The following is a 55,975-nucleotide window of genomic DNA, read 5'->3' as shown; positions in this document are numbered from 1 at the left end:
AGACGCAGAAGGACGAGGACATCTACACGCTGACCACCTACGGGCGCGATCCCGCGGTGGAGATCACCGTCGACCAGAGCCGCGCGTCCGGATCCTCCGCCGCGCTCGACCTGGCGAACGCCGTCTCCTACGTCCCGCAGACGCGCGAGTGCACCGACGTCTCGGACGCCGACACCCTCGATCCGACGGACACGCCCACCGGCTGAGCTTCAGCGTCAGACGCCGAGGGCTCGACTCGCTGCGGTGAGCGCACCATCGGCGGTCGCCCCCAGCTCACGCGCGCGCGACGCGAACACGGCGGCCGCAGCCTGCAGCTCACGCTCCAGCGCATCCACGCCTCCCGCGACGACCGTGCCCGCCCGGCCGCGCGTCTCGACCAGGCCCGCCGACTCCAGCTCCCGGTAGGAGCGGGCGACCGTCCCCGCGGCGACGCCCAGCGTCTCGGCCAGCGCGCGCACCGGCGGCAGCCGCATCCCGACCGGCAGCTCGCCCGCGGCGATCAGAGCGGTGATCTGCTCACGGATCTGCTCGAAGGGCGCCGCGGCCGCGCCCGCCTCGACGCGGAGCGCGAGCGCCGACGTCATCGGGCGGCGACCGGGACGCGGTCGAGCGCCGAGTCGAGCAGCTCGCTGATCAGGTCCGGGTAGTCCACGCCGCTCGCGCCCCACATGCGCGGGAACATCGAGACCGGCGTGAAGCCGGGCATGGTGTTGATCTCGTTGACGACGAAGCCGTCGGCGGTGAGGAAGAAGTCGACCCGGGCGAGGCCCTCGGCTCCGATCGCGTCGAAGGCGCGGATCGCGAGGGACCGCATCTCGGAGAGCTCGCCGTCGGTGAGATCGGCCGGGCAGACCAGCTCGATGCCGGACGCCCCGAGGTACTTCGCCTCGAAGTCGTAGAAGCCGCGGCCGGTGACGACCACCTCGCCGGCGACGGAGGCGCGGGCCGGAGCACCGCGGCGGCCGCCGAGCACGCCGATCTCTACCTCGCGGCCGACGATGCCCGACTCGATCAGCACCCGCGAGTCGTGCGCGAACGCCTCCTCCAGCGCGGCCTCGAGCTGCTCGCGCTCGTCGATCCGGCTGACGCCCACGCTCGAGCCGGCCCGCGCCGGCTTCACGAACGCGGGCAGGCTCAGCTCGTCGAGGGCCGAGGAGGCGTCGCCCGGGTCGGCGCGCCACTCCGCCTCGGTCACGAGGTACCAGGGCGCCACCGCGAGGCCCGCGGCCCGCAGCACCGTCTTGGTGAAGTGCTTGTCCATGCCGAGCGCCGACGCGAGCACGCCCGAGCCGACGTAGGGCAGCCCGACGAGCTCGAGCATCCCCTGGACGGTGCCGTCCTCGCCCCACGGGCCGTGCAGGATCGGCAGCACCACGTCGACCTCGCCGAGCGAGCGCGTCGCGCCGTCCTCGGTCGTCACGGTGAGCTCACGCGAGAGGGCCGACTCCGGCCAGCGCACACGGGAGCCGTCGTCCTCGACGCGGGGCAGCGACGCGGCATCGAGAGCGAACTTCTCAGGACGGTCCTCCTCGAGCACGAAGGCGCCGTCGGAGGTGATCCCGACGGGGATCACCTCGAAGCGGTCACGGTCGATCGCCCGCAGCACCCCGGCCGCCGTTGCGCAGCTGATCGAGTGCTCGCTGGAGCGCCCCCCGAACAGAACGGCCACGCGGAGCTTGCTGGTCATCGAGGTTCCTCTCACCCTGTGGCTCGTCCGAATCCGTGGTCAGGTGCGGCGCGATGTCCTTCGGATCGAGCGTACCGGCGAGCACCTGCGACACCTGCTCGACGATGGGCATGTCGACTCCCCTGGCGCGCGCCAGCTCGAGGACCGGCGCGACGGAGGCGAGCCCCTCCGCCGTCTGCTGCATCGACTTCACCACGTCGGTGAAGCTGTAGCCCTGGCCGAGCAGGCGCCCGGCCGTGTTGTTGCGCGAGAGAGACGAGCTCGACGTCGCGATGAGGTCGCCGAGCCCAGCGAGTCCGGCCATCGTCTCGGCCCGTCCGCCGTACGCGACCGCGAAGTCGGTCATCTCGGCGAGACCGCGCGTGATGATCGATGCCTTCGTGTTCTCGCCGTAGCCGACGCCGTCGACGATGCCGATCGCCACGGCGATGAGGTTCTTCAGCACGCCGCCGAACTCGGTGCCGATCACGTCGGTGTTGACGTAGGAGCGGAAGTAGCGGTTGGTCGCCGCGAGAGCCACCTCCTGCGCGGTGACGAGGCTCTCGGAGGCGATGACCGCCGCGGTCGGCTGCTCCTTGGCGATCTCGAGGGCGAGGTTGGGCCCGGAGGCGACGGCGATCCGGTCGGGAGAGACCGGCAGCATCTGCGCGATCACCTCGCTCATCCGCTGGCCGGTGCCCTTCTCGACGCCCTTCATCAGGCTCACCAGCACCGTGCGCTCGGTGAGGAACGGCGTGATCGCCTCGAGGTTGCTCCGCAGCGACTGCGACGGGATGGAGAGGTAGACGTGGTCCGCGCCCTCCAGCGCCTCCTCGATGCGCGGCGTGGCCCGGATGTTGCGCGGGAGGTTGATGCCGGGGAGGTAGTCGCTGTTGCGCTTGGCCTCGGTGATCTCGCGGGCCAGCTCGGCGCGGCGCGCCCACATCACGACGTCGGAGCCGCCGTCGGCGAGGATCTTCGCGAAGGTGGTGCCCCAGCTGCCGGCGCCGAGGACGGCGACGCGGCGGGGCACGGGGATGGGCGCCTTCCTACTGCTCGGACTCAAAGCGACCCGTGCCCTTCTGGTTGTGCTCGGAGGGGTTCCAGCGCTTCTCGGGCGCCGCCTCGCCGCGCAGCTCCTCGAGCAGGGCGGTGATCGCCGCCATCACGACCGCGGAGGCCTCGTTGAGTGTGGCGGAGTCGAGGCTGCGTCCGCGGAAGGCGGACAGGTCGACGGGGTCGCCGACGATCACGTCGACGCGCTTGCGGCGGAAGAGGGTGATCCGCTTGGAGTAGCGGCCCATCAGCTGCTGCGCACCCCAGTGCGCGACCGGGACGACAGGCAGGCCGTACTGCAGCGCCATCCGCACCGCTCCCGTCTTGCCGCGCATCGGCCAGAGCTCGGGGTCGCGGGTGAGGGTGCCCTCGGGGTAGATGATGACCGAGCGGCCCTCGTCCACGAGAGCCTTGGCGGTCTTCAGCGGCTCGCTGCCGCGGACCGAGCCCGAGCGCTCGACGGGGATCTGCCCGGAGCCGCGCAGGATCGAGCCGAGCACGGGCACCGAGAACAGCGAGGCCTTGGCGAGGAAGCGCGGTGCGCGGCCGGCGCGCCACAGGGTCCAGCCCGTGATGATCGGGTCGATCTCGCTGTAGTGGTTCGGCGCGAACACGAAGGCTCCGGTGCTCGGGATCTTGTCGCCGTTCCGGATCCGCAGGTCGACCGAGGCGGTCATCACGGGGATCACCGCCGCCGCGAGGAACCAGAAGATGGACGGACGGCTTCGCTCAGACACCCGCCCATCCTCGCATCCCGCATCGGAGGGGCCGCGTCCCCACGCCCGGGAGCAGCGGGGCCCCGCGGTGGGAGGAGCGGCCCGGCCGCCGGGTACGGTACCGGCACGCCCCGTCCGCGTCGCCGCCCGTCGCCGTGGGACGCCGTCGGCCGAGCGCTCGGCCGCCTCGCCGACTCGCCGATCGCGCAGTCCGGCCTGGTGCTCCTGCTCGTGTGGGGAGTCGTGCTGCTCGCCACGCAGGCCGGACGCGACGCGGCCGCGCTCGGCGACGGCCTCCTGCTGACGCTCGCGGTCCTCGTCGGCGGCTCGGCGGCCGTCGCCCTCGTGATCGGCGGGGTCGACGCCCTCTGGCGCGTGGCGGTGGCACCGCTCGCCCACGTCGAGGCGGAGGCGACCGGCGGCGTCGCGGTCCTCGGACGCGGCCGGCTCGGAGCGGGCCTCCGTCGTGTCGAGCCGCGGTTCCCGCTGCCGACGCTGCGGCCCTACGCGGTGGTCGTGCCGCGCCGCCGGGGACTGACCGTCTCCTTCGGCGACTGGGGCGTCGTCGTGCCCTGGGCGCGGATCGCGCGGCTGGAGCGGCGGTGGGTGCTGGTGGGCCTGCGTCCGCGCGAGGCCCTCGAGGTCGTCCTGGCCGGCACGCGGCGCGGACGCCTCACGCTGGTCCTGGTCGAGTCGCCCGGACCGCTGAGCCTCCGGCCCGCGCCGGAGACGACGCTCGCGCTCCTCGAGAAGCGGATCCGGGGACGCCTGGAGGAGGACGCGGAACCGCCCGCGTGGGGCGCGCCCGGGCGCGACAGGACCCCGGGCCGCTGAGGACGGTCGTCCTCAGCGGCCCGGGGTCCCGGTGGGCGGCTACGCGTCGAGCGAGAAGACGGCGCCCAGCAGCTCGAGCTTGGTGAGGAAGTTCTCGTAGCCGCGGCTGATGATGCCGACGTTCGAGACCGTCGAGGTGCCCTCGGCCGAGAGCGCCGCGATCAGGTGCGAGAAGCCGCCGCGCAGATCCGGCACGACGATGTCGGCGCCGTGCAGCTTCGAGGGTCCCGAGATCACGGCCGAGTGCATGAAGTTGCGCTGCCCGAAGCGGCAGGCCTGCCCGCCGAGGCACTCGCGGTGGATCTGGATGGTCGCGCCCATCTCGACGAGCGCGTCGACGAAGCCGAAGCGCTGCTCGTAAACGGTCTCGTGCACGATCGAGACGCCCTTGGCCTTCGTGAGCGCCACGACCAGCGGCTGCTGCCAGTCGGTCATGAAGCCGGGGTGCACGTCGGTCTCGATGATGACCGGCTTGAGCTCGCCGCCCGGGTGGTAGAAGCGGATGCCGTCCTCGGCGATCTCGAACGCGCCGCCGACCTTGCGGAAGACGTTGAGGAAGGTGGTCATCTCCTGCTGGCGGGCGCCGCCGACGAAGATGTCGCCGTCGGTCGCGAGGGCCGCGGCCGCCCAGGAGGCCGCCTCGTTGCGGTCGAAGAGCGCGCGGTGGGAGTAGCCGGTGAGCCGGTCCACGCCCTCGATGCGGATCACGCGGTCGGTGTCGACCGAGATGATGGCGCCCATCTTCTGCAGGATGTTGATCAGGTCCATGATCTCGGGCTCGATCGCCGCGCCCGAGAGCTCGGTGATGCCGGAGGCGCGCACCGCGGTCAGGAGGACCTGCTCGGTCGCTCCGACGCTCGGGTAGGGCAGCGACACCTTGGCGCCGTGCAGGCCCTCGGGTGCCGACATCCGGATGCCCGAGGGCAGCTTCTCGACGACGGCGCCGAAGTTGCGCAGCACCTCGAGGTGGTAGTCGATCGGGCGGTCGCCGATGCGGCAGCCGCCGAGGTCGGGGATGAACGCCTCGCCCAGGCGGTGCAGCAGCGGGCCGCAGAAGAGGATCGGGATGCGGCTGGAGCCGGCGTGCGCGTCGATGTCGGCGAAGTGCGCGGACTCGACGTTGGAGGGGTCGAGGATCAGCTCGCCCACCTCGGCGCCCTGCTTCACCTTGACGCCGTGGACTTCGAGCAGGCCCTTCACGACGCGGACGTCGCTGATGTCGGGCACGTCGCGGAGGGTGGAGGCGGTCTCGCCGAGCAGCGCCGCGACCATCGCCTTGGTGACCAGGTTCTTGGCCCCCTTGAGCTCGATCCGGCCCACCAGCGGTCGCCCGCCGTTGATGGTGATCCGCTCGGTCGTCATTCCCACCCGTGCTCCCGACGCCTTGGCGTCCTGCAGGGCCTTGGCGTCCTGAAGAAGTGTGTTCACGCTATTTCACCGGCAATGTCTTGGGCCGCCAGCTCTCGCGGCGGGTCTCGAATTCGGAAATGAGCGCTTCGTCGCGCAGGGTCAGGCCGATGTCGTCCAGGCCCTCGATCAGGCGCCATCGAGTGTAGTCGTCGATCTCGAAGTCGAAGGTCTCGCCACCGGCGGTGACCGTACGCGCAACCAGATCCACCGTCGGTTCTATTCCCGGGGTGCCCTCGATGATCTCCCACAGCCGCTCGACGTCGGGCTCCGAGACGACGGCCGCGAGCAGTCCCTGCTTGCCGGCGTTGCCCCGGAAGATGTCGCCGAAGCGGGGGGAGATGACGACCCGGAAGCCGAAGTCGCGCAGCGCCCAGACGGCGTGCTCGCGGCTGGAGCCGATGGCGAAGTCGGGGCCGGCGACGAGGATGCCGGCGCCGCGGTAGCGCTCCTGGTTGAGGACGAAGTCCGCGTCCTGCCGCCAGCCGTGGAAGAGCGCGTCCTCGAAGCCGGTCTTCGTGATGCGGCGGAGGTAGATGCCGGGGAGGATCTGGTCGGTGTCGACGTTGGCGCGCTTCAGGGGCGCGGCGATCGCGGTGACGGTCTCGAACTTCTGCACGGTCAGACTCCTGCTCTCTCGCGGACCGGCTCCAGATCGGAGGGACTGGAGAGGGTGCCGCGCACGGCCGTGGCCGCGGCGACGAGGGGCGAGACGAGGTGGGTCTTCGCCCCCTTGCCCTGACGACCCTCGAAGTTGCGGTTGGACGTGGAGGCCACGCGCTCCCCCAGGACGAGCTGGTCGGTGTTCATCCCGAGGCACATCGAGCAGCCGGCGAAGCGCCACTCCGCGCCGAACGCGGTGACGATCCGGTCGATCCCCTCGGCCTCGGCCTCGAGCCGCACCCGGGCGGAGCCGGGGACGACCATCACGCGGACGCCGGGGGCCTTGGTGCGCCCCTCGACGACGGCAGCGAAGGCCCGCAGGTCCTCGATCCGCGAGTTGGTGCAGGAGCCCATGAAGACCACGTCGACCGGGATCTCCTTCATCGGCGTGCCGGGCTCCAGCGCCATGTACTCCAGCGCTCGCAGAGCGCTGGCGCGCTCGTTCGGATCGTCGAGGACGTCAGGGTCCGGTACCGCCTGCGAGAGCGAGACGCCCTGGCCGGGGTTCGTGCCCCAGGTGACGAACGGCTCGAGCGCGTCGGCGTCGATCACGACCTCGGCGTCGAACACGGCGCCCTCGTCGCTCGGCAGCGTCCGCCAGTAGGCGACCGCGGCGTCCCAGTCCTCGCCCGCCGGAGCGTGCGGGCGGCCGTGCAGGTAGGCGAAGGTCGTCTCGTCCGGCGCGACCATGCCGGCCCGCGCACCCGCCTCGATCGACATGTTGCAGATCGTCATCCGGCCCTCCATCGAGAGCGCGCGGATCGCGGAGCCGCGGTACTCGAGGATGTAGCCCTGGCCGCCGCCGGTGCCGATGCGGGCGATGACCGCGAGGATGATGTCCTTGGCCGTCACCCCCTCCTTCAGCGTGCCCTCGACCGTGATCGCCATCGTCTTGAAGGGTTGCAGCGGCAGCGTCTGCGTCGCCATCACGTGCTCGACCTCGCTCGTGCCGATGCCGAAGGCGATCGCGCCGAACGCGCCGTGCGTGGAGGTGTGCGAGTCGCCGCAGACCACCGTGACGCCGGGCATCGTCAGGCCCAACTGGGGGCCGACGACATGCACGATGCCCTGCTCGACGTCGCCCAGGGAGTGCAGGCGGACGCCGAACTCGCCGGCGTTGCGGCGCAGCGCGTCGATCTGGGTGCGGCTGATCGGATCCTCGATGGGGCGTCCGATCTCGAGGGTCGGCGTGTTGTGGTCCTCGGTGGCGATGGTGAGGTCCGGCCGGCGCAGCGGGCGCCCCGCGGCACGCAGGCCGTCGAACGGCTGCGGGCTGGTCACCTCGTGCAGCAGGTGCAGGTCGATGTAGAGCAGGTCGGGAGCGCCGTTCTCGCCCGCGACGACCACGTGGTCGTCCCAGACCTTCTCGGCGAGGGTGCGCGGCTTCTCGGCTCTCCTGCCGGTCCCTGCTCCACTCGACGCGGGCGCGGCTGTGCCGGGTGTGGTCTCGATCATGACGGTTCCTTCTCCTCCTGGAGTCGCTGCTCGGCCGGGCGAGGCACCGCGACGAGGGAGGCCGTCAGTTCGAGGTCTCGTCGCGGCACGGAAGGAGGTGCGGGCCACTCAGCATGGACCGAGAATAGCACCGCGCTCCCCCGCCTCCCGGGCGGGCGCGGCACGGAGTCGCCCGGCTCAGGCGCGGGCGTCGAGCACGGCGTCGACGACGACGACGGTGACGTTGTCCCGTCCGCCGGCCTCGACCGCCGCACGCACGAGCGCCTGAGCGAGGTCGGCAGGGTCGCCGGAGTCGCGGCGGGCGAACAGGGCGGCGATCCGCTGGTCGGAGAGCTCCTTCGTCAGCCCGTCGGAGCAGAGCAGGTAGCTGGCGCGCGGCACGACCGGCAGCGTCCAGACGTCCGTCTCGACCTCCTCGTCGGCGCCGAGGGCGCGGGTGACGATGTTGCGGTCGGGATGCGACTCCGCCGACTCGGGGGTGAGCAGGCCGGCCGAGACGAGCTCCTGCACGGCGGAGTGGTCCACCGTCAGCTGCTGGAGTTCGGCACCGTCCCAGCGGTAGACGCGGGAGTCCCCGACGTTGAACAGCGCCCAGCGGGCCGGGCCCGCGGGCTCGGGGAGCACGAGCATCAGCCCGGTCAGCGTCGTGCCGCAGAGCGCACCGCCCACGTCGAGCGCGCGCACGGCCGTGTTGGCGCCCTCCACCAGGTCGAACACCGCGTCCACCGGACCCAGGCTCGTCGGCCGGTTCTCGCGCAGCGCCTCGACGGCGGCTGCGCTCGCGAGGTCCCCTCGTGCGTGCCCGCCCATCCCGTCCGCGACTGCCAGGAGCAGCTCGTCGGCGAGGAGGGCGTCCTCGTTGACGCGGCGGACGGCGCCGACGTCGGTGCTGCTGCTGACGGCGAGCCGCAGCGCCCCCTGGGGCAGGTCGACCGTGGTCGTCGTCATCGCGGGATCACTTCTCCTCGGCGGAGGACCGGGCGTCGTCCGCGACGACCTCGGGGTGCCCGTCGTGCAGCTGGATGTGGCGGTGCTCGCGGCGCATCTTCGCCAGGCTCGCCAGCGTCGCCACGGTCATGCTCAGCACGATGACCACGAGCGAGGTGATCGTGTCGATGTCCCACACCGGCACCGGCTCGCCCCCGTTGAGGAAGGGCAGGTCGTTCTCGTGCAGGGCGTGCAGGACGAGCTTCACGCCGATGAAGGCGAGGATGAACGCGATCCCGTACTTGAGGTACTCGAGCTTGTCGATCAGCCCGCCGAGCAGGAAGTAGAGCTGGCGGAGCCCCATCAGCGCGAAGACGTTCGCGGTGAACACGATGAAGGGGCTCTCGGTGATGCCGAAGATCGCCGGGATCGAGTCGAGCGCGAAGAGCAGGTCGGTCGAGCCGATCGCGAGGAACACGATCAGCATCGGCGTGAAGTGGCGCGTGCCGTCGATCGTGGTGCGGATCCTGGAGCCGTCGAACGAGTCCGAGATCTTGACGCGGCGGCGCAGGAGCCGGATGAGCAGGTTGTCGGTGCCCTCGTCCTCGTCCTCCGCGCCGAACGCCTGGTTCCAGGCCGTGTAGACCAGGAACGCGCCGAAGAGGTAGAAGATCCAGCTGAAGCTCTCGATGAGCTGCGCGCCGAGCAGGATGAAGACGCCGCGGAAGACCAGCGCGATGATGATGCCCACCATCAGCACCTCCTGCTGGAGCTTCGCCGGCACCGCGAAGCGGCCCATGATGATGACGAAGACGAACAGGTTGTCGACCGAGAGGCTGTACTCGGTCAGCCAGCCTGCGACGAACTGGCCGGCCAGCTCGCCGCCGCCGAGGATCAGCATCAGCAGCGCGAACACGAGCGCCAGCGACACGTAGAAGCCGACCCACAGCCCCGACTCCTTCAGGCTCGGCACGTGCGGGCGCTTGTAGACCAGCAGCAGGTCGGCGGCGAGGATCAGGCTCAGGACGACGAACGAGCCGATCACGAACCAGACGGGCAGATCGAGCATGGGGGCCTTCCGAGTGGATGAGGGGCCGAAAGTCTCTCCCCGGGGAGCGGACGGCCGTGCCGGTCCGCGTCACCCGTCCCGCCCCGGCGCCGCGCAGGGGCGGTGCGTACTGACGGGAGCGGAAAGGCGGGATACTCCCCTTCGCGGATGCGATCCTAGCGCCGATCCGGCGGGATGCGGCCCCGGGGAGGCGGAGCGGGAACGAGGCGATCGGCGCGATGCGTCGAGCGGGTGCCGCGTGGCGAGCACCCGGGTGTTAAACGAGAAGAACCCCCGGTCAGACCGGGGGTTCTTCTCGTGTTGCCGTGGTGACCCCAGCGGGATTTGAACCCGCGTTACCGCCGTGAGAGGGCGACGTCCTAGGCCGCTAAACGATGGGGCCGCGTTTTTGCAACTCGAAGAGTGTTGCACACGGATCCGCATCGACGCAAATCGAGCGCCCGGCCCATCCGGTCTCCGCTCGGCCCCGGCCTTGCCCGCCGCCCGCCGAGGCGGTTGGCTCGGGGCATGAGACTGACGAAACTCGAGCACGCCGCCGTCCTGATCGAGGAGGACGGCGCCCGGCTGGTGATCGATCCGGGGTCCTTCACCCGGCCCGTCGAGGGGACGACCGACACCGTCGCCGTGGTGCTCACCCACGAGCACGCCGACCACTGGACCCCGGAGCAGCTGCAGCGCCTGCGCGACGCGGCCCCGTCGCTGCGGATCCTCGGCCCGGCCGGGGTCGCCGCCGCCGCCGAGGGCTTCGACGTCGAGACGGTCGCCGACGGCGATGTCGTGACGGTGGGCCCGTTCGAGCTGCGCTTCTTCGGCTCCCGTCACGCGGTGATCCACCGCAGCATCCCCGTGATCGACAACGTGGGCGTCCTGGTGAACGGCCGGGTCTACTACGCCGGCGACTCGTTCACAGTGCCGGAGGGCGTCGATGTCGAGATCCTCGCTGCTCCCTCGGGAGCACCGTGGATGAAGATCGCCGAGGCGATGGACTACGTGCTCGAGCTCGCCCCGCGGCACGCCTTCGCGACCCACGAGCAGGTGCTCTCGGAGGCGGGGCGCTCGCTCGGCCACGACCGGCTCGGCTGGGCGGTGCGCGAGGGCGGCGGCGAGTACCACGCCCTCGAGCCGGGCGACGTGCTGGAGCTCTGACGGCGGGACTCGCCCGCGATCACTCGTACCATCCGGGCGCCCGCTCCTCGTGCCGTGGCTCACCGGACCGGCGGAGCCGCCGTCGCCCGAGCGCGAGAAGCAGCAGGGAGAGGCCCAGAGCGAGGATGCTCGGCGGGACGGCGACGAGGAGCGCCGGGCCCGGAGCGACCGCCTGCAGGACACTGCTCGCGCTCGGCTGCCCGTCGGCCACGCCGACCACGAGCGCTATCGACGGCGACACGACGATTAGGGCTGCCAGCCACGCTGGAACCAGGACGAGGGCCGGAGCGAGCGACGGTGTCGACGTCGATCGCCGAAGTGCCAGCGCCGCACACGGGAGGACGAAGACGAGCGCTCCAGGAAGGAGCCCGACCGCCGCGAGGAAGAGGAGGAGGGAGGCGAAGCCGGGTTCCACGAGCGCTCCGAGTCCCGCCAGCGCCGCCGTCACGCCGACCGGGAGGAGGGAGACGGCTGCGGCCCACCCGAGAACGCGCAGCGCGCGTGGCTCCGCGCCATCGGAGACGTCGATCACGAGGTCCTCGAGGGGGCCGGCGAGCGTCGGCCGCCGGTGAAGCGAGGGGTCGACGACCCCTCACGGCCTGCTGGAGTCCTGGCGGTGCAACGACGACGGCCGGGCCGGGGGCGCGCCCCGGCCCGGCCGTCGATCCGATCCCTCACCGGATCAGTAGTACTCGCCCTGGCGGTAGTCCCAGGAGTTGAACTGCTCGGCGAGGTTCAGCATGATGCGCTCGTAGTCGAGGCCGCGGCGGATCAGCACGGGGCCCGGGGTGATCGAGCGCTCGCCGCCCTGCACGGGGATGAGGGCGCCCGAGGCGTCCACCATCGAGACCATGACGCCCTGCTCGTGGCGGGAGTCCTCGTCCTTGTCCGGCTGGATCGAGGAGACGTAGGAGTCGGCCGAGACGATGACGTCGGCCTCGTTCTCGATCCGCTCGCCGATGTTCGCGACGCGGCCGCGGTTGCCCACGCCCGAGGGGTTGGCCGAGCTGGCGAAGGTGAGGGTGCGGTCGCGCTCCCACATGGTGGCGACCAGCTGCTCGGCCGGGCGGCCGAAGCGGATGACGAAGCAGCTGGTGCCCCGTCCGTCGCGGACCAGCTCGCGGGCGTCCTCGTCGATCAGGTCGACGGCCTCGGCCTTCCACGGGAGGATGCAGCCGAGCAGGACGTCCTGGTCCCAGTGCTTCTGGTAGAAGGCGAGGACCTCCTCGTTGAGCTCGGCGAGCTCGGTGAGCTGCTCGATGCTGGAGCAGAGCACGACGCCCGGCTTGTTGCGGTTGCGCTGCTTGGCCGAGAACTTGCGCTCGAGGCCCGCTCCGTCGGTCGTCATCAGGATGTAGCCGACCTTGGTCGCGCAGACGACCAGTCCACCGGGGGCGTAGAGCGCGTCCACCGCTTCCGCAGGAGCCTGCTCACGCCATTCGATCACCGTCGTGCTGGTCATTCTTTCCCTTTCGTGGTGTCCAGAGACGCCATGGGCGGGGCCCCGGCCGAGCGGAAGCCTAGCGGATCGCCTCCCGTCGTCCGCGGCGGTGATGCCGCGAACGGACGCGCACCGGGCTCCGGATCGACTCCGGTGCCCGGTGCGCGCCCGTCCGCGCCGCGCGCGCCGACGGGACGGCTCAGGCGAGGGCCGTGAGCGAGCCTCGCGCGAGCGTGTTGACGGTCAGATGGAAGCCGACCAGCGAGGCCGGAGTCGACTCGTCGACCGGCAGCGTCGGCACTCCGAGCGCGTGCACCGTGAAGAGGTAGCGGTGCGGGCGGTCACCGGGCGGCGGGGCCGCACCGGCGTAGGCGAGCGACCCGAGGTCGTTGAGCGCCGGGCGCCCCACTTCCGTCGAGCCGGCGGCCAGCTCGGTGACCTCCTTCGGGATGTCGACCAGGACCCAGTGGTGGATGCCGCCGAGGGTCGGCGCATCGGGGTCGAACACGGTCACGGCGTACGACTGCGTGCCCTCGGGGCCGGCGCTCCAGCGCAGGGACGGGCTGGTGTCGCCGCTCCCCTGGGCCTCGGCGAGCCGCTCGCCGTCGGTCACGTCGTCGCTGGACACCTCCAGGGGCGCCGTCGCGGGCAGGAAGTCGAGCGGGTGCGGGGGCGTGCTCCTGGTCAGATCGGTCATGTCGTTCTCCTTCTCTCTCAGTCGGTGACTCGGCCGCGGACGCCGTCGAGCCAGTAGTCGGAGTGGCGGTCCGCGGTCGCCGCGTCGCGGAACGAGTACGTCTTCAGCAGCCAGCGGAAGCGGGTCTTGTCGCGGTCCTGGACGTCGACGAGCTGACGGCTGTGCAGGCCGTCCTGGTTCGCGATGATCAGCAGGTCCGCGTCGCGGATCCGGTGGTACTGCTCGCTGACCTTCGAGAGCGCATCGCGGAACTGCCAGAGCGCCCACAGGTGCGGCAGGTCGTCCGGGTCGGCCGGCACCGTCCGGGTGTCGTAGTAGCGGAAGCTGTGCTCGTTCTCGAGCAGAGCGTGCTGGTCCGACACGATCTGGTTCTTGTTCTGGGCGCGCGAGAGCTCGTCGAACGGGGTGATGTAGACCGCCTCGCGCAGGAGCGCCTGGTTCTCGGGTGAGATGAAGCGCAGGATCTCGCGGCCGTCGACGTACTTCGTGTAGACGAGGTCGGTCTCGGGCGTGCGCAGTCCCAGGAGCGAGATGAAGTCGGCGCGCACCGGGTGCGCGGTCCGCTCGTTGTGCCAGTACAGCTCGCCGTCGGTCTTCTGCGTCTGGGTGTTCGAGAAGCGGTTGTCGGCGTAGACGTCCTGGAAGAAGTCGCCGTTGTTGCGGGTGGCGTACGCGAGCAGCGGCGAGCCGAGGTACTGCGACTGCAGCTCGAGCAGGCCCTCGCCGACGAACGTCAGCTTCTTGCGGTACTTGTCCTCGAGCGCGTCGTCCTGGTCGAGCCAGGGGATCTCGTCGTCGACCGGGTTGTTCGAGATCAGGTGCGCGTAGGTGATCTTCTCGTCGCGCTCGCGCCGGATGCGGGCGAGCGCGTCGACGAAGCCCTGCGGGACGTCGCCGCTGTCGATCAGCGCGGCGATCGCGTCGCGGAAGCGGTCGTAGTCCTTGTAGGGGTCGATGGCGACCGCCAGCAGCGACTGCTGGAGGGTCGATCTGTCGGAATCGGAGAACGTGTAGATGGGCTGCATTGCTTCACTCCTTGCACGTGGATGAGGGACGCCGCCGGCGGGCTCGTCCCGGACTTCCTCTGTCACTCCGCTTCCGTGGTGACGGCCCTCCTCTCCTGTCGTCGCATCGAGACGGCCCCGATCGTCTGCGCGAGGACCGCGAGGACGACGAGGACGATGAGGGTCGGCGCGGTCCCTCCCGTGAGGGGGACGAGTATCCCGGCGCCGACGAGCAGGACGGCCTGGAGGATCCCCTGGTTGCGCTCCAGTCCGCGCATCACCGCGACCCGGGCGCCGTCCTCGAGCCCGTTCATCGCCGGCGCCAGGGCGATCATCGTCGCGGGCCGCACGAAGCCGCCCGCGATCCCGAGCAGGGCCAGGCCGGCGATCGCGGCGCCGAGCACCCCGAGGGTGGTCAGGGCGAGGCCCAGCACCTGGGTGAGCGCCGTCAGCCGGAAGACCAGGGGCGTGCCGGCGATGAGCGGCGAGAGCCGGGCGGCGGCCAGGCCGGCGAGCGTGTAGAGGCCGAGCACCAGGCCGAACGCGGGCAGCGTCAGACGCAGCTCCTGGAACAGCAGCAGCGGGATCACGAAGGTGTAAGCGGCGAGCAGGACGGCGCGGTTCACGGAGTAGTAGAGAGACCAGAAGCGCACCGCGGCGGGCAGGACGGCCGGCCGCACGGCGCGCGCCGCCACTCCCGAGGCGGCGCTCGCGCCGAGCGGCAGGCGGGCAAGGAGCACCACGGCCAGCGCGGCGCACGACACGAGCGCGCTGAGGAGGAACGGCAGCCGGTCCCAGAGCGCGAGCGAGGCGGCCCCGAGCACTCCCGCGCCGAAGGAGGCGAGGAACATTCCGCTCTGCACCCGCGTCTCCTGGCGGCGAGCATCGGCTCCGGCGCGCAGCGAGGAGGCCAGCGCGGCGTCCCGCCCGGCCGTCAGCGAGAAGCCGCAGCCGGCGAGCAGCTGGCTGATCACGACGGCGACCGGATCCGCGTCCAGCACGATCACGACGAGGCCCAGTGCCTTCACGCCCTCGCCGACGACGAGCGCGCCCGCCGAGGACAGGCGGCGTGTGAGCGGCGAGAGCGGGCCGTCGGCGAGCGCCGCCACCACTCCGTAGAGCGCCAGCAGCAGCGCCACGGCCAGGATCGGGTAGCCCCGCGCCAGCAGGAACACCGCGACCACGGGCAGGTGGAAGTAGGCGCGCGAGACGATCCGGTAGACCGTGATCAGCCCGGCGGCGCTGCGGCCGCGCGGGGCGTCCCCGCGCCCGAGGTCAGACAAGGGAGGGCACGACGACGCGCAGTGCGTCGGCGCCCACGTCGCCCTGACGGACGATCGACGCGCCGCCCACGAGGGAGACGATCGTGCTGCTCATCGTGGAGTCGGGGGCGGTGGTGCTGCGGATCAGGTAGTCGCTGTCGCCGCCGAGGTGCTCCGCGGCGAGGTCGAAGTCGACGAGTCCGGTCGACACCGTGCCGCTGATGTTGGCGGAGGTGGCCGCGAGCGGCAGGCCCGCGAATATCGAGAGCAGGTTGATCGGGGCGCTGAGGTTGTGCACGACCGACACCGTGTCCTGGCCCGAGGTGACCCAGTCCGGGACGACGGGCTTGCGGCGCAGGATGACGTTCAGCGGCCCCGGCCAGAACGCTGCGACGAGCGCGTCCATGTCGGCCGTCTCCGGGGCGAAGGCCCAGGTCGCCCAGTCGCGGGGCGCGGAGACGAAGAGGGTGAGCGGCTTCGCGCCGTCCCGCTTCTTCATGTCGTAGAGGCGGAAGCAGGCGCTGCGCGAGAAGGGGCTGGCGAACACGCCGTAGTTCGTGTCGGTCTGCGCGATGACGGTCGCGCCCTCGCGGAGCTCCTGCCCGACGCGCCGGAGCTCGTCGAGATCGGTCGCGTCGATGATCTGTGCCGTCATGGGTAGTGCTCCTGCTGCGCTCGGGCGCGTCCGGGCGGGGCCGGATCGCGTCGCTGTCGTGTGGCCCGCTGACGGCGGCGCCCCACGGAGGGCGCCTGGCGGGTCGGACGGCGGAGGCCGTCCGGATGCGGGTGACCACGGAGGAGAGATGCGGCTGCGTCCTCCCCCCGAGGACGTCTGCCCGGTGAAAGTAGCAGGGTGCGCATCCGGCCCGCGTGTTCGCGACGCTGCATGACGAAGGAAGTCGTCGACGTCGGGGAGCAGGGTCGGGGATCGGTATGTTCCGCTGACGCGCCGCGTCTCCGCGGCGTTCTCCCGGCTCCGCGGATCCGCGCGATCGTCCGTCTGGCGGCGCACCACGGCCGGGGCTGGACGGCTCGCGGCGACCCGGTCTCCGGGCCCTCCCGCTCCTCGACAGAAGGACCGCCCATGACCGACTACTGGCCCGTGCTCCTCATCCTGCTCACGATCGTGGCCGTCGTGGTCCTGATCGTCGTGCTGAAGGTCGAGCCGGTGATCGCCCTCCTCGTCTCGGCCCTCGGGCTCGGCCTCGTCTCGGGGCAGGGCGGCGAGGGGACGGTGACCGCGATGACGTCCGGATTCGGCGCGGTCCTCGGCGACATCGGCCTGCTGATCGCGCTCGGCTTGCTGCTCGGATCGCTCCTGGAGGCGCTGGGCGTGGCCCCGCTGCTCGCCCGCTGGCTCGTGAAGCGCTTCGGTCGGCGCGCGCTCCCGGTCGCCTACGCGCTGACCCTGGGCGTCGCCTTCCCCTCGATCTACTCCGACGTGCTGGTCGTGATGAGCGCACCGCTGACTCGTCTGGCCTCGCGGGGGCTCGGTGCCGGTGGCTACGGGCTGCTGGCCGGCTCCTCCATCGTCGGGATGATCGTGGGCGTGGTCTTCGTCGTCCCCGGAGCCGCCGCGCTGGCCACGGCAGGCATCGCGGGCGCTCCCCTGCCGTCGATGGTCGCCATCGGCGCCCCGCTGGGCATCGTCACCATCGTGCTGACCGTGCTGGTGTACAGCGCCCTGGTGAAGCGCGGCGGCTGGCGGGACGAGCGCGACCTCGAGGGCGGGGCGGTCCCGGGGCCCGCTCTCGAGCCCGAGGCGGGCGCGGCCACGGGAGGCACGGCGCTCGCGACGCGGCGGGTGCCGCTCGCGCTGGCCGTCGCTCCGATCGCCCTCACCATCGTGCTGATCGCCGCGAACTCGCTCACCCAGCTGGCCGAGCTCGACGTCCCCCTCCTGCGGTTCCTCGGCGACGCGCACATCGCGCTGCTGGCCGGCTTGGTGCTGGCCTACGCGACGGCACTGCGGACGCTCCCGAAGGGCGCCGTGGCCACGGCACTGGGCGGAGCACTGACCCGCAGCGGCCCGATCGTCGTCCTGACCGGGGTCAGCGGCAGCCTCGCCGCCGTGGTCGGAGGAACCGGGGTCGGCGACGCGCTCGCCGGCGCCTTCGACGGGCGGGCCCTCTCGCCGATCCTGCTCACCTGGGTCGTCGCGGCCGTGCTGCACGCGGCGATCGGCTCGGTCTCGACGGCCGCGATCACCGCGGTCGGCATCGTCGCCCCGCTGATCCCCGTGCTCGACGTGAACCCGGCGCTGATCGCCCTGGCCGCCGGCTCCGGCGCGCTCTTCCTCGGGATGGTCAACGCCAACGCGTTCTGGCTCTTCAAGTCCGTGCTCGGCCTCACCGTGCGGGGCACGTTCACCGCCTACTCGCTGACGCTCTCGATCGCCTCGGTGATCTCGCTGCTGGCGCTGCTGGTGGCGGGAACGTTCGTCTGAGCGTCGGCCGGCCCCCACGAGGCCACGCTCGCGAGGTCGGCGCCGAACTCGACCCGGAGGCGCACGGGCGCGCCCCCGCGCAGCACGCCCGGCAGCCAGAGGCGGGCGTCATCCCACATCCGCTCGAACGGCACCTCCTCGACCGGGACGAAGGCGGCGGCGAGCTCGCTCGACTCGGTGACCTCGCCGGTGACGCGGCGGCAGAGGAAGACGTGCGAGCGCTGGCTCCAGGCCGGCCGGTGCGGGAAGGAGTAGTCGAGCACGCCGCGCGGCTCCAGATCGGCCGCTCGGGCGACGAGCCCGGCCTCCTCCTGCAGTTCGCGGACGGCGGCGGCGACGGGCGACTCGCCGGGCTCGAGCTTGCCGCCGGGAGCGACCACGCGCCCCTCGCCGAGGCCGCGGCGCTTCCGGCCGAGCAGCACCTCCGCGCCCCGCGGGCCCTCGCGGAGGACGTAGACGACGCACACCTCGGGCAGTCCCACCGCGCACCTCCGCTCGCCGGGGCCGGGGGCCCGGCACCGCCGTCGTAGGCTAGCCCGGTGACGACGACCGCGCTCGAGCGCTTCCAGGCCCTGCTGCGCGTCGACACCGTGTCCCACTCGGACGAGTCGGCGACCGACTGGAGCCGCTTCCACGCCTTCCGGGAGCTCGTCGCCGAGCTCTACCCGGCGCTGCACGCGGCGCTGGAGTCCGAGACCGTCGCCGGCCACTCCCTCCTCTGGCGCTGGCGCGGTGAGGAGCCGGGCGAGCCGGCCGTGCTGATGGCCCACTACGACGTGGTCAGCGTGACGGCGGCGGAGTGGTCGCACGACCCGTTCGCGGCCGAGACGGTCGTCGCCGCGGACGGCCGCACCTCCGTCGTGGCGCGCGGCGCCCTCGACGACAAGGGCTCCCTCGTCGCCCTCCTCGAGGCGGTCGAGGCGGCCGTCCTGCGGGGCGAGCGGCCCCGGCACGACGTGTACCTCCTCTCCACGCACAACGAGGAGACGGCGGGCGACGGCGCCCCCTCGGTCGTCGCCCTGCTCGGCGCGCGCGGGGTCCGCCCGCGCCTCGTGCTCGACGAGGGCGGGAACGTGCGGCGCGGCATCCTGCCCGGCGTCACCACCCCGATCGCCGTGATCGGCGTCACCGAGCGCGGGATCATGAACCTCGAGCTGACCTGCCGCGACGTCGGCGGCCACGCCTCCGCTCCGCCGCCCCCGCCCGGGCTGCTCGCCACCCAGCGGCTCGCGAGGGCGATCCACCGCCTGACCGAGAACCCGTTCCCCTCGACCCTCCCGGAGCCGATCGCCCAGCTGGTGCGCGCGGCGGCCGACCACGCGGACGCGGCCCACGCCGTCTCGTACGCACGACCGCACGAGCACCCGGACGCCGTCGTCGGCGCGCTCGCCGCCCACTCCAACCGCTCGGCGGCGATGCTGCGGACGACGGTCGCGATCACCGAGCTGCGGGGCAGCACCGGAGCGAACGTCCTCGCCTCCAGCGCCAGCGCCACCGCGAACGTGCGGATCAACCCGGGCGGCACCGTGGCGGGCGTGGTCGAGCGCATCCGCGCCGTCATCGACGACCCGGAGGTCGAGGTCGAGGTGAAGGTCGCCCACGAGCCCTCCCCCGTCTCCCCCACCGGCGAGCCCGGCGACGGCGGGCCGTACGACCTGCTCCGCGCGGTCGTGCAGGAGTCGTTCCCGGACGCGGTCGTCGCCCCCTACGTGCAGACCGGCGGCAGCGACGCGCGGCACTTCCACGCGATCAGCGACCACGTCTACCGCTTCATCCCGTTCGAGATCAGCCCGCGGCAGCAGCTCGGGATCCACGGGGTCGACGAGTCGGTCGAGGCCGACCAGTTCGAGCGCGCGATCGAGTTCTACGCGCGGCTGCTCGCCCGGCTCTGATCGCGGCAGTCCTTCGGGGTCGGGGAGGACCGCGCAGCGACCGGCAACCTGGGAGAACCGTTCGATGACGCGCCGACCGGTGTTGGCCCGGAGTTCACCCCGCGATGATGGACTGGTCTCAGCGGGGTCGCCTCCGCTGGAGCAGTGCGCAAGTGCCGACGCCGGGTCGCGTGATCCGGCTCCCGCCGATCGTGGAACCCGAGGATCATGTCCCTCCGCCAGGCCGAGTACCCCCGGCCCAACCACTTCATCCTTCACCTGAGCGACACCCACTTCATCGCCGGAGACGGCGGCCTGTACGGCTCCGACGTCGACAGCGAGGCCCAGCTGCGGCTCCTGTTCGACGAGCTGGAGGCGTCCGGCGGACGTCCGGAGGCCGTCGTCATCACGGGTGATCTCGCCGACAAGGGCGAGCCGGAGGCGTACGCGAAGCTGCGCGCCGTCGTCGAGCCCGCGGCCGCACGCCTCGGCGCCGAGGTGATCTGGGTGATGGGCAACCACGACGACCGCGGCGCGTTCCGCTCGGGGCTGCTCGACCAGCTCCCGACCACGCAGCCGATCGACCGCGTGCACGACGTCAACGGGCTCCGGATCATCGCGCTGGACTCCACCGTGCCCGGCGCCCACTACGGCGAGATCTCGGACGCGCAGCTCGACTGGCTGGCGGAGGAGCTCTCCAGCCCGGCCCCGCACGGCACGATCCTCGCGCTGCACCACCCGCCGGTGCCGAGCGTGCTCGACCTGTCGGTCCTCGTGGAGCTGCGCGACCAGCCCGCCCTCGCGGAGGTGCTCGAGGGCTCCGACGTCCGCAGCATCATCGCGGGCCACCTGCACTACTCGTCGACGGCGATGTTCGCCGGCATCCCGGTCTCGGTCGCGTCGGCCACCTGCTACACCCAGGACCTCAACGTGCCGGTGGGAGCGACCCGCGCCCGCAACGGCGCCCAGGCGTTCAACCTGATCCACGTCTACGACGGCACGGTGCTGCACTCGGTGGTGCCGATCGGCGCCTCGACCGAGGTGTCCTACGTCTCGGCGAACGAGACGCAGCGGATCCTCGCGGACCACGGCGTCGAGATCGCCGCGGCGACGGCGGCCCCCGTCGCCCGCGACGAGGCGCTGTACCCGCCGCTCGTGGAGCCGGTGGGCGTCAGCGCGTAGCGGCGCGGCGGGGCGTCGGGGTCGCCCCGACGCCTCCGGGCGCCGCGTCGACCGCGTCCTCGGACACGGCCGGCGGTGTCAGCGCCCGCCGGCGCGGTCCCGTGCGAACAGCCACCCGGCGAACGCCAGCGCCGCGGCCAGCGCGACGCCCACGCCAACGCCCGCTCCCACTCCGATGCCCGGGAACACGAGCGAGCTCGCCAGGCCGAGCAGCAGCCCGGCCACCGCTCCCCCGACGGCCCAGCCCACGGTCAGTCCTCGCGCTCCCACGGAGCCGGGATCGGGTAGTACTCCTCGAGGAACCCGATGACGGCCTTGGTGCGCGCCTCCGCCGAGATCTCGGGGAAGCTGCCGTCGTTGAGGCAGAAGAAGTCGACTCCGCGGTTCTTGAGGAGCTTGCGCATGTCCTTCAGCCCCTGGTGCATCGTCGTGTCGACGTACTTCACCGAGGCGTTCTCCTGCACGACCGCGCGCCCGGTCATCAGCGCGTAGTAGTGGTAGAGCGAGTTGGTGACGGAGACGTCGCTCGCGGAGCGGAAGCGGCTCGCGGCGGTCGCGGTGAACTCCGGCTCGAACTCGGCCTCGAGCTCGGCCATCACGGTCTTGCGGAGCGGCGTGGCGGCGTGCTCGAGGTGACGGGTCGTCATCGCGCCGAAGCGCTCGCGGAGCAGGCGCCGGTTGACGCGGGCCGCGTTCTCGAAGCCGCTGCGGGAGGCGTTGGAGTCGCCCATGCCGATGCGCGTCGTCGCCTCGATGAACTTCGTGATGCCCCCGGGCGAGAAGAAGATCGACGGGTCGACCGGGCGCCCGAAGAACATGTCGTCGTTGGAGTAGAGGAAGTGCTCCGCCAGCCCCGGGATGCGGTGCAGCTGGCTCTCGACCGCGTGGGAGTTGTGCGTCGGCAGCACCGAGAGGTCGCGGAAGTGGTCCTCGCTGCGCACGAGGGTGACGTCCGGGTGCTCGTCCAGCCAGCGCGGGCGCGGGGAGTCGGTGACGATGTAGATGTGCCGGATCCACGGCGCGTACATGTAGACGCTGCGCAGGGCGTACTTGAGCTCGTCGATCTGACGGAAGCGCGCCGGAGCGTCGTCGCCCTCCCCCACCACGTAGCTCGCCATGCGGGCCGCACGGGCGCGCTGGAACTCCAGGTCGGTGCCGTCGACCCACGAGAAGACGATGTCCACCTCGAAGCGGATGTCGCTGACGAGCGGCTCGAACATGCCCTCGAACGTCGGCCAGGTGCGGCCGTAGGCCTCGACGTGGGCGTCGATGGCTTCGGCGACGGGGAGGCTGTTGCGCATGAGCGCGTTCTCGGCGGGAGTGATGATCTCCTCCTCGCCCACCTTCCACAGCTCGAGGCGGACGCCGCTGCGGGCGCCGTAGCGCAGCGATCCCGTCGAGGAGACGCGCGGGCGGAAGAGCTTGAAGACGGAGGCGCGCGGGTACGGCGCGAGCACGCCCTCGGCCAGGAGCTGCGGCGGGGTGCCCCGCTTGTCGACCGTCTTGGCGTAGAAGGGCTCGGTCGCGAAGGCGCGCGCCAGCAGCGTCGCCAGCTCGGCGCCGAGCACGCGGTCCACCGCGAGGAAGGGCGAGCCGTCGGTGCCGCGGATGAGGCGGTAGGGGAATTCGGCGGCGTCGAGGACCTCGCCGATGGCGATCAGGTCCTCGGTCCAGGCCGCGCGGGGCGTCGTACTCGAGTTCACCAGCGAGAACAGGCCGGCATGGACCACGACGTCGTCGCGGTCGAAGTGGCGCGGGCGCAGGAGCGGTGACGGAAGAGCACGGACGGAAGGCATGATTCACATTATCCGCCGTGGATTTCGTCCGTGTGACCGGGCCGTCGGCTTGACAGCGACCGCGGGGCCGCACGGTCAGCGCGAGAGCGACCCCAGACGGTCCCCCGCCTTCTCCGCGGCCTTCGCGGCCCGCCTGGCGCGGTGCCGCTCCTCGGCGGCGACGACCCCCAGCGCGAAGGCTCCCTCCCCGCTGCGATCGGCCTCCTCCAGGATCAGCGCACGGGCGGCGAGCGCGTCGCGCTCCTCCCCCAGGGCGTCGGCGAGGTCCTCGCCCGCCTCGGCGAGCGAGCGGCGCCGGGCGCCGACGGCCTCGGGGACGACCGCCCGCCACGCCTCCACGGTGTAGCGGAGCCGCTTCGCCGCCTTCCGCAGGTCGTGACGAGCCTCGAGCGAGCCGCCGGCCGCCGCGGACCCCGCCGCGGAGATGCGCGCGAGGTCCTTCGCGACGGAGCGGCGCACCAGCGCCGTCGCGCTCGAGCTGGCCCGCGCGGTGCGGGGCGGATCCGCGAGCAGGGCGTCGAGCGAGGCGAGGAGCGCGAGGTAGCGGCCGCCGCGCAGAGTGCGGTCGACGCGGCGCAGCGCCGAGGCGTGCCGGTGCTCGATCTCCTCCAGCAGGGCGGTGGGGGTGCTCGGGGCGCCCTCGACGGCCGCCAGGGAGGTGCGGAACCGCTCGGCGAGCACCTCCTGGTCGCGGGCCGCGCCGAGGACCCCTCCCAGCCAGCGCAGCTCGTCCCGCACGGGGTCGGTCGCCGCACGGTCGAGCACGGAGCGGGAGGCGGCGAGGACGGACCGGAGCCGGCGCGCGAGCACGCGCATCCGGTGCAGGGCGTCGTCGGCCTCGAGGCGCACCCGCGGGTCGACGGCGCGCAGCTCTCGCAGGAGCGAGCGGACCGCGGCGAGCGCCGCCTCCCCGCCGTTCCGCGGATCCGGGACCGTCTCCTCGATCGGACCGCCGGTGGCCCGGGCGAGCTTGGAGGCGCTGGCGGCCGGGCGGGCGCCCGCGGCGAGGAGGCGCTGCTCGATCGCGTCGAGGACCCGCTCGCCCTCGTCGCCCGGGACGTCGACGAGCTCGACCTCCCACTCCCTCCAGCGCCGCTCGCGGCCGGTGCGCTGGTCGCGCGCGGTCACCAGGTCGTCGGCGATCTCGGCGAGCTCCCGCCCGTGGGAGTCGAGGGCGCGGGTGATCGAGCGGACCGTCTCGAGCATTGCCAGCGGCTCGAGCGGCGCGCGCCCCACCTGCCCGAGCACCGGCTCGCGGACGGCGGACGGGACCGTGCGCGAGGCCGTGAGCTCCGCGTGGATCTCGGTGCGGCCGGAGGAGCCGGGCAGCTTGACGTGCCAGCCCTGGTCGGATCCGCCCTCGCGGCGGCGCAGCGTGATGCGCCCCCGGGACAGAGCGCGCTCGGCGGTGTCGAAGTACTCGGCGCGGAGGGTCACCGGCTCCTCGGTGCGGACGCTCGCGACGCTCCCGGTGCCGGTCAGGTCGGGCAGCCGGGTGCCCGCGTCGACGTCGTACTTGCGCTCGACCTCGGTCTGCACTCTCCGCGCACCGCCCGCCCGGGACGTCGCCGACTCGTTCTCCGCACCGCTGGCCATGCTCCATTGTGATCACGCCCGGCGCCGCTGCGGCACCCCGGGCGGCCAGGGGCGCCCTCGCCCTAGGCTGGAGCGATGACCGCGCCCGTTCCGCCCGTCGCCCGCCGCGTCCCCCTCGAGCGCCGCCACCACGGCGACGTGGTGGTCGACCGCTACGAGTGGCTGCGCGAGAAGGAGAGCCCCGAGGTGATCGCGCACCTCGAGGCCGAGAACGCGTACACCGAGGCGGTGCTGGCTCCTCTCGCTCCGCTGCGCGAGCGCCTGTTCGAGGAGATCCGCTCGCGGACGAAGGAGACCGACCTCTCGGTCCCCGTCCGGGAGGGCTCCTGGTGGTACTTCTCGCGCTCCTACGAGGGCCGCCAGTACGCCGTGCACTGCCGAGCGCCGATCAGCGGGCCGGACGACTGGACGCCGCCGTCGATCGCCGAGGGCGGTCCGCTCGAGGGCGAGCAGGTCGTCCTGGACGGCAACGCGGAGGCGGAGGGGCACGACTTCTTCTCGCTCGGCAGCTTCGACGTCTCGGCCGACGGCCGACGGCTGCTCTTCGGCACCGACGTCGAGGGCGACGAGCGCTACACCCTCCGCATCCGCGACCTCGAGACCGGCGAGGACCTGCCGGATGTCATCGAGGGCACCGGCGGCGGAGCGACCTTCGGCGCCGACGCGCGCTTCGTCTTCTACCCGACCGTCGACGAGTCCTGGCGCCCCGACACGATCTGGCGGCACGAGGTCGGCGCCGGGACCCCGGACGAGGTCGTCTTCGCCGAGCCCGACGAGCGCTACTGGATCGGCGTGGGCCTCACCCGCAGCCGCCGCTTCCTCGTCATCGAGATCGGCAGCAAGATCACGAGCGAGTGCCTGCTGCTGGACGCGTCCGACCCGACCGGCTCCTTCCGCTCGGTGTGGCCGCGACGCGAGGGCGTGGAGTACGAGGTCGAGCACGCCGTCGTCGACGGACGCGACCGCCTGCTGATCGTGCACAACGACGGCGCCCTCGACTTCGAGATCGTCGAGGAGCCGGCCGACCTGTCGCGCGACGCCGACGCCCGGGCCCGCGAGCGCCGCGTGGTGGTGCCGCACCGCGAGGGCCGCCGGATCGAGGGCGTCGACGCCTTCGCCGGGCACGTCGTGGTCTCGTACCGCGCCGACGGAGCCACCCGGCTCGGGCTGCTCCGCGAGGACGGCACCGGAGCGCGGCTCGAGGAGATCGTCTTCGACGAGCCGCTCTACGACGCGGGCCTGGCGGGGAACCCGGAGTGGGAGCAGCCCTCCCTCCGCCTCGCCTACACCTCGTTCGTCACCCCCTCGACCGTGCTCGCGCTCGACATCGCGACGGGCGAGCGCACGGTGCTCAAGCAGCAGCCGGTGCTCGGCGACTACGACCCCGCGCTCTACGTGCAGAGGAGGGAGTGGGCCGTGGCGGAGGACGGCACGCGGGTGCCGCTCTCGCTCGTCTGGCGCCGCGACGCCGCCGATCCGGACTCGGCCCCCGCGCCGCTCCTCCTCTACGGCTACGGCTCGTACGAGGCGAGCATCGACCCGGGCTTCTCGATCGCGCGCCTCTCGCTGCTCGACCGCGGCGTCGTCTTCGCCGTCGCGCACGTCCGCGGCGGCGGGGAGATGGGCCGCTCCTGGTACGAGAACGGGAAGACGCTGGCGAAGCGGACGACCTTCACCGACTTCGTCTCCGCGGCGCGGCACCTGGTCGACGCGGGCTTCACCACTCCGGACCGCCTGGTCGCGCAGGGAGGGTCGGCCGGCGGCCTGCTGATGGGCGCGGTCGCGAACCTCGCCCCGGAGGCGTTCGCCGGCGTCCTCGCGCAGGTCCCGTTCGTCGACGCGCTCACCTCGATCCTCGACCCGTCGCTCCCGCTCACGGTGATCGAGTGGGACGAGTGGGGCGACCCGCTGCACGACGCCGAGGTCTACGCCTACATGAAGTCGTACTCGCCCTACGAGAACGTCCGCGAGGGCGTGCAGTACCCCCGGATCCTCGCGACGACGAGCCTCAACGACACCCGGGTGCTGTACGTGGAGCCGGCGAAGTGGGTGGCCAGGCTCCGCGAGGTCGGCGCTCCCGCGCTGCTGCGCACCGAGATGACAGCGGGACACGGCGGAGTGAGCGGACGCTACGAGCGCTGGCGCGAGATCGCGTTCGAGTACGCCTGGACGCTGGACGTGCTCGAGCTGGCCTGAGCGCCCCGCCGCAAGCCCCTCCGCCCGTCGTCCGCGGCCAGTAGGGTTCGGGGTGCCGACGGAGGGAAGAGCATGAGCGCAGGCCTGTCGATCGACCGCATCGCCGCATGGGTGGCGGACCAGAGGTGGTACGCGAGCAAGGGGCGGCGCCCCGAGCTGGAGGTCCGCGGCGCCTGGTCGCTGCACCCCGGCGAGGCGGAGGTGGTGGACCACCTCTTCATCGACCGGGCAGGCACGAGCCCGGTGCTGTACCAGGTGCCGGTGACCGTCCACGCGGCTCCGGTGCCCGGGCTCGAGGACGCCCTCGTCTACTCCGACGACGCGCACTACGTGTACGACGCTCCGCGCGACCCGGTGTTCGCCCGCGCCCTGCTCGGCATGATCGCCGACGGCGGCCGCTCCGACGAGGACGGCGCCCAGGGCGGCGCCCGCGCCGAGGGCCACCGGCAGCCGGGTGCCGCGATCGGGGCGTTCGCGTCCTCGAAGGTGCTCAGCGGCGAGCAGTCGAACACCTCGGTGATCGTCCGCACCACCGCCGACGACGGATCCGACGCGACCCCGGTGATCGTCAAGGTCTTCCGCGCCCTCCACCACGGCGACAACCCGGACGTGACGGTGCAGTCGGCGCTCAACGCCGCCGGGAGCGCCCTCGTCCCGCCCGTGATCGGCAACGTGACCGGCGAGTGGGACGACGAGGGCGAGGAGACGGGCCGCGCCTTCGGGCACCTCGCCTTCGCGCAGGAGTTCCTCCCCGGGGTCCAGGACGCGTGGCGCGTCGCCCTCGAGGCGGTCGCCGCCGACTCCGACTTCACCGGACCCGCCCGCGAGCTGGGCCGCGCCACCGCCGAGGTGCACGCGACGCTGGCGGAGGTCATGCCGACCGAGGACACCACGTCCGAGGTCGTCGACCGGATGGTCGCGGCCATGCGCCGTCGCCTGCGCATCGCCTCGGCCGAGGTCCCCGTGATCGCCGAGGACTCGGAGGCGATCGAGGCCGTGTTCCGCGCCGCCGAGACCGCGCCGTGGCCGAGGCTCCAGCGCATCCACGGCGACTACCACCTCGGGCAGGTCCTGTCCGTGCCCGGTCGCGGCTGGGTGCTCCTCGACTTCGAGGGCGAGCCGCTGCGGCCCATGCACGAGCGCCGTCTTCCCGACGTGGCCCTTCGCGACGTGGCGGGGATGCTGCGCTCCTTCGACTACGCGGCGGGTGCGCACGAGCAGGCCGAGCCGGGCGCCTCGAGGGCGGCCTGGGCGGCGGCGAGCCGGGCCGCGTTCCTCGAGGGCTACACCGAGCGGGCGGGCGACGCGGTCACCGCGCACCGGGCGGTGCTCGACGCGTTCGAACTCGACAAGGCCGTCTACGAGGCGATCTACGAGGCGCGCAACCGGCCGGAGTGGCTGTCGATCCCGGTCGCCGCGGTGCAGCGCCTCGCCGGGCGCTCGTAGGGTGGCAGGCATGAGCGACGACACCGACGACAAGAAGCCCCTGGACCCGCTGAGCGACTTCAGCATCCCGGGCGACACCGATCTGCACACGACCGGCGACGCCTCGGGCGCGGACGGCGACGAGATCGCGGAGCCCGGAGCGGACGAGGACTGAGCCGCCTGCTCCGCGGGGCCTGCCTCGGCCGTCGGCTCCGCTGAGCCGGCGGCCGTCCTAGCCCAGCGGGGCGAGCGGCTCGACCGCCGGCCCCTCCAGCACCGTCCCGTCGGCTGCGAAGCGGGAGCCGTGCAGCGGGCAGTCCCAGCTGCGCTCCGAGTCGTTCCAGGTGACGATCCCGCCCAGGTGCGGGCACACCGCCGACACCGCGCAGCGCCGCCCCTCCACGGTGGAGACCGCGACGGGCTGCAGGCCGTCGCGGGCGAGCGAGCCCTGGCCTTCCGCCGGCACCACCCCGGCCGAGCGGGGCGCGCGGAGCGCTGCCGACCACCCGCGGGCGTACCAGGCGCCCACCGCCAGCCCGGCGCCGAGCCCCTCCGCCATCACCCGCGGCAGCGTGGGCCGGCGGTGCAGCGTCCTCGCCCAGGCCGGCGTCCCGCCCTCGAGGTCGGCGACGAGCGTCAGCGCGGCCTGCACCGCGTTGGTCATCCCCCACTTGTCGTAGCCGGTCGCCAGGAAGATCCGTCCGCGGCCCCGCGGCAGCCAGCCCACGAACGGCACACGGTGGAACGGCTCGTAGTCCTGGGCGCTCCACTTCGCGACCGGCTCCGCCCCCGGGAAGGACCGCCGCGTCCAGGCGACCAGGTCGTCCACCGCCTCCGAGGTGACGGGCCTGCGCCCCACGGGGTGGCCGTTGCCGCCGATCAGGAGGAGCCGCTCGCCGTCGCGCTCGGCGTCGCGCACCGAGCGGGACGGCTCGTCGACCGAGAGGTACATGCCGTCGGGGATCGGCGCGTCGGTGCGGAACGCGACCGCGTACGAGCGCAGCGCGGCGATCTTGGCGAAGTACAGGCCGCGGTCGAGGATCGGCGCCCCCGTGAGCAGGTAGGCCCGGTCCCCGGTCACCGGGCCCGCGCTGGTGCGGACCCGGACGGGAGCGGTCGCTCGCATACCGAGGGCCCGGACGCCCTGCACCAGGGTGCCCCCGGCGGCGCGGAAGTCGGCGGCGAGCGCCGTGAGGACGTCCATCGGGTCGAACTGGGCCTGGTCGTCGAGGGCCACGGCCGCCGTGCTGGGGAAGGGCACGTCGAGCTCGCCGACGAGGCGGGTCGCGAGGCCGAAGCGGCGCGCGGTCGCGTGCTCCTTCAGGACGGCGTCCACGCCCTCGGGCGTCTGCGCGTAGCTGTAGGCGGTGCGCCTCTGCACCGGCACGCCCGCGCCCTCGCAGTAGTCGAGCAGCCAGCGGAAGCCCGCGAGGTTCGCCGCGACGTAGGCCTCGGTCACCGCGGGGATGTTGCGCTCCGCGATCCGGGAGAGGTGCGCTCCCTGCAGGAGGCTGAGCTTCGCCGTCGTGTTCCCGGTCGTGACCGCGCCGACCTCCCGCGCCTCCAGCACCAGCACGCGCCGGCCGGTCCGCTGCAGGAGGAGCGCGGTGACCAGCCCGGTAAGTCCGGCGCCGACCACGACGTCGTCGTAGTGCGCGCCCGGCACGAACTCGTCGGAGGGGATCGGAGCCGCGCCCGCCCGCCAGAGGGAGCGGGGCCGCGGGGCCGTCGTGGTCGTGTCCTCCGGAGTCATCGGGAGTCCCTCCGTTCAGGGGCCGGACGGCCCGCGAGCGACGCTACGCGGAGCCTCCGGCACCGTCACGGTGTTGACACGTCGCGGGACGCGGGCTCAGAGCCAGCCCCACCGCTTGAAGAGCCGGTGCAGCACCACGCTCGAGGCGAGCATCGCCGCGAGCGCCGCCGGGTACCCCCATGCCACGTGCAGCTCGGGCATCACGTCGAAGTTCATGCCGTAGATGCTCGAGATCATGGTCGGCGCGAAGAAGATGGCCGCCCAGGCGGAGATCCGCTTGACCTCGTCGTTCTGCTGGTTGCCCACCTCCGCGAGCTTCTTCATGTCCTCGTTCTGGCGCTGGGCGACGAGGGTCGCGTTCACCGCCAGGATCTCCCGCAGCGTGGTGCGGAAGCCGTCGACCCGCTCGGTGACGAGCGCGACGTGGTCGGCGACGTCGCGGATGTAGCGGCGCAGCTCCACATCCGACTGGAACACCTCGAAGTCGGTGACGAGCCGCCCGAGCATGCCGGTCAGCGGAGCGACCGCACGCTGGAAGTCCAGCACCTCCTGGCTGAGCTCGTAGATGCGGCGGGACACCGCCGGGTCGCCCTCGAAGACCTGCGCCTCGATCTCGTCGATGTCGTTCTCGAGACCGGCGACGACGGGCGAGTACTGATCCACGACGGCGTCGAGGATCGCGTACAGCACGGCGACCGGGCCGACGCGCAGCAGCTCCGGATCGGCCTCCATCCGCCGCCGCACCAGCGAGAGGTCGGGCTTCTCGGAGTGGCGGACCGTGACGACGAAGTTCGACCCCACGAACAGGTGGAGCTCGCCGAAATCGACCTCCTCGCGCTGGTCGGAGTAGCTGGCGGCGCGCAGCACCACGAACATGTCGCTGCCGTACCGCTCGAGCTTGGGCCTCTGGTGCGCGCTGATCGCGTCCTCGAGGGCGAGCGGGTGCATCGAGAACTCGTCCTCGAGCGCGGCGAGCTCGGCCGCGTTCGGCCGGTACAGCCCGATCCACGCCATCGCGTCGGGCAGCTTCTGCAGGGCGGCGAGCGCCTCCGGGATGCTGCCGGGAGAGACGACCCGGCGGCCGTCCTGGTAGATCGCGTTGTCGACCGTGCTGGTGCGGGCCGGCTCGTCGTCCGGGCGCAGACGCTGGATGGGAGCGGTGTCCTCGGCGGCGGCGCGGGTGCGCGAGCCCAGACCCAGGATCGTCGCGGGGACGCGGGGCAGCTTCACGACCATCTCCTCTGCTCGACCGACGCCCTATTGTGCACCTCCCGGTGAACGGGAGGTGTCCGTTGCGCCGCCGGTGTCGGAGGGCCTCACTAGCCTGGAGTCGCTCCCCCGGACGACGCAGAGGAAGGACGACCGTGAAGCTGCTGCACACCTCGGACTGGCACATCGGCCGCACCTTCCACGGGCACTCCACGACGGCGGCGCTCGCGACCGTGCTCGAGGCCCTGGTCGAGACGGTGCGGGCCGAGCGCGTGGACGCGGTGCTGATCGCCGGCGACGTCTTCGACTCCGCCGTGCCCGCCGCAGAGCACTACACCCTCCTCACCCGCACGCTCGAGGCGATCCGCGCGGCCGGCGCCGAGGTCGTCCTCACCAGCGGCAACCACGACTCCCCCGCCCGGCTCGGCTTCCAGGCCGGGCTCCTGCGCGGAGCGGGCGTCCACGTCCTCACCGACCCCGAGGCGTACGCCGAGCCGGTCGTGCTGCGCGACGCGTCCGGCCTCGAGGTCGGCGTCCACGGCATCCCCTTCCTCGAGCCCGCCCTCTACCGCCACCGGCACCCGGAGGAGCAGCTGCGCCGCCACGAGGACGTGCTCGCCTTCGCGATGGCGCGGGTGCGCGCCGCCGCCGAGGCGGCGGGCCGTCCCTGGGTCGTGCTCGCGCACTGCTTCGCGGTCGGAGCCCCGGCCGCGGTCCTCGAGCGCGACATCACGGCGGGCGGGCTCGACTACGTCTCGGTCGAGCACTTCGCCGCGGCCGACTACGCGGCGCTCGGGCACATCCACGGACGCGCCGAGCTGCTGCCGGGAGTGCGCTACTCCGGAGCGCCGCTGCACTACGCGTTCGGCGAGGCGTCGAAGCCGCGCGGCGCCTGGCTGGTGACGATCGGGCCCGAGGGGCTCGAGGGCGTCGAGTGGTCGCCGCTCCCCGTGCCGAGGAGGCTCAGCGTGATCGAGGGCGAGCTCCAGCAGCTGCTGCGCGATCCCTCCCTGGCCGAGGTGGAGGGCGACTGGGTCTCGGCGGTGCTCACCGATCCCGTGCGCCCGCTCGACGCGATGGCGCGCCTGCAGTCGCGCTTCCCCGGCTGCGCCACGCTCGAGCACCGGCCCCCGCACGCCGCGGCCGAGCCGCGCGCGTACGCCGAGCGGATCCGCGGGCGGAGCGACGTGGAGGTCGTCGACGACTTCCTCGCCCACGTCCGCGGCGGTCACGGCGCCACGGAGACCGAGCGCGCCCTCACCCTCGACGCGCTCGCGGCCATCGAGGCCGAGGCTCTGCGGTGAGGATCCGCCGACTCGCCTTCGCCGGACTCGGACCGTTCCGCGCCGAGCAGTGCGTCGACTTCGACCGGCTCGAGGACGTGGGCGTGTACCTCATCGCCGGGCGCACCGGAGCGGGCAAGTCGACGATCCTCGACGCGATCGCGTTCGCACTCTACGGCTCGGTCCCCCGCTTCGACGGCACCGCCTCGCGCCTCCGGAGCGACCACAGCGGCCCCGAGGACGAGACCTTCGCCGAGCTCGAGTTCGAGGCGGCGGGGCGCGTCTACCGCGTCCGGCGCTCGCCCGAGTACGAGCGGCCGAAACGGCGCGGCACCGGCACCACGACCCAGCCGGCGAAGGTCGAGCTGCTGGAGCAGGTCGACGGCACCTGGGTCGGGCTCTCGTCGAGCGCGAAGGAGGTGGGCGCCGACATCGGCCGGATCGTCGGCCTGACGAAGGACCAGTTCCTCCAGGTGATCCTGCTGGCGCAGAACCGCTTCCACGAGTTCCTGCTCGCGAAGAACGACGACCGGCAGCGGCTCCTGCGCACGCTCTTCGCGACCGAGCGCTTCGATCTGCTCCGCCGCCGCCTGCTCGAGCAGCGCGACGCGAGCGCCGTCGGGCTCGAGGAGGAGCGCGCGGCCGTGACGGCGCTCGCGGACGAGGCCGTCCGGCTCCTCGATGACGGAGCCGAGCCGCCTCTGCCGGACGCCGCCTGGTTCGCCGGCCTGCCGGCGCGGCTCGCCGCTCCGCTCGAGGCGGCCCGGGCCGGCTCCGCCGCGGCCGACGCGGCGCACGAGGCCGCGGGCGCCGCTCTCGACGAGGCCCGGCGCACCGCCCGGGGCCAGGAGCGGCGCCGGCGCGCCCTCATCGAGGCGGAGGAGCTCGTGGTCGCCGAGGCGCACGTCGAGCAGCAGCGGGCCGCGATCGAGCGCGCGCGCCGGGCCGACGGCGTGCTGCCGCTGCTCCGCTCCGCCCGGGCAGCCGCCGAGAAGGAGCGGGCCGCCCGGCAGCAGCGCGACCTCGCGGCCGACGCCTATGGGGACGCGTCCGGGGGCCCGGCCGCCGAGACGGCCGAACGGCTCGCCGCTGTCCTCGGCGCCCTCACCGAGGCGCTGGCCGAGGAGCGCCGGCTCCCCGACGCGGAGCGCGTCGCCGAGCGGTCCGCGCGCGCCGAGCAGGCGGCGGCGACCGCGCTCGCCGGGATCGAGGCGGAGCTGCGCGAGCTGCCCGCCCGCGTCGACGCGCTCGCCGGCGAGGAGGAGTCCCTGGCCGGGGAGGCCGCCGCCGTCCCCGCGCGCGTCGACGAGCTCGCCGCGCTCGAGCGGAGGATCGCCGCGGCCCTCGAGCGCGATCTCACTGCGGCGGGCCTGCAGCGGCTCCGCACGGCCTACGCCGACGCGGCGCGCGTCCACGGCGAGCGCGCCGCGGAGCAGGCCGCCCTGATCGCGCGCCGGTTCGCCGGTTTCGCCGGGGAGCTCGCCGAGCGGCTGGAGCCGGGCGAGCCCTGCCCCGTCTGCGGCTCGTGCGAGCACCCCCGCCCGGCCGAGCACGACGGCCCGACGACGGTCGGCACCGACGACCTCGACCGGGCCCGCGTCGCGGTGGAGCGCGCCGCCGCCGCCCTCGACGGCGCCCGCGAGCGCGAGGGAGCCGCGGCTCGGGCTCTCGCGGCGCTCGAGGAGCGCGTGGGCGAGGACGCGGATCCGGAGTCGCTCCGCCCGGCGCACGAGGAGCGGCTCGCCTCGGCGCGCCGCGCCGCCGCCCGCATGGAGGAGCTGCGGCGCGAGCGCATCCGGCTGCGCACCCGGATCGACGCTCTCACGACCGGGCGGGACGCCGCTCGCGAGGAGCACCGCGCCCTCGCCGACGAGTCCGCCCTTGCCGCTGAAGCGCTGCGGCTGCTGCGGGAGCGCGTCGAGGCCTTCCGCGACGGCGCGACGAGCGTCGCCTCGCGCGTCGAGCAGCTGAACGCCCAGCGCCGTCGTGCCGTCGCCCTGGTCGAGGCCGAGGAGGCGGCCGTCTCGCGGTCCGAGGCCGCCGCCGCCGCCCGGGAGGAGCTCGCCGAGGTCCTCGCCGAGCGCGGCTTCACGACCGCCGAGGAGGCCGAGTCGGCCGCGCTGGCCAGCGGGGACCGGGCGCGGGCCGAGGCCGTCGTCGCCGAGCACGAGCGACGGCGGAGCGCGACGGAGGCGGTGCTCGCCGACCCGGAGCTCCGCGGACTGCCGGGCACGGCCGTCGACCTCGCCTTCGCCGAGGAGCGCTCGCGCGAGGCCTCCGCCCGTCGCGACGAGGCGCGAGCCGGCCTCTCCGTGCTCGAGCACCGCTCGGAGCGCCTGGCCGAGCTCGCCGCGACGGCCGCGGGCCGCCTCGCCGTGCTGGGTGAGCGCCTCCGCCGCCACGAGGAGCTGCGCGCGCTGGCCGAGACCGTCTCCGGCCGGGGGCAGAACACGCGCCGGATGGACCTCGAGGCCTTCGCCCTCGCCGGACGCCTGGAGGAGATCGTGACCGCGGCGAACCTCCGCCTCGACGCGATGACCAGCGGCCGCTACGCCCTCGCCCACGACGACTCGCTCGCCTACCGCGGCGCCGCCTCCGGCCTCGGGATCGACGTGCTCGACGCCTTCACCGGCGTCCGCCGGCAGCCCGCCTCGCTCTCCGGCGGCGAGACGTTCCTCGCCTCGCTCGCCCTCGCCCTCGGCCTCGCCGACGTGGTGACGGCGCAGTCCGGCGGCATCTCGCTCGAGACCATGTTCATCGACGAGGGCTTCGGCTCGCTCGATGCCGAGACGCTCGAGACGGCGCTCAGCACGCTCGACGAGCTGCGGTCGGGCGGTCGGACGATCGGCCTGATCAGCCACGTCGACGCGATGCGCGAGCGGCTGCCGATCGGCCTCCGCGTCGCGGTGGGGCCGCGCGGCGACTCGACGATCCTCACCGGCTGAGCGGCCGCTCCCGGGCGAAGGGGCGACGACGGCCCGCTCCCTCCTCTCGCACTGCAGCAGCGAGCGCGCCCGCGCCCGCTGCTAGGGTCGTGCGCAGTGACACGGGGTGCCCGCCAGGGCTGAGAGAAGACCCGTTGAACCTGATCTAGTTCGTACTAGCGAAGGGATGTCGCGAATGAGCATTCGCACGCCTGTCCACCCGATCCTCCCCGCCGACACGGCGCCCGACCCGGCCTCCGTGGGTCGCGATCTCGCCGAGCTCCGCGCCGCCGGACCCCTGGTGCAGTGCATCACGAACGCGGTCGTCACCGGCTTCACCGCCAACAGCCTTCTGGCCCTCGGCGCCAGCCCGGCGATGTGCGACCTGCCCGGCGAGGCGGGCGTCTTCGCGGGCCTCGCCTCCGCGGTGCTCGTCAACCTCGGCACGCCCGGAGCGGAGCAGCGCGAGGGTGCTCGCGAGGCGGTCGCCGCGGCCGGACGCGCCGGCACCCCCTGGGTGCTCGATCCGGTCGCCGTCGGCCCTCTGCCCGTCCGCACCGCTCTGGCGGTGGACCTGCTCGAGGCGCGGCCGGCGATCATCCGCGGCAACGCCTCCGAGATCCTCGCCCTCGCGGGAGCCGGTGCGGGCGGCCGCGGTGTGGACGCCGTCGACACCGCCGAGCAGGCGCTCGACTCCGCCCGCGTCCTCGCCCGCCGCACCGGCGGCGTGGTCGCCGTCTCGGGAGCGGTCGACCTCGTCACCGACGGCGAGCGGATCGTCCGGGTCACGGGGGGCCACCCGCTGCTGACCCGCGTGACCGGCGGCGGCTGCGCGCTCGGCGCCGTGATGGCGGCGTTCCTCGGCGCGGGCGCCCGCCCGCTCGACGCGGCCGTCAGCGCCTCCGCGGTCTGGGGCCTCGCCGCCGAGCGGGCCGCCGCCGCGAGCAGCGGTCCCGGGTCCTTCGCCGTCGGCCTCCTCGACGGCCTCGCTGCCCTCCAGCCGGCCGACGCCGAGGCCGGGGCGCGGATCGCATGAGCCTCGACCTCTCGCTCTACCTCGTCACGGACACCGCCCAGTGCGGCCCGCGCGGCGTGCCCGCCGTGGCCGCTGCCGCCGTCCGAGGCGGAGTCACGACCGTGCAGATCCGCGATCACGACGCCTCCGCCGCCGAGCTCGTCGCCCTGACCCGGGCCGTCGCCGCCGTCCTCGACGAGCGCACGACCCTGCTGGTCGACGACCGCGTCGACGTCGCCCTCGCCGCCCGCCTCGCGGGCGCCCGCGTCCACGGCGTCCACCTCGGGCAGTCCGACCTCCCCGTCACCGCCGCCCGCTCGCTGCTCGGTCCCGACGCGGTGATCGGGCTCACCGCGAACACCCCCGAGCACCTCGCCGCCGTCCGCGCCCTGCCCGCGGGGACGGTCGACTACCTCGGCGTCGGCGTCATCCGGCCCACCGCGACCAAGCCCGACCACCCCGCTCCCCTCGGTGTCGACGGGTTCGCCGCCCTCGCCGCGGCCGCGGCGCTGCCCTGCGTCGCCATCGGCGGAGTCGGAGCCGCGGACGCGGGGCCACTCCGCCTCGCCGGTGCGGCCGGGCTCGCGGTCGTGTCGGCGCTCTGCACGGCCGCCGACCCCGCGGCGGCCGCCCGCCTGATCCGAGCGGAGTGGGACCGATGACCGCCGGCGCCCGCGTCCCCCGTGTCCTCAGCATCGCCGGCACCGATCCGACCGGCGGTGCCGGCGTACAGGCCGACCTCAAGTCGATCGGCGCGCTCGGCGGCTACGGCATGGCGGTCGTCACCGCGCTCGTCGCGCAGAACACGCACGGGGTCCGCTCCGTGCACCTGCCACCCGCCGTGTTCCTCCGCGAGCAGCTCGACGCGGTGAGCGACGACGTCACGATCGACGCGGTGAAGATCGGGATGCTCGCCACGGCCGAGTACGCCGGAGTCGTCGCCGAGTGGCTCGACGAGGTCCGCCCGCCCGTCGTGGTCGTGGATCCGGTGATGGTCGCGACCAGCGGTCACCGGCTGCTCGCTCCCGAAGCCGAGGACGCCGTGCGCGACCTGCTCCTCCGCGCCGACCTGGTGACGCCGAACCTCCCCGAGCTGGGCGTGCTCGCCGGAGAGCCGACCGCCTCCGACTGGCCGGCCGCGCTCGCGCAGGGGGCGATGCTCGCCCGCGCCCTCGACGCCGCCGTGCTGGTGAAGGGCGGCCACCTCGACGGCCCCGCCACCCCGGACGCGATCGTCACCCCCGACGGCCTCGTGCGCGAGGTCCCCGGCGAGCGTGTTGCCACCTCGAACACGCACGGCACCGGGTGCTCGCTCTCGTCCGCGATGGCGACGCTCCTGGCCGGGCGCGACACCTCCTCCGACGCCCTGGTCGAGGCGCTGACGGAGGCCAAGGAGTGGCTGACCGGCGCCCTGCGCGCCGCCGACGCTCTCGAGGTCGGCTCCGGCAACGGCCCGATCGACCACTTCCACCGGCAACGTCCTCCGGCGTTCTGCGCGGACGTCTGGGAGCGGACGCGGACCCTCCGCGACGAGATCGACGCGCTCCCGTTCGTGCGGGCCCTCGGCGACGGCTCCCTCGGGCGGGAGGACTTCGAGTGGTACCTCGAGCAGGACGCTCTCTACCTCACCGAGTACGCCCGCGTCCTGGCCGTGGCGGCGCAGCGCGCGCCGACCACCGCCGAGCAGGTCTTCTGGGCCGAGGGCTCGGCGTCCGCCCTCGCGGCGGAGGCGCAGCTGCACCGCGACCGGCTCGGGACCAGGGACGCGGCTCCCGCGCCCGCGACCCGCGGCTACACCGACCACCTGCTCGCGGTCGCCGCGGGCGGCGGCTACGGCGAGATCGTCGCCGCCCTGCTCCCCTGCTTCTGGCTCTACGCCGACGTCGGGTCGCGCCTCGCCGCCTCCGGGCACCCCGAGCACCCCTACGCGGACTGGCTGCTCACCTACGGCGACCCGGTCTTCGCGACGGCCACCGAGCGGGCGATCGAGTTCACGGAGCAGGCCGCCCGCGACGCCTCACCGAGGGAGCGCGCCGCGATGAGGGACGCGTTCCTGCGGTCGAGTTCGTTCGAGAAGGACTTCTTCGCCGCACCGCTCGCCCGGACCGGCTGAGCTCTCAGCCGGCCCGGCCGGGTGCGCTCAGCCGATCGCCTCGCGCAGGACGTGCATGAGGGCGTCCAGCTGCACCGTGTCGGCCGAGGCCGTCTCGGCGTCCGCGCCGTCGAGCGCCCGGGCGGCGAGACCGGCCTTGGCGTCGATGAGCTCCGCGATCTTCGCGTCGATCGTGTGCGCCGCGATGATCCTCCACGCCGTCACCGGCTCCTCCTGGCCGATGCGGTGCACGCGGTCGATCGCCTGCGTCTGCTCGGCCGAGGTCCACGACAGCTCGGCGAGCACCACGTTGGAGGACGCCTGCAGGTTCACGCCGACTCCCGCCGCGGTGAGCGAGCAGACGGCGACAGAGACGTCCGGGTCCTCGTTGAAGGCGTCGATCTGCGTCTGGCGGAACGCCGCGGTCTGGTCGCCGCGGATGGAGACGGACGTCAGCTCGCGCTTCTCGAAGGTGTCCTCCGCCTGGTCCATCACGTCGATGTGCTTCGCGAAGAAGACGACCTTGCCCACCGAGCGGGCCAGCTGCGAGGCGTAGTCGGCGGCCAGCGCCGCCTTGGCCTGGCCGATCCGGCGCACCATGGTGAAGACGTTCTCGCCGGTCTTGGCCGACTTCGACTCCTCGAGCTCGCTCTGCGCCACGATGCGGATGAACCGCTCGCGCTCGTCGTCGTCGAGCTCGTGCGTGATCGAGGAGGTGACCGCCCTGAAGCGCTGCAGCATGCGGGCGCCGAGCTCGCGCTCGGCCTTCTGGATGGAGCGGCCGAGGTCGTCGTCCAGCTCGACGGGCAGATCGACGATCCGCTTCGACGGCAGGTCGGCGGCGACGTCGATCTTCTTGCGCCGGACGATGCCGAGGTCGATCACGGCCTCGCGCGCCTCCGGGTAGAAGCCCGTGTCGGCGGGGGTGAGGCCGGTCTCCTCGAGGCGGCCCATCAGCTCCGGTCCCGGCTTGGTCTCGTCGATCCAGCCGAGGAAGCGCCAGATGGCGCGGAAGTCGTCGACGTCGTTGATCAGCGGGGTGCCGGTCAGCGCGATCATCAGCGGATCGTGCCCCGGAGTGGTCTCACGGATCCTCGACGCCAGCGCGAGCACGCTCTGCGAGCGCTGCGAGCGGAGGTTCTTGATGAAGTGCGCCTCGTCGACGACCATGCCGCGGAAGCCCAGGCTCCCGAGCCAGCCGATGTGCCGGTCGAGGATGTCGTAGTTGACGATGACCACGTCGGCGAACGCGTCGAGCGTGCCGCCGTCTCCGTGGATGACCGTGGCGCGCCGCTGCGGGGTCCAGTGCTCGACCTCGCGCGCCCAGTTCATCTTGACCACGTTCGGCACCACCGCGAGCAGCGGGTACGCCCCGACCACCGAGGCGGCGAGGAGGCTCTGCGCGGTCTTGCCCAGGCCCGGCTCGTCGGCGAGCAGGAAGCTGCGGTGCCCCTCGCGGGCGCTCTCGATGAAGCGCGCCTGGTGCGGCATCAGCTCGCGGCCGCGCGGCGAGACCCGGTCGAGCTTCGGCGGCTCCGGGAGCTCCATGCTCGCGGCCCGTCCGCCCGCTCCGTACTCGAACGCCTTGAAGAGCGGCCCGAGCAGCTCCCAGTCGTCGAGCCGGCGGCGCGGCGCCGGGGCCGAGGCCTCGGCGATCGAGAAGTCCGGCGGGAGGAAGGGGTTCGCCAGCTGCCGGGCGCGCACCGACTGCGGCACGACCTGGTTGACCGGCACCTCGGGCTTGGGCTCCGGCTCGGTCACGATGAGCAGCTCGTCGGGGCTGAGCTCCGCGCCCGCCTCGAGCAGCCAGTCGCGGCGGAGCTTCTGCGCGGCCGCCGTGACGCCGGCCTCCGATTCGAGCAGCGCGATCAGGCTGGTGTCGCGGGCGGCCGTCTTGGCCAGGATCGTGGCGATGCCGTCGAGGCGCTTCATCTCCTCGGCGCGCTGCGCGTCGCTGAGCGAGGGATCGACCTTGACCCGCTTGCGCTCCTCGCGCATCAGGAGGGCGATCACCAGGAACTTCGTCCGGTTGGTCGGTCCGACCTTGCCGGTCTGGGCCTTCGCCTCCACCTCGCGGACGCGGCGGGCGAGGATCGGGATGATCCCCGCGTTGTCCACGCCGCGCGAGCGCGATCGGGGTCGGCTCCCGGCGGCGTTCGACGCTCGTCGCGTCTGACCGGACTGACGCTGGCCGCTGCGAGCCATGCTCCTCCTCGATGTGTGACGGGGGCGGAGGAGGGGTTCCCGCGCGCTGCCGTCGCCGTGCATCCGCCGGATCGCCTCCGGAGAGGCGTCGGGCGTCGGTGCATCCGGTGGCCGTCGGGAGCTCCGAGCAACGGGTCTGGGACCCGGTCGCAGCATCCCCGGCGTGCGGGTGCGCCTCCAGTCTACTCCTCGGGGCGGTCCGGTCGGCGCTCCGCCGCGCGGACGGTCGCGCTCGTCGTCATTCCGGGGTCGGGACGCGGATGACGAGGCCCGCCGCCACGAAGACGCCGACCGCGGCGAGGCTCAGCGAGGACCAGATCGCGTCCGGGAAGGCGAACGGCAGCACCGGGTTCCACAGCACGAGCACCGGGACGAGCCCGATCAGCCAGAGGAGTGCGCGCGCCTGGATCGCGAACCAGCCGATGACCGCCGCGAGGATCGCGACCGGGTAGCGGATGAAGTCGTAGGCGTCGGAGCCGACGAGGGCGAGCCCTGCCAGCAGCACGATCGCGCCGAGGATCCCGGGCGCGAGCGCCATGCGGGCGCGGTCGCGCGAGGGGTAGCGGGCGGCGGTCGCGCGGGACGGCTTGCGGGTGCTCACCCCTCGATCGTAGGCGCGCATACCCCGCCCGGGTACCGCCTGCGGCGCGTAGGCTGGAGGAGTGATCGAGGACCTCAAGAAGCGCTCGCTGCACCGTGCCCGGATCCTGGGCGGCCAGATGCGCGGCCTCGAGCGGATGATCGAGAACGAGGACTACTGCGTCGACATCGTCACGCAGTCCCTCGCGATCCAGAAGTCGCTCGGCTCGCTCAACAAGCTCATCGTCGAGAACCACCTCCGCACGCACATCACCGCGATGTTCGAGGAGGGCGGAGACGCCCGCGAGGCGGCGATCGCCGAGCTCGTGAAGATCTTCGAGCTCTCCAACAACCGCTCGTGACCGCAGGCCTCGTCGCCGCGGCGCGGGTGCGCCCGCTGCTGCTCGACGGGGGCCTGGGCACGGAGCTGGAGGCGCAGGGCGCCGCGGTGGACTCCTCGCTCTGGAGCGCCCGGGTCCTGCTGGAGGAGCCCGGCCGGGTCGTCGCCGCGCACCGCGCCTTCGCCGAGGCGGGCGCCCGGATCGCGGTGACCGCGAGCTACCAGGTGTCCGCGAGCGGATTCGCGGCCGCGGGCCTGGCCCCGGGCCTCGCGGAGCGCGCCCTCCAGGAGAGCGTCGACCTGGCCCGGCGCGCGCAGAGCGGCTGGGTCGCCGCCTCCGTCGGCCCTTACGGCGCGAGCCTCGGCGACGGCTCCGAGTACCGCGGCGACGACGGCCTCACCGTCGGCGAGCTCGCCGCCTGGCACCGCCCGCGCCTGGAGACCCTGGCCGCGGCCGGGCCCGACCTGCTCGCTGTCGAGACCATCCCGTCGGTGCGGGAGGTGCGGGCCGTCGTGAAGGCCCTCGCGGGCTCCTCGGTCCCCGCCTGGATCTGCGTGAGCGGCCGTTCGGGCCGCACCGCGTCCGGCGAGCCCCTGGCCGAGGCGCTCGCCGTCGCCGCCGCCTCCGAGGAGGTCGTCGGCGTGGGAGTGAACTGCTGCCCGCCCGGCGACGTCGCCGAGGCGGTCCGCATCGCCCGCTCCGTCACCGGCAAGCTGGTCGTCGTGTACCCGAACAGCGGCGAGGAGTGGGACGCCGTCGAGCGTCGCTGGGCAGGCGACGCGGCCTTCGACCCCGCGCTGGTCGCCTCCTGGCGCGCGGCGGGAGCGGATCTGATCGGCGGCTGCTGCCGCGTGGGACCTGCGGCGATCGCTGCCCTCGGACGAAGCCTGGAGGAGGAGTCGTGACCACCCTGAGAGCCGTGCGCGGCGACCTCACCCGCGAGCACGTCGACGCGATCGTGAACGCGGCGAACTCGTCGCTCCTCGGCGGCGGCGGCGTCGACGGCGCGATCCACCGCGCGGGCGGGCCGGAGATCCTCGCCGAGTGCCGCCGGCTCCGCAGGGCCGAGCTGCCGGACGGCCTGCCCGCCGGCTCCGCGGTCGCCACGACCGCCGGCCGCCTCCCCGCCCGCTGGGTCGTGCACACCGTCGGTCCCGTCCACTCGTGGTCGGAGGACCGCAGCGCCGTCCTCGCCTCGGCCTACCGCGAGTCGGTGCGCACCGCTGTCGGCCTCGGCGCGCGGACGCTCGCCTTCCCGGCCGTCTCGGCAGGCGTCTACGGCTGGCCGATGGACGACGCGGCGCGCATCGCGGTGGAGACGGTCCGCGAGGCGACCGCGGACGGCGCACTCGACGAGGTCCGGTTCGTCCTCTTCTCCGCGGACGCCCTCGCGGCCTTCGAGGCCGCCCTGGCCGCGGAATGACGGAGGGGGAGCCGACCCTGCGGTCGACTCCCCCTCCACTGTGCTGCGCTAGGCCGTCTTCGGCCGCGCGAACTCGTCGTAGGGCAGCGTGATCGGGCGGGTCCGCGGAGGCATCCGCACGACCGCCTCGAGCGCCGGGCCCAGTGCCTCGCGCCACGCGCGGTAGCCGTCCTCGTTGAGGTGCAGGCCGTCCGGCGAGTACTGCTCGAGCAGTCCGCCGTCCTCGCCCGCGAGCACCGGCCACAGGTCGAGGTAGCCCGCGTGCGCCGTGGGCGCGAACTGCCACAGGTGGCGGTTGATCTCACGGATCTGCGGCGCGAACTCGTGTCCGCGCGGCAGGACCGAGGTCACCAGGATGCGCACGTCCGGGAGGTCGCGCCGGAACGTCGCGACGATCGTCTCGATGTTGCGCACGACGTGCTCCGTCGTGCGGTGCCAGGCGAGGTCGTTGGTGCCGATCAGCAGCACCACCGTGTCCGGCTCCTGCGCGACCAGCTCGGCGAGCCGCGCGACGACGTCCGCCGTGGTGGCCCCTCCGACTCCCTCGTCGACGACCGTCGACTCCGTCAGCCACTCGCCCCAGGCTCCCGCCTGGATGATGCTGTCCCCGATGAAGAGGACCTTCCCCAGCTGGAGTCCGCGCCCCGCGTCCGTACTCGACCGTTCGCTCATCGTGCTCCTCTCGTCGGCGTCCCGGGCGGCCTCGCCGCCGCCGGACCCCTCCATTGTCACCGCTGCACCCGGCGCCCGCCAGGGGAGCGCTCGTCGCCGGAGTCCGGCAGGTCGGCCGCGGTGGCCGTGATGCGGTTGGCCATGCCGTTGAAGATGATGCCGTGGAAGGGCAGGATCGCGAACCAGTAGAGCCTGCCCGCGAGGCCCTGCGGGAAGAAGACCGCGCGCTGCGTGTAGACCGAGCCGCCGTCTCCGGAGGGCTCGGCGCGCATCTCGAGCCAGGCCCCGCCGGGCACCTTCATCTCGGCGCGCAGGCGCAGGAGCTTCGGCCGCTCGATCTCCTCGACGCGCCAGAAGTCGAGGGCGTCGCCGGCGTGCAGGCGCGCGGAGTCGCGGCGCCCGCGCTGCAGGCCCACTCCCCCGACGAGGCGGTCCATCCAGCCGCGGATCACCCATGCGAGCGGGAAGGAGTACCAGCCGTTGGTGCCGCCGATGCCCTCGATGACGCGCCAGAGCTTGGCCGGGTCGGCCTGGGTGCGGCGCTCCTTGAGGTCCACGTAGACCGTGTGGCCGGCCCACTCCGGGTCGCTCGGCAGCGGATCGCTGGGAGCGCCGACGACCTCCGCGTTCTGCCAGCTCGTCTCGATCTCGCCCGCCTGCATCTTTCCCAGCGCGAGCCGGACGGCGCGGCGGTAGGAGGTCAGCCCGCCCTCGGGGTCGGGGATGAGCGCGCGGATGTCCTGCTCGTGCACGACGCAGTCGTACTGCAGCGAGGCGATGATGGGCACCGCGAGCGAGCGCGGGATCGGCGTGACCAGGTTGACCCACTGCGAGGCCAGCCACGGGGTGAACACCGGCAGGGACGCGATCGGCCGCTGCGGGAGCCCGGCCTCGACCGCGTAGCCGTTCATCATCTGGCCGTAGCGGAGCACGTCGGGCCCGCCGATGTCGAAGGTGCGGTTGAGCGTGGCGTCCTCGAGCGACGCGGAGCCGATCAGGTAGTGCAGCACGTCGCGCACGGCGATCGGCTGGATGAAGTTGCGCACCCACTGCGGCGCGGGCATGTACGGCAGCACGTCGGTGAGGTGGCGCACCATCTCGAACGAGGTCGACCCGGAGCCGATGATCACGCCCGCCTGCAGGGCGATCGTCGGCACTCCCGACTCCATCAGGATCCGGCCCACCTCAGCGCGCGAGCGGAGGTGCTTCGAGAGCTCCTGGCCCTCGGGGTGCAGGCCGCCGAGGTAGACGATGCGGCCGACGCCGGCCGACCTCGCTGCCGTGGCGACGTTCTGCGCGGCGCGGCTCTCGACCTCCTCGAAGTGGGCGTGGTCGTTGCCCGAGCCCATCGAGTGGACGAGGTAGTAGAGGACGTCGACGCCCTCGACCGCGGCCTCCAGCGACTCCGGATCGCCGAGATCGCCCTGGGCGACCTCGACCTCCTCCGCCCACGGCACGTCGACCAGCTTGCGCGGGTCGCGCACCAGGACGCGCACCCGGAAGCCCGCCTCGAGGAGGCGCGGCGTCAGCCGGCCGCCGATGTAGCCGGTCGCGCCGGTGACGAGCGCGAGGGGGCGCGCCGAGTCGGAGGGGGTTTCGCTCATGCGGCCACGGTACGCCGATGGCCCCGGGACCTCTCCCGCTGGTGCGGGCCCGCGGCCCCTGCTAGGCGGCGGCCGGCATCCCGCTCAGTCGATGCCGAGGACCTCGCGGACCTGCACCACGTCGTGGTTCATCTGGCGGATGAGGGGCTCGACGCCCTCGTAGGCGACCTGGCCGCGGATCCGGCCGACGAACGCCACGTCGACCACGCGGTCGTAGAGGTCGAGGGTGTCGAGCGTCTGATCGAGCACGTACGCCTCGACCTGCTTGGGCGGCACTCCGACGAAGGTCGGGTTGCTGCCGACCGAGATCGCGGCGGGATGCGTGACGCCGTCGGTGGTGAGCCGGCCCGCGTAGACGCCGTCGGCCGGGATCAGGCCCTGCGACTCCGGCGAGAGGTTCGCGGTCGGGAAGCCCAGCTCGCGGCCGCGCTTCGCTCCGTGCACGACCACGCCGCGGACGACGGGCTCGTGCCCGAGCAGGCGCGTCGCGTGCTCCACGTCGCCCTCGGCCAGCAGCTCGCGGATCCAGGTGGAGGAGACGCGGCGCCCGTCCTCGGGCCGCACGTCGTCGATCAGCTCCACCTCGAATCCGTGCTGCCCGCCGAGCACGCGCAGCAGGTCGACGTCGCCCGCTCCCCGGGCGCCGAAGCGGAAGTCGGAGCCGACGAGGACCACGCGGGCCTCGAGCGCCTCCACCAGCACCTGCTCGACGAACTGCTCGGGCGAGAGCGCCCGGAACGCCTCGTCGAAGGTGAGCAGCAGCGTCGCGTCCACGCCGGTCCCGGCGAGGAGCTCGAGCTTCTGCTCGTTGCCGACCAGGACGGGCGGGCACTTCTCCGGCGCGATCACGCTGAGCGGATTGCGGTCGAAGGTGACGACGACGGCGGCGAGCCCCTGCTCGCGGGCCCGCTCGTGCAGCCGGCCGATGACGGCCCGGTGCCCGGAGTGGACGCCGTCGAACTTGCCGATCGTGACGGCGGAGGGTCCGATCCCGGCCAGGTCGCCGGGGCGGGTCTCGACGCGCATCAGGCGGCCGCCCGGGGCGTGCGCCGCCCCTGCACGCGGAGCCACCAGAGGCCGAGCACGGGCAGGACGAGCGGGATGAGCAGGTAGCCGGCGCCGAAGGCCGCCCACACCGTCGACTGGCGCCCGAACGGGTCGGCGCTCGCGAGCCCGAGGAGCCGCGGAGCGAGGAGGCTGAGCGCACCGACCACGAGCACGCCCACCAGCTCGAAGGTGATCGTCACCCACGCGACGCGCTGCCAGGCGCGGCCCGGGACGATCAGGGCGACCGTCGCGACGATGTACACGACGGCCGAGAGCGCGGAGAGCGAGAACGCCAGCGGCGCCTCGTCGAACCGGTCGATGATCTGGAAGACGGAGCGCCCCGTCGCGGCGAGCGCGAGGATCCCGTAGACCACGACCAGGAGGCTGCCGATCCCGCGCGAGCGGGCGGAACGGGTCGGCTCTCCACTCCCGGGGGCCGAGGGGACTGAGGGGTCGTGAGCGGCCCGTCCGGACGCATCGCTGGCTGGTTTCGACATCGCACGTCCATGCTAGGCGCTCGCCGGGCCGGGCCCGGTGGCGGGCCCGATCAGGCGCTCTGGAAGAACCAGATCTGGTGCATCCGGTAGACCATGACCGCGATCGAGAGGCAGGCGACGCCCAGGATCACGGTGCTCCAGCGGCTCCGCTCGATGAGCGCCCAGAACCCGGCCGCGAGCGGCAGGAGCAGCGCCGAGATCAGGTAGATGTAGTACTCCGGCAGGCTCCCCGACGGTCGGTTGCCGACCAGCGGCGACACGATCGCGACCGCCAGCTGGACGATCAGCAGCAGCTCGACGATCGCCGTCGCGCCGACCGAGACGTCCGAGGGACGGCGGGCGAGCAGCCCGAGCACGAGGCAGAGCAGGCCGGCCGCGACGGCGATCCCCACCTGGAGGATCGTGAACCACTCGATCACGAGGCGGCCGTCCGCAGGTCCTCGGTCGGGAAGTTGACGACGCTCTTGAGCTGGGTGCCGCGCCGCTCGGCGAGGCCGATCAGCCGCTCCCCCGGGCCGACCGCGGCGAGGAGGCCCTTCGCTCCCGCCACCGCCTCCGGGGCCGGGATGCGCTTGCCGTTCGCGAGATCGCCCGCCTCCTGGGCGTCGAGGCGCAGCAGGGGGAACAGCTCGCCCGCCACGAGCGTCGGCGGCAGGAGCGCGGCGGGGACGTCGAGCTCGTCGATCTCGCCGGCCTGCGCCACGGAGAAGGGGCCGACCGCGGTGCGCCGCAGCGCGGTCAGGTGGCCGCCGACTCCGAGGGACGCGCCCAGGTCGCGGGCGAGCGCGCGGATGTAGGTGCCGGAGGAGCAGGTGACGCGCACGTCCAGGTCGAGGAACCCCTCGACCGGGCGGCTCGCCAGGACGGCGAACTCCGAGACGGTCACGGGGCGGGAGGCGAGCACGACCTCCTCGCCGTCGCGGGCGCGGGCGTAGGCGCGGCGGCCGTCGACCTTGATCGCGCTGACCGTGCTCGGGACCTGCTCGATCGCTCCGGTGAGGGCCGCGATCGCGTCGGACACCGACTCCGGGGCGAGGGCCGCGACGAGGGCGGGCTCCGCCGAGGCGAGCACCTCGCCCTCCTGGTCGTCGGTGGTGGTGGAGGAGCCCAGCCGGATAGTCGCCTCGTACTGCTTGTCGAGGCCGACGAGGTAGGTGAGCAGGCGCGTCGAGGGGCCGAGACCGAGGATCATCAGCCCGGTCGCCATCGGATCGAGCGTCCCCGCGTGGCCGACCTTGCGGGTCCCCGCGCGACGGCGGGTCCGCGAGACGAGGTCGTGGCTGGTGATGCCGCCGGGCTTGTCCAGCAGGAGGATCCCGTTCGGAGCCGGGGCGGGGGTCTCGAGCACGGGTGCGAGGATACACGGACGGATCGGGAGTACTCCCGGGGTGGAGCCGGAGCCCTCCCCCGCCCGTCCTAGGCTGTCCGGATGAGGATCGCAGTACTCGGAGCAGGCGCCGTCGGCGGCACCATCGCCGCCCTTCTCGACCGCGCCGGGCACGACGTCGAGGTCACCGCCCGAGGCGACCACCTCACCGCGATCCGCCGGTCGGGGATCCGGCTCGACGGGGCGTGGGGCGAGCACACCGCCTGGGTCCGCTGCGGCGAGTCCCTCGATCTGGTGCCCGATCTCGCCTTCGTCTGCACGAAAGCGCAGGACGCCGAGGACGCGCTGCGCACCAACCGCCGCACGGTCGACGGCACCCTCGTCGTCGTCGTCCAGAACGGACTGGACGGACTCACCGCGGCGGCCCGGCAGGTGCGCGACGCCCGGCTCGTGGGTGCTCTCGCCCTCTTCGCCGCGAGCCACCTCGAACCCGGCCGCGTCACCGTCACGGCTCCTGCCACGACCACGCTCGGCGTCCCCGGCCGCCCGGCCGACGACGACGTGCGACGGGCCGCCGCCGTGCTCGGCGAGGCGGTCCCCACCGCCGTCACCGACGACTTCACCGGAGCGCAGTGGACGAAGCTGCTGATCAACGAGGTCAACGCCCTGCCCGCGATCACCGGGCTCTCGGTCCAGGAGACGATCGACGATCCGGGGCTGCGGCGCGTCCTCGCCCGGTCGATGCGCGAGGCCGCCCGGACGGGCCTCGCGTCGGGCGTCCGCTTCGGCTCGCTGCAGGGACTCTCGAACACGTCCGTCCGCGCCCTGGCCGCCGCTCCCCTGCCCCTGGTCGAGCTGCTCCCCCGCCGGATGGCCGCGCGGATGGGCGAGGTGCCGAACCCCGGGTCGACGCTGCAGAGCGTCCGCCGCCGAGTGCCGAGCGAGATCGACCACCTGGCCGGGGCCGTGGTCCGCACCGCTCACCGCGGCGGGCGCGAGGCACCGGTCAACCAGCTGCTGGTCGACCTGGTGCACGAGGTCGAGCGGGCGGGCGCCTTCGTGCCGCCGGCGGAGGTCGTGCGCCGCGCCGCCCTGGTCTGAGCCCGCGGCCCTGTCGGACGGACGCCGCCCGCGGCGGCGGCCTCCGTCCCGAGGCTCAGCAGGAGTCGGCGAAGAGGCGCCGGGGCTGCTCCGGATCGCGGATGTCGACGAGGATCCCCGCCAGCCGGCGCGGGTCCGTCGTGGCGCGGTACGCCGCGTCCACCGGCGGCTCCTGCGTGTCGAGGCGGATGCTGGTGCTCCACGCGCCGCGCAGCTCCGGCCGGAGGGCGAACTCGCCGTCGACAAGCAGCACCGCGTCGCGGCCGGCGGTCCGCCAGCGCGCCTGCCGCGCCTCGTCGCGCACCGCGTCGAAGCCCGCGAGCACGAACCCGGTGCTGCCGCCGAGGGTGAACGGATCGAGCAGCACGCGGCGCAGGAGCTCGTAGTCGTACCCGGCCGCGTAGGAGCGCAGCTCGTCGGGCACGGCGGGGTCGTCCCGATCGGCGCGGGGACGTCGGAAGTCGGCGAGGTGCGCGACGATCGCGTCCTTGCCGGCCCGGCGGAGCGCCGCCGCGAGGTCGAGCGCGAACGCCGCGCTCACCGCGGGGTCGTCGCCGTCGATCCCGACCTTGACCCGTCCGCGCCCGTAGTTGTGCAGCACCTCCGCCGCGAGAGCGTCGAGCACATCGGCCTTCTGCGGAGCCCACCTGGTCATCCGCCCACGATACGCGCCGCCGCCTAGTGTGGGCTGATGCCCTCCGACCCTCTCGCCGACGCGATCACCGCCTGGTTCCGCACGAGCGCCCGCGACCTGCCGTGGCGCCGCGAGGGCTTCCCCGCCTGGGGCACGCTCGTCAGCGAGTTCATGCTGCAGCAGACCCCGGTGGTCCGCGTCGTCCCGCGTCTGGCGGAGTGGCTGGAGCGCTGGCCGACACCCTCCGCTCTCGCCGCCGTCCCTCCCGGCGAGGCGGTGCGCGCCTGGCAGTCCCTGGGCTATCCGCGGCGGGCCCTGCGCCTGCACGCCTGTGCCGTGGCGATCGCCGAGGAGCACGGCGACGTGGTCCCCGACGACGTCGAGACCCTCCTCGCGCTGCCCGGCATCGGCGACTACACCGCCCGCGCCATCGCCGTGTTCGCCTACGGGAGGCGGCACCCCGTGGTCGACACCAACGTCCGCCGGGTCCGCGCGCGCGCGGTCGACGGAGCGGCGGAGCCCGGCCCGCCCCGCGCGAGGGCCGACCTCGCTGCGATGTCGGCGCTGCTGCCCGAGTCGCTCTCCGAGGCGGCGGCCTTCAACGCGGGCGCGATGGAGCTGGGGGCGATCGTCTGCACCGCCCGCGCTCCGCGCTGCGACGAGTGCCCGATCCGCGACCTCTGCCGCTGGCGGGCGGAGGGGTACCCCGAGCACACCGGGCCCGTGAAGGCGAAGCAGAAGCGGTTCGAGGGCTCGGACCGCCAGGTCCGCGGCCTCATCCTCGCCGAGCTCCGCGCCGCGCACGGCCCGGTCACCGCGGCCGAGGTGGAGTCTCTCTGGCCGGACGCCGACCAGCGCGGTCGCGCCCTGGCCGGGCTCCTCGCCGACGGCCTGGCGACGGGCGGCCCGGAGGACGGCTACCTCCTCCCCGGCTCCTGAGGGCCCGTCGACCGCCGTCCGCGTCGGAGGAGGCGGGTAGGGTCGGCGCCGTGACCGGTCGCCGCCTCCGCCTCCCCCGCCCCGACGCCGCCGTCGAGCGCGCCCTCGACGTCGACCTCGCCCAGGACGTCCAGCGCGCCCTCGCCGCGGTCCGCGTCGAGAACGACCTGCCCGGCCCGTTCCCGCCGGCCGCGCTGGCCGAGGCCGAGCACGCGGACGCCGGAGCGGACGACGAGGACCGCGTCGACCGGACGGACCTCCCCTTCGTGACGATCGACCCGCCCGGCTCGCTCGACCTGGACCAGGCCCTCCACCTGGAGCGCACGTCGGAGGGCGTCGTCCTCCGCTACGCCATCGCGGACGTGCCCGCGGTCGTCCGCACCGGCGGAGCGCTCGACGCCGAGACGCGCCGCCGCGGCCAGACCTACTACCTCCCGGACGGCCGCGTCCCGCTGCACCCCGCGGTCCTCTCCGAGGGGACCGCGTCGCTCCTGCCGGACGAGACGCGCCGAGCGCTGGTCTGGACGCTGACCCTCGACGAGCGGGCGGAGCCGCGCTCGGTGCACCTCGAGCGGGCGCTCGTGCGCAGCGTGGCCCGGCTCGACTACGAGGGCGTGCAGCGCAGCGTCGACGCGGGCGATCCGCACCCCTCCCTCGCCCTCCTCCCCTGGTTCGGACGCGAGCGCCTGGCGCGCGAGGCCGAGCGCGGAGGAGCGAGCCTGACGCTGCCCGAGGAGGAGATCGTCGCCGCCGACGGCGGCTACCGGGTCGAGCGCCGCGCTCCCCTGGTCGTCGAGGGCTGGAACGCCCAGGTCTCGCTGCTGACCGGCATGGCGGCGGCGACGATGATGCTCGACGCGGGGGTGGGCATCCTCCGGACCATGCCCGAGGCCGACCCCGCCACCGTCGCGGCCTTCCGCTCCCGAGCCGCGGCGCTCGGCGTCCCGTGGCCCGAGGAGGAGGCCTACGGCGCCTACCTGCGCCGCCTCGACACCGCCGACCCCGCCCAGCTCGCCATCATGTACGCCGCGGCGAGCCTGTTCCGCGGCGCCGGCTACACCGCCTTCGACGGCGCCCCGCCGGAGCATCCCGCGCAGGCGGCCCTCGCCGCGCCGTACGCGCACGTCACCGCGCCGCTGCGGCGCCTGGTCGACCGGTTCGGCCTCGCCGTCTGCCTCGCGGTGTCCCGGGGCGGAACGATCCCGTCGCAGCTGCGCGAGGCGCTGCCCCTGCTCCCGCCGCTCCTCGTCGCGAGCGACCGCCGGGCCGGAGCCGCCTCCCGTGCGGCGACCGCGATCGTCGAGGCCGCCGTCCTCCGCGGCCGCGAAGGAGCCTCCTTCAGCGGGATCGTCGTCTCCTCGGCGCGCACCCGCTCCTCGGTGCAGCTGCTCGACCCGGAGATCACCGTCGACCTCCCGGCCCCGCTCACGCCGGGAGCCCGTGTCGTCGTCGTCCTGGAATCGGTCGACGTCGCCACGGGCTCCGCGGTGTTCGGGCTCGGCGCCTAGTCCTCGTCGTCCTCGCGGGGCTTCACATAGGGGTCGGCGTCGCCGGCGTAGTCCGCCTGAGCGGCGAGCGACTGCACCTGCGAATCCTGGCTGCGCGCGGCGGCGAGCAGATCCTCGATGTGCTTCGCGTTCTCGGGCACCGCGTCGAGGATGAACTCGAGCGACGGCGTGAGCCGGGACGTGATGTTCCTGCCCACCTCGGTGCGGAGCATGCCGGTGGCGGCCTTGAGGGCCGCGGCCGAATCGGCGCGCTCCTCATCGGTGCCGTAGACCGTGTAGAACACCGAGGCGCGCTGCAGGTCGCCGGTCACCTGGACATCGGTGATGGTGACGAAGCCGAGGCGCGGGTCGCGGAGACCGCGCTCGAGCCGCTTCGCGACGATCACCTGGATACGTTCGGCGAGCTTCCTCGCCCGGGCCGGATCTGCCATGGCTGGTCCTCACATCTCTCTCGGCGAACCGTTCAGCTCGCCATTCAACCACTCTCCGCCCGGACGACCGGTCGCGTCCGAGGGGGCCTTGCTTCTAGGGCGTGATGCCCCTCGACCGCGCGTCTGCGACGGCGCGGGTGGGGTGCCTCCTCGCGGCTCCCTCCCGCGGGCCTGCGGCCCGCCCGCCAGGCCCGGCCAGGAGCCGCGAGGAGGCACCCCACCCGTGCCCGCGATCGGAGGGAGTGCGGGTCCGCCCCCCGGATCCTCGGGGACCGGGGTGGGAAGGCTCAGGTGCTGGATCGGGAGCCGGACGTCGCCCGCAGGCGCGCTGCTCGCGAGCTGCTCGTTCAGCGGGCGCACCCACCGAGACAGGAGCGCCTGATCGGGGTCGGTCTCCCGCACCCGGGGGTGCGGAAGCGCCCGCTGGAGGGTCCGCACCTCCGGGACACCGGCGGCCCCCGATTCCTTCCGCAGGGCGCGAGAGGACGAGAGTCCCCTCCCGATCCCGCACGAACAGCGCCGTGAGACGCCGGAAGGCCCGGGCGGACCCGGGCCTTCCAGTGGAACGGATCAGCCTCGCGGCTTCTCCTTCATCTCGATCGTCTCGATCTCGTCGCCGATCTGGATGTCGTTGTACTTTCCGAGACCGATACCGGCCTCGTAGTCCGTACGGACCTCCGTGACGTCGTCCTTGAAGCGACGCAGCGACTCGATGGCCAGGTTGTCCCCGACCACAACGCCGTCACGGATGACGCGCGCCTTCGAGTTGCGGGTGATCGTGCCGGAGCGGACGATGACACCCGCGATGTTGCCGAACTTGGAGGAGCGGAACACCTCGCGGATCTCGGCTACACCGGACTGGACCTCCTCGAACTCGGGCTTGAGCATGCCCGTGAGCGAGTTCTCGACCTCTTCGATCGCGTTGTAGATGACCGAGTAGAAGCGGATGTCCACTCCTTCTCGAGCAGCGCGCTCGCGGGCCTTCGGGTCGGGGCGGACGTTGAAGCCCACGATGATCGCGTTGTCGATCGTCGCGAGGTTGACGTCCGACTCCGTGATCGCACCGACGCCGCGGTGGATGATGCGCAGCTGCACCGAGTCGTCGACCTCGATCTTGACGAGCGACTCCTCCAGCGCCTCGACGGCACCGGACACGTCGCCCTTGATGATGAGGTTGAGCGACTCGACCTTGCCCTCCTCGAGAGCACGGGTGAAGTCCTCGAGCGAGATGCGCTTGCGGGCCTTGGCCAGCAGGGCGTTGCGCTGAGCGGCTTCGCGCTTCTCGGCGATCTGACGGGCCGTGCGGTCCTCCTCGGTGACGAGGAAGGTGTCGCCGGCGCGGGGCACGGACGAGAGTCCCTGCACCTGCACCGGACGCGACGGCACGGCTTCGAGGACGGCGTTGCCGTTCTCGTCCGCCATCGCACGGACGCGGCCGTAGGCCGTTCCGGCGACGATCGCGTCTCCGACGCGCAGCGTTCCCGACTGGATGAGCACGGTCGCGACCGCACCGCGTCCCTTGTCGAGCTTCGCCTCGATCGCGACTCCGCGCGCCTCCTTGTTGGGGTTGGCGCGCAGGTCGAGACCGGCGTCCGCGGTGAGCAGCACGGCGTCCAGGAGGTCCTGGATGCCGGTGCCCGCGCGAGCCGACACGTCGACGAACATGACGTCTCCGCCGTACTCCTCGGCGACGAGCCCGAACTCGGTGAGCTGCTGGCGCACCTTGGCCGGGTTGGCGTCGGGCTTGTCCACCTTGTTCACCGCGACCACGATCGGCACGTTGGCCGCCTGGGCGTGGTTCAGCGCCTCGATGGTCTGCGGCATGATGCCGTCGTCCGCCGCGACCACGAGGATCGCGATGTCCGTGACCTGGGCACCGCGGGCTCGCATGGCGGTGAACGCCTCGTGACCCGGGGTGTCGATGAAGGTGATCGGGCGCTCGATGCCCTCGTGCTCCGCGACGACCTGGTACGCACCGATGTGCTGCGTGATGCCGCCCGCCTCGCCGGCGACGACGTTGGCGTTGCGGATCGCGTCGAGCAGGCGCGTCTTTCCGTGGTCGACGTGACCCATGACGGTGACGACCGGCGGACGGATCTCGAGGTCCTCGTCCGTCTCGTCGTCGAGCTCCTGCTCGAGGTCGAGACCGAAGCCCTCGAGGAGCTCCTTGTCCTCGTCCTCGGGCGAGACGACCTGGATCTTGAAGCCGAGCTCGGAGCCGAGCACCTCGAAGGTGGCCTCGTCGAGCGACTCGGTGGCCGTCGCCATCTCGCCGAGGGCGAAGAGGACGGTGACCAGGTTGCCGGGGGGCACCGGCACGCCGGTCATGGCCTCGATCTTGTCGGCGAAGTCCGAGATCGACGCGCCGCGGCGCAGACGGATGACCGTCCTGCCGTCGCCGCGGGGGACGCTGACGCCGCCGAGCGACGGGGCCTCCCTGAGCTCGAACTCCTGACGCTTCGTGCGCTTGGACTTCCGGGCCTTGCTCTTGCCGCCACCGCGACCGAAGGCTCCTGCGGTTCCACCGCCGGGGCCGCGACCGCGACCGCCGCCACCGGGACGCGGGGCGAAGCCGCCACCGGCACCGGGAGCGCCGCCGGGGCGCTGGAAGCCGCCGCCGGCCGGACGACCGGCACCGCCGGGACGTCCTGCTCCGCCGCCGGGTCCGCCGGGACGCTGGCCGAAGCCGGCGGGGCGCTGGCCCATGCCGGGTCCGCCGGGTCGGGGCGCGCCGGGGCGCGGAGCAGCGGGGCGGGGGATGTTACCCGGGGTCGGACGCGATCCCATGCCCTGCGAGCTGGCGAAGGGGTTGTTGCCGGGGCGCGGGGCGGCGGGACGCTGTCCCATGCCCTGGTTGCTGGCGAACGGGTTGTTGCCCGGGCGCGGAGTGCCGCCGGGGCGGTTGGAGCCGCCCGAGGCGCCGCCGGGGCGCGGGGTGTTCGCGGCGGGAGCCGGACGCGGGGTCACGGGCTTGGGTCCGCCGGGGGTCGCGCCGGACGCCGGCTTCTCGGCGGCGGCCGGAGCCGCGGGGGCCTCGGTCGGAGCCGGAGCGGCGGCCTCGGCGGGCGCGTCCTTGGCTGCCTGAGCGCGCTGAGCGGCCGCGGCCTCCTGGGCGGCCTGAGCCTGGGCCTGGCGCTCGGCGACCGACATCGGCGGTGCCGGCGCCGGAGCGGGCGGCTTGGCCGGTCCGGGCGTGGGCGCGGACGGACGCGCGCCGGAGGGGCGCGGGGCCCCGGGACGGGCGCCGGCGGCGGGGGCGGCCGGGGTCGCCGACGCTCCCGCGGAGGAACCGCCCTGGCCCTGGAGGGCCTGGCGGAGCTTGCGCGCCACCGGGGGTTCGATGCTCGAGGACGGGCCCTTGACGAACTCGCCGAGCTCCTTCAACTTCGCAAGTGCGACCTTGCTATCGACACCCAGTTCGGATGCGATCTCGTGTACGCGTGGTTTTGCCACTTCTCTCCTGTCTTGGGCCTGCACCCAAGACGGGGGCAGGCGTCACGAACGGACGGGTCTCATTTCGAGCCGCTCATCAGTCT

52 protein-coding genes, 1 tRNA gene and 1 riboswitch (1 of these 54 running past the window's edge) are annotated in these 55,975 nt (G+C 73.4%); of the genes, 20 read left to right on the top strand and 33 right to left on the bottom strand.

The window, feature by feature from the left end; genetic code table 11:
* Window positions 1-206: the 3' end of a DUF3515 family protein gene (locus tag C5C69_RS05105; RefSeq protein ID WP_104223096.1), read on the top strand. It extends 298 nt beyond the left edge of the window; only the last 206 of its 504 coding nucleotides appear in the window; its start codon lies beyond the left edge, outside the window; the stop codon is at window positions 204-206.
* A gap of 9 nt (window positions 207-215) precedes the next feature.
* On the opposite strand, the gene C5C69_RS05100 is transcribed toward C5C69_RS05105, so the two are convergent.
* Genes C5C69_RS05100 through C5C69_RS05085 form a run of 4 tightly spaced genes read right to left on the bottom strand, consistent with a single transcriptional unit; the run spans window position 216 to window position 3,459 of the window.
* A complete protein-coding gene (locus tag C5C69_RS05100) occupies window positions 216-584 on the bottom strand; it encodes a GntR family transcriptional regulator (protein WP_104233768.1) in 369 nt (122 codons plus the stop codon).
* Window positions 581-1,687 (bottom strand): D-alanine--D-alanine ligase family protein, encoded by a 1,107-nt coding sequence (locus C5C69_RS05095; protein ID WP_104233769.1) that lies wholly within the window; start codon window positions 1,685-1,687, stop codon window positions 581-583. Before C5C69_RS05095 ends, C5C69_RS05100 begins: the two co-directional genes overlap by 4 nt.
* Window positions 1,584-2,699 (bottom strand): NAD(P)H-dependent glycerol-3-phosphate dehydrogenase, encoded by a 1,116-nt coding sequence (locus C5C69_RS05090; protein WP_181067828.1) that lies wholly within the window; start codon window positions 2,697-2,699, stop codon window positions 1,584-1,586. Before C5C69_RS05090 ends, C5C69_RS05095 begins: the two co-directional genes overlap by 104 nt.
* Before the next feature lie 16 nt (window positions 2,700-2,715).
* Window positions 2,716-3,459: a 1-acyl-sn-glycerol-3-phosphate acyltransferase gene (locus tag C5C69_RS05085; protein WP_244229445.1), complete on the bottom strand. Its 744-nt coding sequence runs from the start codon at window positions 3,457-3,459 to the stop codon at window positions 2,716-2,718.
* Window positions 3,460-3,657: 198 nt separating this feature from the next.
* Here C5C69_RS05085 and C5C69_RS05080 point away from each other — a divergent pair, with 198 nt between their 5' ends.
* Window positions 3,658-4,272, top strand: coding sequence for a hypothetical protein (locus C5C69_RS05080; protein ID WP_104233771.1), 615 nt, complete (start codon window positions 3,658-3,660; stop codon window positions 4,270-4,272).
* A gap of 39 nt (window positions 4,273-4,311) precedes the next feature.
* On the opposite strand, the gene murA is transcribed toward C5C69_RS05080, so the two are convergent.
* From murA to C5C69_RS05050, 6 genes are all read right to left on the bottom strand, one after another.
* Window positions 4,312-5,634, bottom strand: coding sequence for a UDP-N-acetylglucosamine 1-carboxyvinyltransferase (murA, locus tag C5C69_RS05075; protein ID WP_181067830.1), 1,323 nt, complete (start codon window positions 5,632-5,634; stop codon window positions 4,312-4,314).
* Between the two features lie 67 nt (window positions 5,635-5,701).
* Window positions 5,702-6,298, bottom strand: coding sequence for a 3-isopropylmalate dehydratase small subunit (leuD, locus tag C5C69_RS05070; RefSeq protein WP_104223089.1), 597 nt, complete (start codon window positions 6,296-6,298; stop codon window positions 5,702-5,704).
* A gap of 2 nt (window positions 6,299-6,300) precedes the next feature.
* On the bottom strand, window positions 6,301-7,797 hold the full coding sequence (gene leuC / locus C5C69_RS05065; RefSeq protein WP_104223088.1) for a 3-isopropylmalate dehydratase large subunit: 1,497 nt from the start codon (window positions 7,795-7,797) through the stop codon (window positions 6,301-6,303).
* 177 nt (window positions 7,798-7,974) lie between these two features.
* A complete protein-coding gene (locus C5C69_RS05060) occupies window positions 7,975-8,745 on the bottom strand; it encodes a PP2C family serine/threonine-protein phosphatase (RefSeq protein ID WP_104223087.1) in 771 nt (256 codons plus the stop codon).
* Between the two features lie 7 nt (window positions 8,746-8,752).
* On the bottom strand, window positions 8,753-9,793 hold the full coding sequence (locus tag C5C69_RS05055; protein WP_104223086.1) for a TerC family protein: 1,041 nt from the start codon (window positions 9,791-9,793) through the stop codon (window positions 8,753-8,755).
* A 306-nt stretch (window positions 9,794-10,099) separates the two neighbouring features.
* A tRNA-Glu gene (locus tag C5C69_RS05050) sits at window positions 10,100-10,175 on the bottom strand.
* A 125-nt stretch (window positions 10,176-10,300) separates the two neighbouring features.
* Here C5C69_RS05050 and C5C69_RS05045 point away from each other — a divergent pair.
* Entirely contained in the window at window positions 10,301-10,939 is a 639-nt protein-coding gene (locus tag C5C69_RS05045) for an MBL fold metallo-hydrolase (protein ID WP_104225619.1), read from the top strand.
* Window positions 10,940-10,958: 19 nt separating this feature from the next.
* Here the strand turns inward: C5C69_RS05045 and C5C69_RS05040 are convergent, their stop codons facing one another.
* From C5C69_RS05040 to C5C69_RS05015, 6 genes are all read right to left on the bottom strand, one after another.
* The gene (locus C5C69_RS05040; RefSeq protein ID WP_104233773.1) at window positions 10,959-11,471 is read right to left on the bottom strand and encodes a hypothetical protein; all 513 of its coding nucleotides are present in this window, start codon (window positions 11,469-11,471) and stop codon (window positions 10,959-10,961) included.
* A 150-nt stretch (window positions 11,472-11,621) separates the two neighbouring features.
* Window positions 11,622-12,401, bottom strand: coding sequence for an L-threonylcarbamoyladenylate synthase (locus tag C5C69_RS05035; RefSeq protein ID WP_104223084.1), 780 nt, complete (start codon window positions 12,399-12,401; stop codon window positions 11,622-11,624).
* A gap of 178 nt (window positions 12,402-12,579) precedes the next feature.
* The gene (locus C5C69_RS05030) at window positions 12,580-13,077 is read right to left on the bottom strand and encodes a YbhB/YbcL family Raf kinase inhibitor-like protein (protein ID WP_104223083.1); all 498 of its coding nucleotides are present in this window, start codon (window positions 13,075-13,077) and stop codon (window positions 12,580-12,582) included.
* A gap of 17 nt (window positions 13,078-13,094) precedes the next feature.
* Window positions 13,095-14,102, bottom strand: coding sequence for a TauD/TfdA family dioxygenase (locus C5C69_RS05025; protein WP_104223082.1), 1,008 nt, complete (start codon window positions 14,100-14,102; stop codon window positions 13,095-13,097).
* Window positions 14,103-14,164: 62 nt separating this feature from the next.
* A complete protein-coding gene (locus C5C69_RS05020) occupies window positions 14,165-15,364 on the bottom strand; it encodes a hypothetical protein (protein WP_104233774.1) in 1,200 nt (399 codons plus the stop codon).
* Entirely contained in the window at window positions 15,357-15,998 is a 642-nt protein-coding gene (locus C5C69_RS05015; RefSeq protein WP_104225616.1) for an L-threonylcarbamoyladenylate synthase, read from the bottom strand. The genes C5C69_RS05020 and C5C69_RS05015 overlap by 8 nt, the downstream gene beginning before the upstream one ends.
* Window positions 15,999-16,427: 429 nt before the next feature.
* On the opposite strand from C5C69_RS05015, the gene C5C69_RS05010 reads away from it, so the two are divergent.
* A complete protein-coding gene (locus tag C5C69_RS05010; protein WP_181028702.1) occupies window positions 16,428-17,789 on the top strand; it encodes a GntP family permease in 1,362 nt (453 codons plus the stop codon).
* Here the strand turns inward: C5C69_RS05010 and C5C69_RS05005 are convergent.
* Window positions 17,717-18,271 (bottom strand): 8-oxo-dGTP diphosphatase, encoded by a 555-nt coding sequence (locus C5C69_RS05005; protein ID WP_181065444.1) that lies wholly within the window; start codon window positions 18,269-18,271, stop codon window positions 17,717-17,719. The two genes, C5C69_RS05010 and C5C69_RS05005, sit on opposite strands and share 73 nt — an antisense overlap.
* Before the next feature lie 57 nt (window positions 18,272-18,328).
* Here C5C69_RS05005 and C5C69_RS05000 point away from each other — a divergent pair, with 57 nt between their 5' ends.
* Window positions 18,329-19,681 (top strand): M20/M25/M40 family metallo-hydrolase, encoded by a 1,353-nt coding sequence (locus C5C69_RS05000; protein ID WP_104233776.1) that lies wholly within the window; start codon window positions 18,329-18,331, stop codon window positions 19,679-19,681.
* A 207-nt stretch (window positions 19,682-19,888) separates the two neighbouring features.
* Window positions 19,889-20,842, top strand: a complete 954-nt coding sequence (locus tag C5C69_RS04995) for a phosphodiesterase (RefSeq protein WP_104233777.1) — start codon at window positions 19,889-19,891, stop codon at window positions 20,840-20,842.
* A 78-nt stretch (window positions 20,843-20,920) separates the two neighbouring features.
* Here C5C69_RS04995 and C5C69_RS16895 read toward each other — a convergent pair whose 3' ends face one another.
* The 3 genes from C5C69_RS16895 to C5C69_RS04985 all read right to left on the bottom strand — a co-directional run bounded on the left by C5C69_RS16895 (window position 20,921) and on the right by C5C69_RS04985 (window position 24,234).
* On the bottom strand, window positions 20,921-21,091 hold the full coding sequence (locus tag C5C69_RS16895; protein WP_159939285.1) for a hypothetical protein: 171 nt from the start codon (window positions 21,089-21,091) through the stop codon (window positions 20,921-20,923).
* A 2-nt stretch (window positions 21,092-21,093) separates the two neighbouring features.
* Window positions 21,094-22,638, bottom strand: coding sequence for a stealth family protein (locus tag C5C69_RS04990; RefSeq protein ID WP_104233778.1), 1,545 nt, complete (start codon window positions 22,636-22,638; stop codon window positions 21,094-21,096).
* A gap of 75 nt (window positions 22,639-22,713) precedes the next feature.
* Window positions 22,714-24,234, bottom strand: a complete 1,521-nt coding sequence (locus C5C69_RS04985) for a CYTH and CHAD domain-containing protein (RefSeq protein WP_104233779.1) — start codon at window positions 24,232-24,234, stop codon at window positions 22,714-22,716.
* 75 nt (window positions 24,235-24,309) lie between these two features.
* On the opposite strand from C5C69_RS04985, the gene C5C69_RS04980 reads away from it, so the two are divergent.
* The 3 genes from C5C69_RS04980 (at window position 24,310) to C5C69_RS16890 (ending at window position 28,030) form a co-directional block, all read left to right on the top strand.
* Window positions 24,310-26,430, top strand: a complete 2,121-nt coding sequence (locus tag C5C69_RS04980) for a S9 family peptidase (RefSeq protein WP_104233780.1) — start codon at window positions 24,310-24,312, stop codon at window positions 26,428-26,430.
* A 72-nt stretch (window positions 26,431-26,502) separates the two neighbouring features.
* Window positions 26,503-27,876 (top strand): phosphotransferase, encoded by a 1,374-nt coding sequence (locus C5C69_RS04975; protein WP_104233781.1) that lies wholly within the window; start codon window positions 26,503-26,505, stop codon window positions 27,874-27,876.
* A 10-nt stretch (window positions 27,877-27,886) separates the two neighbouring features.
* A complete protein-coding gene (locus C5C69_RS16890) occupies window positions 27,887-28,030 on the top strand; it encodes a hypothetical protein (protein ID WP_181067829.1) in 144 nt (47 codons plus the stop codon).
* Between the two features lie 57 nt (window positions 28,031-28,087).
* On the opposite strand, the gene C5C69_RS04970 is transcribed toward C5C69_RS16890, so the two are convergent.
* Together C5C69_RS04970 and C5C69_RS04965 are read right to left on the bottom strand one after the other, a co-directional pair.
* Window positions 28,088-29,608: an FAD-dependent oxidoreductase gene (locus C5C69_RS04970; RefSeq protein WP_104233782.1), complete on the bottom strand. Its 1,521-nt coding sequence runs from the start codon at window positions 29,606-29,608 to the stop codon at window positions 28,088-28,090.
* A gap of 96 nt (window positions 29,609-29,704) precedes the next feature.
* Window positions 29,705-30,844, bottom strand: a complete 1,140-nt coding sequence (locus C5C69_RS04965) for a magnesium and cobalt transport protein CorA (protein ID WP_104223070.1) — start codon at window positions 30,842-30,844, stop codon at window positions 29,705-29,707.
* 128 nt (window positions 30,845-30,972) lie between these two features.
* Between C5C69_RS04965 and C5C69_RS04960 the strand changes: the two genes are divergently transcribed.
* The 5 genes from C5C69_RS04960 to thiD all read left to right on the top strand — a co-directional run bounded on the left by C5C69_RS04960 (window position 30,973) and on the right by thiD (window position 38,152).
* Window positions 30,973-32,121 carry an exonuclease SbcCD subunit D gene (locus C5C69_RS04960; RefSeq protein WP_104233783.1) on the top strand — a complete coding sequence of 383 codons (1,149 nt, stop codon included), beginning with the start codon at window positions 30,973-30,975 and terminating at the stop codon, window positions 32,119-32,121.
* Window positions 32,118-35,045, top strand: a complete 2,928-nt coding sequence (locus C5C69_RS04955) for an AAA family ATPase (protein WP_104233784.1) — start codon at window positions 32,118-32,120, stop codon at window positions 35,043-35,045. Before C5C69_RS04960 ends, C5C69_RS04955 begins: the two co-directional genes overlap by 4 nt.
* 92 nt (window positions 35,046-35,137) lie before the next feature.
* Window positions 35,138-35,229, top strand: a riboswitch (TPP riboswitch).
* Window positions 35,221-36,060, top strand: a complete 840-nt coding sequence (thiM, locus tag C5C69_RS04950) for a hydroxyethylthiazole kinase (RefSeq protein WP_104233785.1) — start codon at window positions 35,221-35,223, stop codon at window positions 36,058-36,060. Its footprint overlaps the riboswitch before it by 9 nt.
* On the top strand, window positions 36,057-36,701 hold the full coding sequence (gene thiE / locus C5C69_RS04945) for a thiamine phosphate synthase (protein WP_104233786.1): 645 nt from the start codon (window positions 36,057-36,059) through the stop codon (window positions 36,699-36,701). Before thiM ends, thiE begins: the two co-directional genes overlap by 4 nt.
* Entirely contained in the window at window positions 36,698-38,152 is a 1,455-nt protein-coding gene (gene thiD / locus C5C69_RS04940) for a bifunctional hydroxymethylpyrimidine kinase/phosphomethylpyrimidine kinase (RefSeq protein ID WP_104233787.1), read from the top strand. Before thiE ends, thiD begins: the two co-directional genes overlap by 4 nt.
* Window positions 38,153-38,179: 27 nt before the next feature.
* Here thiD and C5C69_RS04935 read toward each other — a convergent pair whose 3' ends face one another.
* Both C5C69_RS04935 and C5C69_RS04930 read right to left on the bottom strand, forming a co-directional pair.
* Window positions 38,180-40,336, bottom strand: coding sequence for a DEAD/DEAH box helicase (locus C5C69_RS04935; RefSeq protein WP_104225603.1), 2,157 nt, complete (start codon window positions 40,334-40,336; stop codon window positions 38,180-38,182).
* 238 nt (window positions 40,337-40,574) lie between these two features.
* Window positions 40,575-40,937 (bottom strand): DUF6804 family protein, encoded by a 363-nt coding sequence (locus C5C69_RS04930; RefSeq protein ID WP_244229446.1) that lies wholly within the window; start codon window positions 40,935-40,937, stop codon window positions 40,575-40,577.
* Between the two features lie 61 nt (window positions 40,938-40,998).
* On the opposite strand from C5C69_RS04930, the gene C5C69_RS04925 reads away from it, so the two are divergent.
* From C5C69_RS04925 to C5C69_RS04915, 3 genes are read left to right on the top strand one after another with little or no spacing between them, the layout of a single operon-like run.
* Window positions 40,999-41,277, top strand: coding sequence for a metal-sensitive transcriptional regulator (locus C5C69_RS04925; RefSeq protein ID WP_104223062.1), 279 nt, complete (start codon window positions 40,999-41,001; stop codon window positions 41,275-41,277).
* Window positions 41,274-42,161, top strand: a complete 888-nt coding sequence (mmuM, locus tag C5C69_RS04920; protein WP_104233788.1) for a homocysteine S-methyltransferase — start codon at window positions 41,274-41,276, stop codon at window positions 42,159-42,161. Before C5C69_RS04925 ends, mmuM begins: the two co-directional genes overlap by 4 nt.
* Window positions 42,158-42,679, top strand: a complete 522-nt coding sequence (locus C5C69_RS04915; RefSeq protein WP_104233789.1) for an O-acetyl-ADP-ribose deacetylase — start codon at window positions 42,158-42,160, stop codon at window positions 42,677-42,679. The genes mmuM and C5C69_RS04915 overlap by 4 nt, the downstream gene beginning before the upstream one ends.
* A 48-nt stretch (window positions 42,680-42,727) precedes the next feature.
* Here C5C69_RS04915 and C5C69_RS04910 read toward each other — a convergent pair whose 3' ends face one another.
* From C5C69_RS04910 to truB, 6 genes are all read right to left on the bottom strand, one after another.
* On the bottom strand, window positions 42,728-43,351 hold the full coding sequence (locus C5C69_RS04910; protein WP_104225671.1) for a GDSL-type esterase/lipase family protein: 624 nt from the start codon (window positions 43,349-43,351) through the stop codon (window positions 42,728-42,730).
* 56 nt (window positions 43,352-43,407) lie between these two features.
* On the bottom strand, window positions 43,408-44,955 hold the full coding sequence (locus tag C5C69_RS04905) for an SDR family oxidoreductase (protein ID WP_104233790.1): 1,548 nt from the start codon (window positions 44,953-44,955) through the stop codon (window positions 43,408-43,410).
* Between the two features lie 84 nt (window positions 44,956-45,039).
* The gene (locus C5C69_RS04900; RefSeq protein WP_104233805.1) at window positions 45,040-45,981 is read right to left on the bottom strand and encodes a bifunctional riboflavin kinase/FAD synthetase; all 942 of its coding nucleotides are present in this window, start codon (window positions 45,979-45,981) and stop codon (window positions 45,040-45,042) included.
* Window positions 45,981-46,499 carry a hypothetical protein gene (locus tag C5C69_RS04895; RefSeq protein WP_258060346.1) on the bottom strand — a complete coding sequence of 173 codons (519 nt, stop codon included), beginning with the start codon at window positions 46,497-46,499 and terminating at the stop codon, window positions 45,981-45,983. Before C5C69_RS04895 ends, C5C69_RS04900 begins: the two co-directional genes overlap by 1 nt.
* 50 nt (window positions 46,500-46,549) lie before the next feature.
* Window positions 46,550-46,918, bottom strand: coding sequence for a hypothetical protein (locus tag C5C69_RS04890; RefSeq protein ID WP_104223058.1), 369 nt, complete (start codon window positions 46,916-46,918; stop codon window positions 46,550-46,552).
* Window positions 46,915-47,847, bottom strand: a complete 933-nt coding sequence (gene truB, locus C5C69_RS04885) for a tRNA pseudouridine(55) synthase TruB (RefSeq protein WP_104223057.1) — start codon at window positions 47,845-47,847, stop codon at window positions 46,915-46,917. The genes C5C69_RS04890 and truB overlap by 4 nt, the downstream gene beginning before the upstream one ends.
* Window positions 47,848-47,928: 81 nt before the next feature.
* Between truB and C5C69_RS04880 the strand changes: the two genes are divergently transcribed.
* On the top strand, window positions 47,929-48,927 hold the full coding sequence (locus C5C69_RS04880) for a ketopantoate reductase family protein (protein ID WP_104233791.1): 999 nt from the start codon (window positions 47,929-47,931) through the stop codon (window positions 48,925-48,927).
* A gap of 55 nt (window positions 48,928-48,982) precedes the next feature.
* Here C5C69_RS04880 and C5C69_RS04875 read toward each other — a convergent pair whose 3' ends face one another.
* Entirely contained in the window at window positions 48,983-49,582 is a 600-nt protein-coding gene (locus C5C69_RS04875) for a hypothetical protein (RefSeq protein WP_146080927.1), read from the bottom strand.
* A 36-nt stretch (window positions 49,583-49,618) separates the two neighbouring features.
* On the opposite strand from C5C69_RS04875, the gene C5C69_RS04870 reads away from it, so the two are divergent.
* Complete coding sequence (locus tag C5C69_RS04870; RefSeq protein ID WP_104233793.1) at window positions 49,619-50,500, top strand: A/G-specific adenine glycosylase; 882 nt, start codon at window positions 49,619-49,621, stop codon at window positions 50,498-50,500.
* A gap of 50 nt (window positions 50,501-50,550) precedes the next feature.
* Entirely contained in the window at window positions 50,551-52,008 is a 1,458-nt protein-coding gene (locus tag C5C69_RS04865) for a ribonuclease catalytic domain-containing protein (protein WP_104233794.1), read from the top strand.
* On the opposite strand, the gene rbfA is transcribed toward C5C69_RS04865, so the two are convergent.
* The gene (gene rbfA, locus C5C69_RS04860) at window positions 52,005-52,439 is read right to left on the bottom strand and encodes a 30S ribosome-binding factor RbfA (protein WP_104257416.1); all 435 of its coding nucleotides are present in this window, start codon (window positions 52,437-52,439) and stop codon (window positions 52,005-52,007) included. The two genes, C5C69_RS04865 and rbfA, sit on opposite strands and share 4 nt — an antisense overlap.
* A gap of 570 nt (window positions 52,440-53,009) precedes the next feature.
* Complete coding sequence (gene infB / locus C5C69_RS04855; protein ID WP_104233796.1) at window positions 53,010-55,892, bottom strand: translation initiation factor IF-2; 2,883 nt, start codon at window positions 55,890-55,892, stop codon at window positions 53,010-53,012.
* Between the last annotated feature and the right edge of the window lie 83 nt (window positions 55,893-55,975).

It is taken from the genome of Rathayibacter sp. AY1C7 (assembly GCF_002931865.1).
Taxonomy (GTDB): Bacteria; Actinomycetota; Actinomycetes; order Actinomycetales; family Microbacteriaceae; genus Rathayibacter.
Note: the sequence above shows the minus strand (reverse complement) of the source record. Positions and strands in the feature narration are given on the sequence as shown.

Coding starts and splice junctions, on each gene's coding strand:
- C5C69_RS05060 (WP_104223087.1), bottom strand. CDS start 8,745: ATGACGACGACCACGGTCGACCTGCCCCAGGGGGCGCTGCGGCTCGCC.
- C5C69_RS04900 (WP_104233805.1), bottom strand. CDS start 45,981: ATGCGCGTCGAGACCCGCCCCGGCGACCTGGCCGGGATCGGACCCTCC.
- C5C69_RS04980 (WP_104233780.1), top strand. CDS start 24,310: ATGACCGCGCCCGTTCCGCCCGTCGCCCGCCGCGTCCCCCTCGAGCGC.
- leuC (WP_104223088.1), bottom strand. CDS start 7,797: ATGATCGAGACCACACCCGGCACAGCCGCGCCCGCGTCGAGTGGAGCA.
- C5C69_RS05045 (WP_104225619.1), top strand. CDS start 10,301: ATGAGACTGACGAAACTCGAGCACGCCGCCGTCCTGATCGAGGAGGAC.
- thiM (WP_104233785.1), top strand. CDS start 35,221: ATGAGCATTCGCACGCCTGTCCACCCGATCCTCCCCGCCGACACGGCG.
- thiD (WP_104233787.1), top strand. CDS start 36,698: ATGACCGCCGGCGCCCGCGTCCCCCGTGTCCTCAGCATCGCCGGCACC.
- C5C69_RS04880 (WP_104233791.1), top strand. CDS start 47,929: ATGAGGATCGCAGTACTCGGAGCAGGCGCCGTCGGCGGCACCATCGCC.
- C5C69_RS05055 (WP_104223086.1), bottom strand. CDS start 9,793: ATGCTCGATCTGCCCGTCTGGTTCGTGATCGGCTCGTTCGTCGTCCTG.
- rbfA (WP_104257416.1), bottom strand. CDS start 52,439: ATGGCAGATCCGGCCCGGGCGAGGAAGCTCGCCGAACGTATCCAGGTG.
- C5C69_RS04965 (WP_104223070.1), bottom strand. CDS start 30,844: ATGGTCGTGAAGCTGCCCCGCGTCCCCGCGACGATCCTGGGTCTGGGC.
- C5C69_RS04985 (WP_104233779.1), bottom strand. CDS start 24,234: ATGGCCAGCGGTGCGGAGAACGAGTCGGCGACGTCCCGGGCGGGCGGT.
- C5C69_RS05095 (WP_104233769.1), bottom strand. CDS start 1,687: ATGACCAGCAAGCTCCGCGTGGCCGTTCTGTTCGGGGGGCGCTCCAGC.
- murA (WP_181067830.1), bottom strand. CDS start 5,634: ATGACGACCGAGCGGATCACCATCAACGGCGGGCGACCGCTGGTGGGC.
- thiE (WP_104233786.1), top strand. CDS start 36,057: ATGAGCCTCGACCTCTCGCTCTACCTCGTCACGGACACCGCCCAGTGC.
- C5C69_RS04935 (WP_104225603.1), bottom strand. CDS start 40,336: ATGGCTCGCAGCGGCCAGCGTCAGTCCGGTCAGACGCGACGAGCGTCG.
- C5C69_RS04895 (WP_258060346.1), bottom strand. CDS start 46,499: ATGTCGAAACCAGCCAGCGATGCGTCCGGACGGGCCGCTCACGACCCC.
- C5C69_RS04905 (WP_104233790.1), bottom strand. CDS start 44,955: ATGAGCGAAACCCCCTCCGACTCGGCGCGCCCCCTCGCGCTCGTCACC.
- C5C69_RS04975 (WP_104233781.1), top strand. CDS start 26,503: ATGAGCGCAGGCCTGTCGATCGACCGCATCGCCGCATGGGTGGCGGAC.
- C5C69_RS05025 (WP_104223082.1), bottom strand. CDS start 14,102: ATGCAGCCCATCTACACGTTCTCCGATTCCGACAGATCGACCCTCCAG.
- C5C69_RS05030 (WP_104223083.1), bottom strand. CDS start 13,077: ATGACCGATCTGACCAGGAGCACGCCCCCGCACCCGCTCGACTTCCTG.
- C5C69_RS04875 (WP_146080927.1), bottom strand. CDS start 49,582: ATGACCAGGTGGGCTCCGCAGAAGGCCGATGTGCTCGACGCTCTCGCG.
- C5C69_RS05035 (WP_104223084.1), bottom strand. CDS start 12,401: ATGACCAGCACGACGGTGATCGAATGGCGTGAGCAGGCTCCTGCGGAA.
- C5C69_RS04970 (WP_104233782.1), bottom strand. CDS start 29,608: ATGACTCCGGAGGACACGACCACGACGGCCCCGCGGCCCCGCTCCCTC.
- C5C69_RS04870 (WP_104233793.1), top strand. CDS start 49,619: ATGCCCTCCGACCCTCTCGCCGACGCGATCACCGCCTGGTTCCGCACG.
- C5C69_RS04990 (WP_104233778.1), bottom strand. CDS start 22,638: ATGCCTTCCGTCCGTGCTCTTCCGTCACCGCTCCTGCGCCCGCGCCAC.
- C5C69_RS05100 (WP_104233768.1), bottom strand. CDS start 584: ATGACGTCGGCGCTCGCGCTCCGCGTCGAGGCGGGCGCGGCCGCGGCG.
- C5C69_RS05010 (WP_181028702.1), top strand. CDS start 16,428: ATGACCGACTACTGGCCCGTGCTCCTCATCCTGCTCACGATCGTGGCC.
- C5C69_RS05015 (WP_104225616.1), bottom strand. CDS start 15,998: ATGACGGCACAGATCATCGACGCGACCGATCTCGACGAGCTCCGGCGC.
- C5C69_RS16890 (WP_181067829.1), top strand. CDS start 27,887: ATGAGCGACGACACCGACGACAAGAAGCCCCTGGACCCGCTGAGCGAC.
- C5C69_RS04910 (WP_104225671.1), bottom strand. CDS start 43,351: ATGAGCGAACGGTCGAGTACGGACGCGGGGCGCGGACTCCAGCTGGGG.
- C5C69_RS04995 (WP_104233777.1), top strand. CDS start 19,889: ATGTCCCTCCGCCAGGCCGAGTACCCCCGGCCCAACCACTTCATCCTT.